Here is a 57,671-nt window from a genome sequence, read left to right as displayed (position 1 = left end):
GATTCTTTAACAAAATCCCAGAACCATTTAACAAGCTCAGGATTCGATTCAGCAAGGTTTTCTTCCTCACCAATATCATCTGAGAGATTGTAAACCTCGGGAGGCTTATCCACATCATTGCAGACAAATTTCCAGTTACCCTTTCTCGCTGCACAGCGAAAACCTCTTTCATGGTCTTCCCAATACAGCGGTCGACTGTAGAGCTGCGGCTGCGGCTGAGACAAGATGCTTGGAAGAACACTTACCCCGTCTATATTCCCAGGCGGTGCAACCCCGGCCAGCTCTGCGCAGGTAGGCAATACATCCGGGAAATACCAAATATCATCGCTCACAGCACCCGCTTTGATACGGCCTGGCCACCTTAATACCATTACAGTACGCAAGCCCCCGTCATACATACTGCGTTTTTTCCCGCGCAGCTTTCCGGAACTGTTGAAAGTGCCCTCATAGCGATTAGCTGCGCCGTTATCTGAACAGAAAAAAACAATAGTATCCTTATCAATATCCATCTCTGTAAGCAGAGAAAACATTTTTCCCATATCCCTGTCCGCACGGGTTAGCATCGAAGCGTAAACTTTTTCCTTTTTAGACCAGCCAGCTTCATAAGCATATGATTCGATTTCAGGGTTTTGAAAGGAATCATGGGGCAGGCAATAAGGTACATAGAGGAAAAAGGGCGCTTCGCCAGCCCCGCGCCGCTTAATAAAATCCATTGCAAAATCAGTGAAAAGGTCGTGGCTGTAATGTGATTGATTTGCAAAGTTTTTTGTTGTGCCAGTATTGCCTTTAAGCTTTTTCTTTTTCCGGTTATCCCATAAATATTCAGGGTAGTGTGAATGAGCAAGATGCTGATTGAGATACCCAAACCATTCATCAAAGCCCTGCCGGTTAGGCAGGCCTGAAGTATCAGGCTCGCCTAACCCCCATTTTCCAGTAATGCCGGTTGCATAGCCGGCATCCTTGAGTACTTCTGCGATTGTAACATCGTCATCCTTCAGCGGTACTCGCGGCCCAGAGCCGCCGCTGCAGGGCACTGCGCCTTGCTTGAGATCACCCCAGTTGCCTCGAACTGTGGTGCGGCCTGTATGCTGGCCGGTCATTAGAGTGCTGCGTGCGGGAGCACATATCGTTGCGCCGGAATAAACCTGAGTAAACCGGATTCCTTCTCTGGCCATCTGTTCAATATTTGGCATTCGAATCCGTTTTTGCCCATACAAGCTTAAATCACCATAGCCCATATCATCCAGCATAACAAAGATGATATTAGGCTTTTTATTAGCAGAAGAATTCGCCTCTGAAGATAATCCCCAAAGAAAGCCTGCGCCAGTACCAGCTATCGCTGTCAAGCTCAAAAACTGTCTGCGGCTCATTCTCTTTGACATCATATATTACTATCTGTTAAACCTTAAAATATTATCTGCCGTTTCTGCGTTTGCGTTTATTTAGAGAAACAATGCAGCCGCCAAGACCAAATATCGCTAGAGTTGCGGGCTCGGGAACTGTTACAAATCCAAAATCATCATGAGCTGACCAAGCGCCCTGGTCGCTGTTTATCCTCATACCAGTAATCCAGTAACCATCAGGTGCAGCAATCCCCGAGAAACTATCATGGGTAGTATCCCCGCTGGACATATTTATCGTGCGGAAGGTACTGCTGCTGCCGGTATCTGTGCCGTTAGTATAACGAGCAATCACCCGCCAGTTAGCGGAGCCCGACGAATTGCTTCGGCCGAGGATTGTCCAGCCGATGGCCTTTATTCTTTCGTCTGATTCCATACCAATATAATCACTAAAGTCAAAATCAAGGGACTGACTATTTCCCTGAAGCCTGTCGGCACCTGATATTGGTGTTCTGTCACCGCCGGTCTCGTCAAACTTGAATGTGCCGGCTGCGCCGCTATTTCCAGTTGCGGTTACCGTAAATTGCTTGTTGCCCCCGTCAAATTTGACATCAAATGATGAAGCATCGTCTATTGTACCCTGGTGTTCGAAGTCAACAACTCCGCCGCGGCCGTTCGTAAAGGCTTGTTCAACCATAGGCTTAAACTCTTGGAGAGTTAAAATCTGATTATCACCAAGTGTCTGGCCAATACCTGTTGTCCATGAGCTGTTGCTCGAATAACCCATGTCGTAATCAACTTGATTAGACTGAACATCCTGTTCGTCATACACTCCTACAGCATTAAATGCGGCTTTTGCTGCACCCGCTGCAAATACTAAAAAGATTGCAAACAAAACTGATTTCTTCATGATTAAATCTCCTTCAAAAAATAAAATTAACTACACTGCATTTTCTAATCACTCTTAAAATGATTAATTTCGCATAAGACTTTATATTTAAAACCTTCAGCACATTATGCTTATATGAATCTATGAATTTCACAGAGCAGTTTAGTATGATTTTTTTTTAAAAAAGAATAAAAAGCTGCTTGAAAACAGATTTAAATCATTATTTAACACAGACTTACAAACACTAAATATTTTCGTGTTAAATTTAACAAACATCGAAGACTCTAAAAAAGCTGACAACGTCCCAAAGTTTGTGGTTAAATTGCAAAAGCCTTGAATAAGTGTGTGAGAGCACGTGGATGGAATACACAAACACAAACTTCAACCGGCAAATTAACGAGCTGCGGCAAACGGCTTTAGAGGCTCAGAAAAATATTGAAGCAATAGCATCGTTCTAAACTTTTACGAATTAAATCGTAGAACTCCTTTGAGGACAGACCATTCAGCAAAGGAAACAAGGCGAAGGCTGGAGTGAGACAGCTTGCTGACTGAATGAGAACGGTTTCCCCGCTCGAGCTGGCAAATGGTCGCACGCTGCGGCGCCCCGTATAATTGAACGCTATGCACCTGAGCTCAGAGAAACCGAGGGTGAGCTTAAAAAAAAGGGGAATTAACCAGTACTAGCCACTACTTTACCTGACAAGCATTAGCATTTTGTTCAATAGTTGTCTGTAAGTTATTGTTTAAACTTTTTACTGCTGCACCCAAAACTCAACAGTAAAAGGCTTTAATTCCCTTGAAAACTCCCGCCCCCGTCTTATTCCTGCGTACTTTCCAATATTATTTCTGGTTTGAGAAGTATAGCGATATCCTTTAAATTCAGCATCAACCCCGACATCAAGATTGAATTTAAAAGGTGCGTCACAAGAGCGATTGGTTAAAGCAAGAACCAACTTGCCCTCAGGCGTTTTCCAAGCCAGAATTCGCTGATTTTTTCGGGTCTGGTCTTCATCTACACGGCAAATAACTGAATCCCACGGCATATACTTCAAGAATCCGGCAATAGCGTTCCAGTGATACCAATTGTACTGCCAGTGATTCTTTTTGATGTCAACATAACGGGTAAAATCATTATCGCTTGAAGGCCGCCAAAAACCAAGCCCAAACCTTTCACCTATAAGAGTATCAGTAGGTTTTAGAGCGTGCAGCCAGAACCATGCAGGAGACTCATTAAATGCAAACCAATTCATAATAGACTGAGCAGTATTTACAAATCGCCACTGAGAACCTGCACCATCAAGATATTCAAATTCCACGTTCAGCACAGGCCTGCCTTGTGTATCTTTCTTAAATTTCGAATCGCTGTACTTGATCTGTTCATCAGAATTTTTCCCGACACGATGCCAAGACCAGCCATCCACATATTCAATCGCCTTGGAATCATCTCGAATAAGTATCGAGCCTTTGCCGTACTGGCCGGCCTGACTGTCGGCGTGTATAAAAAGCTCAGGAAATTCATTCTTAACAATCGGCGCGACTGCTCGAAACGTATCGCAGTATTCTTGCCCGCTATACTCGCAGCAGCCGTAGCCGGCTTCGCCAACGGTTGGTTCATTCTGCAAAGAAAACATTTTGACAGGTGCGATATTTTCCTGAACATATTTTAAATCTTTAACAATTGAATTGCCAAATTCAGTCAAAAATTTTTCATCAAATTTTTTCAGAGAACCGCCAACAAACCTATTGTTAGATTTGAAATACGGAGCTGGCGACCAGTATTCAAAATTAAAGCCTTCAATACCGGATTCTTGTATCATTTCTGCCAGCTGCTCGTTCTGAGAGCTCCAATTCTGCTGAAACTGCTTTTTCTCATCATCCAGCCCGGTATAAAATAGCCCCATAGGAAGCCTCATATATCGGAACCCATGGCCGAATCCGAGCAGTTCATTATAGAATCTCTTTCGCTCCGATTCGGTTAAATCGCCCGGGATGCCCTTGCTGCGGTTAATTCCGCCTCTCCTTTCGGCTTCCGGCTGGATCTCCACGCCAAGTCCCCAGACGGTTTGCTTCTCTTGAGCTAACTGAACTGTGTATGAACCAGACTCTGCATCTTGCAGAGATTGCGATTTCGGCTCTAAACCCTGTTTTTCAGCATACTCATATTTGATCGAATCGGCAATAACCACACCATCTGCATCGTTCGAAAGCTCCACATACCCTGAACGCCCTGCCCGCCCCTTCTCAAAGAAATGGCTGCCCAGCAGTTTCCATTCTCCGCCTGTCTTTCGCTGGTCAACGGTGTAGGTTGTTTGGCCGGAAATATGATGCACGGTATATTTCGCATTTGATGCACGGTCAGGGTCGCCGTCGGGAAGCCAGTAATAAACATTATACCATCCAGAAGCAAGAAAACCTTGAAAATCAGGCTGCCAGGGCCACCATGCTATTATTTCCGGCTCATCGGAGGGTTTCAAATTACGGTAGAAACGGGTATGACCCGCCCTTGAATAACGGTAGAATCTCCCGTAGTAATTATCTGCATAAGTCGATTTCGGCCACCACCCTTTAACCCTGCTTGAATTAACACCCCACCCGGATGTTACGATAATATCCGGGTCAACCAAGCGTATTGTGTCAAAATTTAACGAGTAGCCGGAACTTATCGAATTCTTCCCTGTGATTTTTAATTCTACAATATGCTCACCCGGGGAATCAACTTCTATAACGCCAGCTGTAAACATTGAATACTGCAAATCAGGATTGAAGGAATCAATCTTGCTGCCTAAATTTTTATTATCAAAAGACACTTTGTATTCAGCACCCGCAGGGCTTAATACGTTTCGTATTACGATTGCATAAAAACCTTCCTTTTCTGCCTTAACAGGATACTTCACAACTTCACCCGGGGCGTCAGATTTTATTCGATAATAGAAGCCGTCTTGTGAATTAACATCGCTCACATACTCCATATCTGAGAAATCAGAAACCTCAAGCGGCAGGATTTTCATGAGAGTCAGTTCAGAGAAGGAGAGATTGTAACTTTTGGAGTCTTTATTTTTGCCTACAGTCTTAAACCTGAATTTTTTAAGGCCGGCTGTCTGAAAACGATGCACGCCCAAATTGACATTTCTAAAACTGTATTCTCCGCAGAGATCGGCCTGATCGATCTTCAGGCCGCCGCCAGCCAAAGCAAATCCATCATTTTCACTGCCCAAAAGCAGCTGATAGATGCCGTTATCAGGTTGATTGAGCTGCTTTACCTTCAGGGCATACATCCCGGGTTCAGGAACATTAACAGCAAATTCAACGAACTGCTTCTTTTCACTAAGATATGCATGCTGGTAACCTTGCTCACGGCCATACCATTTCGCAGAATCTTTGCGAACTTCCAAAGAGACACCTTTGGAAACCTCCGCATCAAGCTCTGTAAAATCATAAGTAAACACATTCTCAGCAGATAGAGCCGAACTGCTCAAAAACAGTATCACTGCGAGAAATGCAACCAATTCTGAAATCCTAATCACGCTTTTTATCATCATAATAAAACTGCATCATTCATATATAAAATAGGCGGTGGCAACGGTTTCGGTATCGGCTGTTGTGCGCACCCAATAGGCATTGAAACCTTCAGGGAAGCGGTGCTTAACAGTACAGTCAGCAGGAATTTGAATCTTACGGTAAGTTTTCCAAGTGCCCTGTCCGTCGATATCCACTTCGATGCATACCTCTACCGGTTTATCGCTTTTATGAGAGAGCTCCAGAGTTTTATTCTCGTACCCTGTCATCAGATACTGATCTGAAGGCTCACCAGCTTTTACATGGGTATCTTTCCAAGGGCCTCCCCTGCCGACAGGTTTGCCAAACTCCCATAGGTCATCAACTGCGCCAACCCAAAGGGCAGCCTTGCCGTCCTCGGAACGAATAATATGTTTATTGCTCTCTGGGGCATTATCAGCAATGCCGGAAAGAATTAAAAGGCCTCGCCAGCTGCAGTAATCTGCGATACGGCGATTGTGAGTTGCAACTGGACGTATTTTGGAAAAACCGCCAGCGTTTTTCGCCGGGAGTTCATAGAACGTGCCGTGAGCATTGAACAGATCTCTTTCAGTTACAACTTCACGGGAAATACGCTCTGAACCAACCGGTCCGGTTTTATCAAAAGACTCATCGCCTTTGGGAAGACGAAAACGCTTGCCCTTTTCGTCAACATATATCAAAGAGGCCTGATCTACGCTTATAACATCTTCAGGAACTTCCATATTTTCCTGCATAAAGGTATGGGCTTGTTCATCATCAACTCTGCGCAAGCTCATAGAATCTTTGTTATCCAGCATCATCTCGTAATAGCCTGCGTTCTTAACTTTTCCGTTTTCTCTGGTTTTAGCTGAAAACTGAAGCGTTTTTTTGTTTTCCCCTCTTGCTCTAATATAACCTCCGCAAACAGCTGAACTTCCGGGACGAGCGATACCGTCGAAGATTTTATCAAGCTGGGTTGTGCGTTTTTCATGGCTGCTGTACTGGAAGAATACTGTTGCCTGTGAACAGTCCCTGTTGGTATGTACTCGTATCCATTCGCCCTTTTCTGAAGGGGAGAAAGCTGCCCATTTATAACCGTCCGCATCTACAGTTACAGTTTTCAAATGCTCCCAGCTTCCATCTCCAAGCTTGTCCACTTCGAATATAAAACTAACCGGCTTATCATTTTGATGTGCCAAATGCACGCTGCGCATGTCAAAACCGGCAAACAGGTATGGATCAGAAGCTTGACCTTTTTTAACAGAATCATTCAGCCACACTGCACCTCGGCCAATAGGTTTTCCAAAACTGTCCAAACGGCCGCTGTCGATAAACCTGAGATTAGATTGAGACTGGCCTGGCGAAGCCATATCCCCTTTAGCGTTTAGAGTATTCAAAAACTCGCTTCTGGCAGTAACATTGCATCCTAAAACAACCCTGTCCCGCCACTGAGCGAAATCACCAAGCACCATCAGATAAGTTGACATCGGCCTGATTCCGCTGCGGTCTTCACGTGAAAAGTTATTTGGAAACTGCCAAAACATTCCATGCATATTCATAAGCAAGTATTCTTCACCGATATCTCTAATTCTTGGCCACTCGGTATTCCAGCCGTGCGCACCGTCATAGGTATGAGAAGCTTTCGGTAAACGGTAAAAGCTCCATTGCCCCTTATCAAGCAGAGCGAGAATTAAAGAACGCTGATCCCAGCCAATTGACCACAGCTGGTCGGAACTGTTAGGATTGCCGTAGATCCCTCCTGGGCCTGTTACCTCAGTAAACTGATCTCTGCGAACAAGCTGCCAGTCCCCCTGCCCGTACCACTCTGCCAAAGCACCTGAGGGGATTGTAGGGTCGGTTTTTGCCTTTGGGCCTTTTTGTCCGTTATTCGCATAAACGAGCCGGTCTTGAGCTAAATAAAATCCTTTTCCGTGATAGCCGGGCAGATCACTCTTAATCCCTTCTTTCGGAGCACCCGAATTGCCGTCTCTAATCAAACAATTTACTTCAAGAGTATTAACGTTGACTTCATAAAGCCCTTCTTCCATGGTTGCATAATATACTTTCGATGAAGGCTCAAACAAATGCCGGGCAATCCCTGTATGACGTCCCATCATCTTAGAGTAAGGGATAACTCTAATATTACGCTCATCATCAACAACATAAGGGCCAATGAACAGCTGATTCGACTCACGATGAATCATACGAGCGGCGGGCGTGCCTCCAATGCTTTCAGGATGGGCAGTAAGATTTAAATCACTGTCAATTTCATAAAGATTCTCACCCTCCGAGCCTTTTGGGCTGTGAGGGGCGTAAGTAACAACCCAGAGCCGATCAGCCCAAGGCACAACTGCACCAGTGCCGCATTCTCTGTTATCATTGAAATATGCAAGATGCGGATAAACACCCGACCAGCTTGAACGAGGTTCTGACCCGCCCACAGCGCTGCCTGCCGAGAGAACAGCAAAACTAATCAGGAAAAGAAACATAAAAGATTGGCGCAATTTTTTCTTCCTCAAAAATAGCGAAATGATTTTTTGAGCAGTACTGAGAGCCTTAAACTTGGGCAATGAGCAACCGGATAAAAGTTCCACTTTGATTCCTTTCAAAATAATTAACTTCGCTTAATGCAATAAAACTGAGATGAAGTATAATTTATAGGGCAGGTTCTTCAACGCCATTTTTCACAAATCAATCACCAAATTTATCTTTCAATAAACGGAAATTTATAACAACTACAGCTAAAATAAGTGCAGATGCAGCAATTAACAAAACTTTCCTGCCCTGCTCATTAAGAACAGCAATAATCAGAATTACTAACCCAGTTGAAAAAACATAGCCAGAAATCAGAAAATGTCTGAGTCTCCCTGCCTTAGAGAGAGAGGGCACTTTTTCAGCAGAATCTTTTATAGCTCTAACTCTCGAGCAGCTTATTGATTTAGTGCTGCCTGTAAATTCAAACCACAGCAACACAGAAACAGGTAATATTATTCCAATAATCCAAATTTCCAGCAAAAGCGGGTTGTCTATAAACCCTGATCTGGATTCAATAAAAGGCTTCAATAAACTCATACCGCCAATACTCACCCCAAAGGTGGCAATAACAGAGCTCAAGCCAATTTTACGAGAAAACAAACTCCAAATTGAAGGAAGTACTATAGGGGTTACCAACATTCCTGTCAGATGCAGAACAACATTTTCTGCGCCCCCTAAAGAAGGAATCAAAACTGCAATAGAGATAACAATTAAGCCCAGCAATAAAGAAACAAAACGACCGAACAGAAGCATCGATTTTTCAGAGCTTTTAAAACGGGCAATTTTGCCGTATATCTCACGAGAGAACGCACCTGCAAAAACATTTATCTGAGAGTTAACCGTACTTGCCGTGGCGGCAAACATAGAAGCCGCTATGAGCCCCAGCATCCCAGGAGGCAATACAGACTGACAGGCGAGAATAAAGGCCTTTTCTGAATTTGCGTTTGAATCTATAATCCGATACATCATAGGAGGAAGCATCCAGAATATCGGACTGACAATGAAGAGCAGGCCAAACAGCAAAGCTGCCTTTTTTGCGTCTTGTTTTGATGAAACACACAAAAATCTCTGCACAAATGCCCACTGTCCGCCAATTTTGAAGAAATGAATAATGATCCATCCAACAAGAAACAACGGAGGGAACTCCCTGCTGTATGGTATAAAAAACCTTTCGGGCGCATTATCAATAAACGATTTAATTCCTCCAACCTCATTTAAGAGCAATGGGATTACAATTAATACTGAGACAGTCAAAACAACAAATTGAATCACATCAGCCATCAATACTGCCCAAAGCCCCCCAGCAGCAGAAACAAGCACCATTGCGAAGCCGCAAATCACAATCGCCCAGTAAACTGATATTGTCTCACCGTTTCTACCAGCTAAAAAATGCCCTTCTGGAACTGTAATAAGCGCTGAAAGTATCACAGAGACAGCATATAAAGCAATCCCAACATCAATCATACGGAAAGTCGTTGAAACCCAAGAATAAAAGTGTACTGCTGCGTGTCCAAAGCGATTTTCTATATATTCTGCAGGCGTAACTGCCCCTGAGGCTTTCCAGCGGGCTGCGATTGTGAAAGCCGCCATCCATGCAGAAATCCCAATCATCATCAGTATGCTGACACCAACCAATCCCTGACGAAAGGCAATGCCTCCCCAAACAACAAATGTTCCTGAAGTAAACATCGCCATATGCCCTGAAATCCCTGCTAACCACCAAGGCGAGCTTTCTCCTGCAGCAAACATATCTTTAGTATTTTTGATTTGAGAGGAATATAATATACCAAGCGCCAAAAGGCCGGCTATATAAACTAAGAAGGTAACAATGTCTAATTCAGTCATAGTTTTATCCTGCTCAATTAATGCTGCCTTCAGCCCTAGTCAGCTGCGTTGTTCTTTGAGTATCTTTTACGAAAATCATCCGGTGTTATACCGACAGCATTTTTGAAAAAACGTGAAAAATGCTGCGGATTGGTAAACTCAAACTTTGAAGCTATCAAATTTACTGAGAGTCTTGAATTGAGGAGTTTATTCTTTGCCATACCTATCCTGAGGCGGGTTATCTCTCCGGCAACAGAACGATGTATTGCAGCCTCAAATCTCTTTTCCAAGGCGCTGCGAGAAAAACAGATATGCTCAGTTACATCTGAAACTGAAATTTTGCGCTGATAGTTGTTTCTTATGAAAATAAGAGCCTCTCTGACAATAGAATCCTCTACTGCCAACATATCAGTTGACTGACGAGTTACAATCCTGACCGGCTCAATATTCATTACCCGGGCAGTTTCTTCTCCCGAGATAATCCTGTCTAAATGTTCGAGAGTACGATAACCGGCACCTTCAAAATCTAATTCAATGCTTGAAAGAGCAGGACGTGAAAGATGACATATCAAACTATCGTTATCTACTCCCAATACAGAAACCTCTTCAGGTACACTTACAGAAACAAGTTTACAGGCATCTAATACAATCCTTGCGATGTCGTCATTACATACCAGCAGCGATATTGGCTTAGGCAGGGAATATATCCAATCCGAAAGTTCTTTACGAGCCCTGTTTATTTTTGTACTGCTGGACAGCAAAAGATTGTAAGAGTACAGCTCTGCCCCGTTCTGTTCTATAATCTCTTTAAAAGCCGTCTTTCGCTCATTAGCCCAAGTGATATTTCCACAATTACAATAACCGAAACGTTTGTGTCCTAAAGAAAACAAGTAATCGCTCGCCATTTGTGCAATAGCCTTAGAATCGGCCTTTAAGGCAGCTGCATCACTGCCAGCGGTATTATCAAGAGACATTACAACTTTGGGCTTGTTAAAAGAGAGGATATTCTTTATGTCATAGTAGCCAAAAACAATCATCGCATCCGGATTCTGCTGATAACACCACTTGGCTGGGAAGAGCCCGCTATCACAAACGTATTTTGGCGGGGGCATCAACACATCCCAAGATGGATTGAATCTAAGATAAGACTCTACTCCGGAAAGAAAACTTCTGCCGGGGCCTCGTGAGGTATCTACTAAAATAAGCAACTGTTTCATTCATTTCGCCGTAATTAAAAACACTTTTCAAGAGAGTATATAAAGCCGCATTTATAAATCAAGACTAGCCGAATCAGACGGAGATTTATTGGAAACTAAAGCCCTTTATGCGCAAACAGTTTAGAGTCTGATTATACATCTCCAGCTAACTGATAAAATGAAACTGCCGCAGTATTAGCCTGCGGCAGTCTTCAAGTTTATACATGGAACAATGCAGCTAAAATGTTTTTAAGTCATTCAGCAATTTTATAAATTGATTTGTTTTCTGAAACAAAAGGCCTCAAGCGAATCGTGTATTTATAGGGTTTGGCCTTCAAACGATATTTCTCATGAGGACGAGACCGCTTAGACCAGCTGTTATCCCCGCCCACACCCATCTGTTTATAATCTAAATTCACGGTATAAAAATCAGTTTGCTCAGGCAGGGCTGCCGTATGATCTGCGTTCGCGAGCTGCTGCTGGGTATATGGCCATGCACTGAAATTCATCAGATTTTCTGCAATTGCCATAAATCCGAGGCCATTGTCGTTATAAAATGCCGCCCACCTTACATCAGTACGGTTTCCGTTTTCCTGCGGACGGACGTAATCAAAGGGGAGCTCGCTGGTTTTCATCTCATACAATGCCACTGCTGCGCCGGATTTGCGATCCTGATAAGTTTCATGAGGCCCGCGGCCGTACCACTGAACGTTTGAAAACTCATCGGGAATCTGCATCTGCATACCTAATCTCATCATTGGAGGCTTATCTGGGTCTGGGTTAATTTCATTCGTGATAAGCACATCCCCATTTCCATAAAAAGTGTATTCAGTAGAATATGAAGCACGTCCTACAGTGAGCTCAGATTCCACGTTAATTACCGCAATCGAATCACTGCTCTGTTTGGCCTTAACGCTCTTTACCGTGCGTTTTGAGGCAGCATTCTTCCAATCGCTGAGCCAATGCCCCAGGCCGTTGCCTCGGGAATCATCATTATCTGTCATAGCCCGCCAGAAGTTCGGCGATAAGGGATTTTTAATAAACTCTCTGCCTTTATACTTCATACTGGACAGCTCGCCGGTACTCTTGGAAACGGCGGCTGAAAAGTCTTTGCCGCTAACTAAAAATCTGCCGTCTTTTTCTTCCAGATTCAATGCGGCTGTATTTGAATAATCTGTTTTTTCTGCGGCTTTGCTGAATGGCAGTTCAAACTGCTGCCAAGCTAATACGTGGCCTTTTGGAGCCCATTTTGTTCCATCTGAGAGCTTAAACTGAATGGTCAGAATGTATTCAACCCCTGGTTTAGGCTTAATCTTCCCAAAAGGAACGGTAACCTGCTCGGATGTTTGCGGGGCTATAGCGGGCAGACTGAGCGGTTCCTCTTTAATCACTATACCATTTTCAAGCAGCTGCCATTGACAATTAAGAAAACTGAGATTTTTGAAGAAATACTTATTAGTAATTTCTAATAGTCCCTTCTTCAGGTCAATCGCTGATACGGAAATCTCCTGATAGCCCTTCTTAACCTCGGGCAGTTCCGGACTTGGCGCCCTGTCCGGCATCACAATACCGTTAATGCAGAATGTGCCGGCGTGATTAGGCTCTCCGAAGTCTCCGCCATAAGCCCAATACTCCTCGCCGTCTTCAGTGGTTTTGACAAGGCCCTGGTCAACCCAGTCCCAGATAAATCCGCCCTGAAGAACATCATATTTTTCAATTGTTTCCCAGTAGTCCTTAAAATTGCCGAGGCTGTTTCCCATAGCATGTGAATATTCACACATAATCAGCGGGCGGTCAGGATCTCCCTTAGCATATTTAGTTAGAGTATTAATTCTCGGATACATTGGCGCAGCAATATCTGTTACCGGATGCTGCCATTTGGCATACCCGGGCAGATAATGCAAGGGGCGGGTCTTGTCGAGCTTGCGAAGCTTGTCAGCTGCTGCTGAGAAATTCTGCCCTATTCCGGCTTCATTACCGAGAGACCACATTACAATAGACGGATGATTCTTATCGCGGTGCGCCATAGACATAACGCGGTCAACATGAGCATCTTTCCAAAGGGGCTTGTCTGCTAATGTTTCCTCAGGATCGAATCCAACGCCATGAGACTCAATACAAGCCTCGTCTATAACATACAAACCGTACTCATCACACAGCCTGTAAAACTCTGGGGATTGTGGGTAATGAGAAGTGCGCACTGCATTAACATTATTCTGCTTCATCAACTCTATATCCTCAACCATCCGGCTGTAAGGGACAGTTTTACCCTGATACGGGTCGTGGGCATGCAGATTTACACCTTTGATATAGACAGGCTTGCCATTGACCAGAAACCGCTTGTTTTTCACTTCTACCGAGCGGAAACCAAAATTATGACTCAACATCTCAACCACTTCTCCCTGACCGTCTAAAAGCGTAAGCACAATGGTGTAAAGATTAGGCGTTTCGGCTGTCCATTTTTCAGGATTCTCAACAAAGCCATGAATATCTATTGTCTGCCCGCCCGATTTTTCAAGACCCTTAACTGATGCTTTAAGATTCGGGTCTATAGAAACGTTCTGACCGTGAGCGTCAATCAGATCAACTTTGACAGTATAAGGCGAGGAAATGCTTTTGCCGTAATTGACCAAATCCATATTAACTTTAAGTTCGGCGTTACGGTAATCATTGTCGAGTTCGGCGGTTACAAAAAAATCGCGAATATGCACTTTCGGCATTGCTGAAAGATACACATCTCTGAAAATACCGCTCATACGCCACTGGTCTGCATCTTCAATATAGCTTGCATCAGACCAGCGATATACCTCTGCTGCAATCGTGTTTTCCCCAGATTTAAGCAGATCGGTTATGTTAAATTCTGCCGGGGTCATACTGCCCTGACTGAAACCTACTTTTTCACCATTCACCCAAAGATAAAATGCACTTGAAACCCCATTAAAAGTTACAAACACCTCTCGGCCAGCCCAGTTTTGCGGGATATCGAAACTGCGCCGGTATGAACCAACCGGGTTTTCGTTATGATTTACATAGGGCGGATTAACTTCAAACGGCCAGTCATATACGAATCTATTAAGGTAAGCGGGGAAACCATAGCCCTGCATTTCCCAGTTGCCGGGAACATTTATCAAACTCCACTTGCTGTCGTCAAAATCGGTTTTGTAAAACATCTCAGGGCGGTCGGCCGGCCGCGGAACCCAATTAAATTTCCAGTCGCCATTCAGGGTATGATAAAATTTAGACTTCTCCAGCTCGCCTTTGAGCGCAAGAGTCCTGTTAGAATAAGGCATCAGCGTTGCATGCGGGCGTTCTTTATTTATATCGAAAACCTTGGGGTTTTCCCAGTCCGGAGAATCAGCCTGAACTGATGTTAGCGAACCAAAAATAAATATTGCCGCAAAAAAAATCCGACACAAATCTCTAAATACAATCTTCATATAAAACCTTTCTATATCATCCTAAGTTTTTAGCATTTTATGAAAACATCAAAATATTACAAGCAAGACACAAATACCAAATACAGCAATTTTACTGCTGCACCCAAAATTCGATTGACAGCGGAGGAACTTCACATGAAAGCTGGTCTCCGCTGCTGCTGCCAATGAACTCCCCGTCGTTATTGCGAGTCTGTGAAGTGTATCGATAGCCCTTAAAAACTTCATTTAAGCCAACATCAACATTAAAGATAAACGGGGCGTCTGAAGCTCGGTTGGTTATCGCTAATACTAATTTCCCATCAGGCCTCTTCCATGCCAATATACGATTATCCATACGGACGCTGTCTTCATCAACATTATATATTACCGAATCCCAAGGCATATACTTCAGAAATCCGGCAATTGCGTTCCAATGATACCAATTGTACTGCCAGTGCCCCTTTTCTATGCTCGCATATTTGCTGAAGTCGCTGTCGCCTGAAGGACGCCAAAATCCCAAACCAAACCTTTCACCTATAATAGTGTCTGTAGGTTTGAGAGCATGCAGCCAAAACCATGTTGGGGATTCAATAAACGAAAACCAATTCATTATTGACTGAGCTGTATTTATTGTTCTCCACGCAGAGCCTGCTCCGAGGTTATACTGCCATTCACTGTTAAAAACTGGCCTGCCAAGAGTGTCATTATTAAAATAGGGCTCTGCATATCTGATCTTTTCATCGGAATTCTTGCCTTGCCAATGCCATGACCAGCCATCGACATACTGCAAAGCTGCAGGATCATTTCGCAGCAGTTCACTGCCGTGACCATACTGTCCTGCCTCGCTGTCAGCATGGATAAAAAGGTCTGGGAAAGAAGATTTTATAATTGGCGCTACCACACTAAAGGCATCGTAATACTGCTGATGAGTATATTCGCAGCAGCCATAGCCGGCAGCTCCAACGCTGGGCTCATTTTGCAGAGAAAACATTTTGACAGGGGCGATATTGTCCTGAACATACTGCAAATCATCGACAATCGAATTTCCAAAATCGGTTAAAAAAGCATTGTCAAACTGCTTGAGAGAGCCACCGGTGAATTTGTTGTTTGATTTGAAATACGGCGCAGGAGACCAGTACTCAAAATTAAAGCCTTCAATGCCGGATTCCTCTATCATTTCAGCCAGTTCGCTGTTCTGGGAGCTCCAGCTCTGCTCAAACTGCTTTCGTTCCTCGTCCAGCCCTGTATAAAAGAGCCCCATTGGAAGACGCATATAACGGAATCCATGGCCGAATCCGAGCAGCTGGTCATAAAAGCGCTGACGCTCTGAATCAGTTAAATCAGAAGGTATACCACGAGCCCTGTTGGAATCAGCTCCTCTTTCATTTTCCGGCTGGATCTCCACGCCAAGCCCCCAGACGGTTTGTTTACTGCTGTCGTGCTGAACAACGTAGGTACCGGATTCTGCATCTTGCAGGGGCGGAGTTTGCGGCGGCGGAGCATCTTGAGAAAACGCATATTCAAATTTAATTGAATCGGCAATAACAATTCCGTCAGCATCGTTAGAAAGCTCTACATATCCTGAACGGCCTGCACGCCCCTTTTCAAAGAAATGGGTGCCTAAAAGTTTCCACTCTCCGCCCGGCTGACGCTGGTCAATCAAATACGTAGTTTCACCGCCTTTATGATATACTGTGTAAGGTGCATTTGAAGCACGATCATGCTTGCCGTCTGGCAGCCAGTAATAAACATTGTACCAGCCTGAAGCGAGAAAACCTGTAAAATCAGTTCCCCAAGGCTTCCAAGCAAATTTTTCAATAACATTGCACGGCTCCAAAGGAGGCCAGCGAAACCTGCAGTATCCGGGCGTAGAATAACTATACCATCTTCCAAAGTGGTTCTCTGCATATTGAGATGTTGGCCACCACCCAGCAGTTCTCTCTGCATTGATGCCCCATCCTGCTGTAACGATAATATCTGGGCTCTCCAACTGAATATTGTCTATGCTAATTTTATAACCACTGCTGCTGTCATTTTTTCCCTTCGTCCTGAATTCAAACATCTTAATACCAGAACTTACAACATCCAAAATCCCTATAATTTCCAGAGAATAAGACTTTTCGGGGCTGTACTGATCTACCATACTCCCCAGCGGTTCACCATCTATATAAAGTTGATACTGGCCTGCGTCTTGCCCATTGACATTTCTAACAGTAACAACTTGATTTCCAGTTTCAGTTATATCAACAGGGATTCGCAGAATCTGGTTCTGCAAATCAGAATTAACTTGATGATGATAACCATCCGCCGAATTCCAGCTGCTTTCATAACTCAAGGCATTTGAGGGCAAAGCCGAAACAGGCCTTACCTCTTTTAATACTATATCAATTAAAGACAAATTATAGTCGTCTGAATCTGAGTTTTTACCAATAACCTTAAATTTGAATTTTTTAACCCCCTCCGAGGCAAAGGTATAAAGCCCCAAATTTGCTTTTTCAACCATTGCTTCAGTAATGATATCCCCTTGGTCGAAAGAGATATTATTACCGACAGGGTTATAATCAGAGCCATTTTCGCTTATGTAAAGCTGATACATACCGCTGTCTGGCTCTTTTCTATTAAGAACTTGAATTGAGTAAGTGCCAGGGTTAGAGAGATAAACATCAAACTCAACAAAATCGTTTACATTCTGAAGGTCTGCATGGACATACTGATGCTGCGGCAGATACCATTTCCAAGACTCACTTTTATTTGAAACTTCCCCGCCAGAAGAAACAGTAACGGGCAGTTCGTTACAATTGTATGTTTGTATATTCGGCTCATAATATTCCGGTTCATCAGAAAAACAAAACCCAAAGGGATATAAGCCGCAATTAAACCAGCTTGAAGCTAACACTGCAAAATCTGCAAGGCTCACCCTGCAGTCCGGCTGGTCGCCTTCGTCGCCTCCGCCTGCAACATCAAACTGCAGATCCAAATCCTGCAGATTGCTGCAAACGGGAGTTTCGGTAACCTCGTAGCAGATATCTGCAATCTCAGCCTCATCCTTTGCGTAATTATAGATGCGCACATCATCCATAACCCCATTGAATGCGCCGCTGATTGTGCCGTCATCCTGCAAAATACTGCCCCCGATTACAAGCTGGGCATCAGTTTTATTTATCTTGAACTCGGGCTCACTGTCAACTTTGACTCCATTATAGTAGAGCTTTCCGCCACCGGCATCTACTGTGAAGGCAAGATGTGTCCATTCGCCAACGGCAGGCGGATCATAAGAGATATTCTTAGTACCAACACCTGCCGAGCTGATGCTCATAGAATCGCCTGTCGGCGATATTGTCCAGAACCAGTCAGCCCCGCTTTGCCAGTCTGAGCCTTCGCGTTTAGATATTATGCCTGTCCAGCTGCCGGGAACTCCTTCCCATTTTACCCATAAAGACACAGTCATTTCATCGCTTAATTCAGCGGGCGAATCGGTGCCGGCAAGTGCTGCTGCATCAGGATATTGGCCAAAATCGAGGCCTTCGTTGGTCTTAGCAGGATTAGCACCCTGAACAAATGCATCAATATCCAGAGCCGCTTGAGAGATTGCATCCCTATCCTCCCCGCTGCTGTCAATGTATTTATCGCTGCTGCCGGGGAGGTATTCTGAGCTTATATAGTCAGACAAATCCAATGTCCAATGCGCCACCTTTCTTTTAACAGCCAAGCTCACCACATCCGAATAAACCATACCGCCGTCGTGGGTTACTTGGCAGTAATAATAACCTTCATCACTGAGCTGGGCATTATCAATATAAAAGTCAGGGTTAATGCTGGGCGTGCCTTTTGGCTTATCAGTGGACGGGGAAATCTCGCCGCTTTCTGAGAAGTACCATTGACAAACCGGATTAGACAAATTTTCTATACTCACTGAAAACCCTGCACCATCGCCCCAATTCACGATTTTGTCGTTTGGCTGAGATTTAATAATATCCGATTCGTTCATTACACTGAGCGAAACATTATCCACCCAATGGTCTCGCTGCAGAAATTCTATTTGAAGTATTAAGCTGCTTCCCTCATCAATATTTGAACCAGTAAAAGAATCAGTATCTATAAGAAACTCAAAAGTCTGCCAGGCTAGCCAGTCTCCTACCTCTGTATCGCCTGTGTGCGTGTAGGTCATCGGTATTTCGGACGACCAAAGAAGCGATCCATCCTCCTGAAGCAAGCTTGCCTTTATAACTGCATCTGATGCGCTAGCAAGCCATCGAACTAAGCATGCGTTAAATTTCAGGCGAAAAAGTTCACCTGAAGACCAAGGATGCTCAATTACCTGACGAATTGTTCCGGTTGAGTTTCCCGCGGGAAGCCGAAGCACCTGATTACCCTCCTGCCCCGGAACAGATTTTCTGGTTTCAACAAACTTGGATTCAAGCCTAACTCTTTTCTGAGTACCTTCAATAGAATTCCAGTTAGGCACATCAATCAGCAGATTGTTGGCATCAGGCCTGTGCGGCTGCTCAAAATCACCGTTAGAAACCAACTCATCCTCTTCTGCAATTTCATCCTGCGGATTATCTTTAAACATCTGCCAAAAGAAAATCCATGGATCGATATAATAAGCTTGGCCTTCCTCAATAACTCGAAAAGCAAAGTGAGTATGGGGACGGCTGCCGCTGTAAACACCCCCCGAAAGGGCAAAATTTTCGCCCTTCTTCAAAGTTTCGTGTTCAGGCACCAGCATTTCATCAAGATGGTGCGCTTGGAGCCACCACGTACTCCCGTTATCCCAATGGCGAACACCACGCCAGCGATTATTAATATCGCCTGCCTCCAAAGAATCGAACAGGTAATGGTCATCAATACCAATCGGGGCATAAAGCGGCGTTTCCGGAGGCATATTAATATCCAGCCCTTCGTGCGTATATGTTGGTTTCTGCGGGCCTATCCACACATTTCTGCCATACCAGCAGTCTCGAATATCCGGGCTCTCGCGTGTCTCGGGATACCACCAATGAATTTGCTCCGGGCAGATTCGATCGCTCAAATCATTAACCACAATGCGGGCTTTCCGTTTTGGACGACATTTCGTCCTGTGAACCATCCAGCCTCCGTCATCCTCAAAGATATCGCTCACAGCATCCAGCCAGATTCGCATTCCATTAACCACCCACGGCTCGTAAAAACTTGCCTGATCTGCAACTATTCGCTCAAAACGGTAATTCTCTCCGTCTATATCAAATTCGGCAGAAAAAGAGTAGTTTGGGCTTTCAGTAATATGAGCTTCTGTTGAGAGCAATCTTATGCGGCGAACCTGACCGCTGCGTAATGTAAAATGGAATTCGTCGCCAATATTCAATTCAACCGGTGTAATAGTATTTTTGGCAGCTCTTTCAACCACACGCTGTGCTGCAGGAACAAACTTTACAGCATCAGCCACGATTTGAGCATTTTGTTTTTTTGTGCCGTCCAGTTCTACGTAAGAATCACCATCAAGCTGGTATGTACCCAGAAAATGCCAGCCGGGGTTTTCCTTTTGGATGAAAGGATGAGTAGTTATCCCGCCGGTATGCTTAACATTCCAATAAGCGAAAACATCTTTATCCTGATAATCCCGCCAGTACAAATACACATCAAAACGACCTTCAATATTCGGGGTGAAGCGGGCATAACTTGGAGCAGAATTGCCCCCATCGCCCACTGCAATAGTTCCGCCAAAAGAATTTGGATCATTGAGCATTGTAAAGCCGATTTGAGAAAATTTATCAGAGGCAGTATCTATTACAATCTGGCTTGCTGAACTGGGTTCATCGCCAAGTACAGCATTGCCATGCAGCAAAGATAAGGCAATCGCCCCAAACAGAAATATTTTTAACGAATGTGGCATAAATTTCTCCCTTAAGAGAATCTTTTCTGAAATTTTTATTAAAGCCGCCAAAAATTAAGCAGCATTATGACAATAAAACGCCGGACGGCTGATTAGAACGATCCGGCGAAATTTATTTAACATCGCTTAAGACTAAAACATTTTAATAACAATAGTCTTCTGGATATAGGCCGCAATTGAGCCATGTAGAGGCAAACTCAAGGAAGTCCGGCAGACCAATCTTGCAGTCCGGCTGGTCGCCTTCCGGGCCTCCGCCTGCAACATCAAACTGCAAGTCCAATTCAAGGATATTGCTGCAAACTGGGGTTTCGCTTATATCGTAGTAGAGATCTGCAATTTCAGCTTCATCCTTGGCATAGTTATAGATTCGCACATCATCCATAACTCCATTAAACACGCCGCCAATTGTGCCTTCGTCTCTCAAGATGCTGCCGCCAATTACAAGCTCGGCATCAGTTTTATTGAGCTCGAACTCAGGCTCTGAGTCAACGTTGACGCCATTATAATAGAGTTTTCCGCCTTCAGCATTAGCTGTAAATGCAAGATGAGTCCATTCACCTTCGGCTGGAGGATCATAAGACAAACCCTCAGAATCTACACCTGCCGAGTTAATGCTCATATTATCACCTGTAGGATCTATCGTCCAGTACCAGTCTGAACCGCTCTGCCAATCGGGTTCTTGACGTTTAGAGACGATGCCTACCCAGCTTCCAGGAACACCTGCCGATTTAACCCACAAAGATACAGTGATTTCATCGCTGAATTCAGCGGGTGAATCGGTGCCTGCAAGTGCTGCTGCATCAGGATTTTCGTCAAGGTCTAAGCCTTCATTGGTCTTAGCAGGGTCTACTCCGGGAACAAATGCATCAACAGCAGGAACGGCATACGGAATCGCATCGCGGCCTTCTGAGCTGCTGTCCAGATAAGTATCGTTTACAAAGTCAGCGGTGTCCAATGTCCAGTGAGCTACGATACGCTTAACTGCCAAACCGGCAGCGTCTGAATAAGCCGTTCCGCCGTCATTAGTTACTTCGCAGTAGTAATAACCTTCATCACTGAGCTGAACATTATCAATTGTGAGGGTTGGGTCAGTATCCGGAGAGCCAATAGCCTGATCCTGGGCAGGGTCAGCCACTTGGTCAGCCGATAAGTACCACTGATATGTTTCCTGAGAAATGCTGTCCGCAGTTATTGTAAAGGTTGCGGTATCGCCTGTAGAAACGACCTGATTCTCAGGCTGCTGAGTAATTATCGGAACACTTTTCTGCGTCTCAAACATCCAATCAGCACCGGCAATATTATCTGGACTGCCTACCGGATAGCCTAAACCCTCATCTACGCTCCAATAGTACAATCCGTCAAAGTTAAGGCCTGTAACAGTTACGCTGGCTGTCTCAGGAGATTCTGTGCCCAGGGCGATAGTGTCAACATAATATAGATTCGGGTCTTCGGAAACATTCTGGTCTTCACTCATAAACAGATGATGCTCGGTGATAGCAGGATTTATCTGTGAAGGGTTGGCTGGGTCTAATCCGGTGTTCCACTGCAAATTAACATCAACCAGATTTCCTGCCGGCGTGCCTGCATTTTCTGCTCCGTAAGCAGGAACAGGATTATGTGCACCAGCGGCCGGTTCAGCCTGCAGGGAAACATTATCAACCCAATGATTACGGTTAACTGAACTAACCTCTAAAATCAGATCAGAGCCTTCACTAACGCCTTCACCAGAAAATAGTGCAGGGTCAATCTCAAACTCGAATGTTTGGTAAGGCTCCCAATCCCCAACTACAGTTTCACCAGTATGAGTACCAGTCATATTGAATTCTGTTGACCAGAGCTCAGTCATCTCTGCATCATCCTGAAGCAGGCGGGCACCCATAACGCCATCTGTAGCTGGCGCTTCCCAGCGAGCAGAGCAGGCATTAAACGAAAGTCTGTAAACCTCTGCCTGAGACCATGGATGGTATGTTGACTGCTGGATAACACCGGTGGTCCAACCCCCAGTCATTCTAAGCACCTGATTTCCTTCAAGGCCTGGAACCGCTGTTCTGTTATCTTCCTCTTTGGTCTCTAATCGAACTAAATTGTCATCGTGTCCTGACACCCAATCTGCCACTGTAGTAACATAATTGTTCGCCCCGGGCAGGTTGGGATCCTGAAATCCTCCATTAGAGATCAGCTCAACCCCTTCGGCGCTGGCCGTGCCCCAAAGAGCAAAACACATCAGAGCCTGTTGCATAAATAATTGTCAGTGATTGCTCTTTTACAAGTGAATAAATCCAGCTTTTCGGTTATAATAGGCCAAAAGGATTGCTAAACATGTAAAGGATTACGAAATGGCTTACAATTTCCTGCCTTGCGACCGAAATCAGGCGTATCTTCTGCCTCCCTCATTGACGGATTGGCTGCCGGAAGATCATCTGGCGTGGTTTGTTCTTGATGCGGTTGAACAAATCGACCTATCGCAGTTTTACAAAAAATACCGTACTGATGGAGTCGGCAATTCAGCTTTTCATCCTTCGATGATGGTTGCTCTGCTGATATATTCCTACTGTAGCGGCGAGCGTTCCAGCAGAAAGATAGAAAAGCACTGCCAGACGGATGTAGCCTATAAAGTTGTTACTGCCAATCAATATCCCGACCACAGTACGATCAGCCGATTTCGCAAGGATAACCAGTCGCATTTAAAGAAGTTGTTTCTGGAAATCCTCAGGCTTTGTGTTGAAGCAGACATTGTTAAACTCGGCAATGTTTCATTGGATGGGACAAAGATCAAAGCCAATGCTTCGTTATCAGCCAATCGAACACTAAAGCACCTGGAGCAGGAAATCGATAAGATGCTATCCGAGGCGGACGCTAAAGACGCCGAGGAAGACAAAGCTTATGGCGCTGATAAGCGAGGCGATGAACTGCCCGAAGATATGCGGGACCGCAATAGCCGAATAAACCGTCTAAAGGCCTGTAAAGAGCGTTTAGAGCAGGAAAAAGCAGAAGCCGAAAAACAACAGCAGGACAAGATAGATGAGCGGAAATCCAAAGAAGAAAATACCGGCAAAAAGCCTCGTGGTCGTAAGCCCAAACCTGCCGAAGAAGCTGGAAACAAAGATGCCAAAGCCAATGTTACCGACCCCGACAGCAGAATCATGAAAACTCGAAAAGGTTTCGTTCAGGGTCTTAATGCTCAGGCGGTGACAACAGAGCAACAGATTATCGTTGCTGAGGATGTGACCCAAGAGGAAAATGATAAACAGCAATTACATCCGATGCTTGAGCAGGCCGAAGAAAATCGACAGGCCGTTGAAATCGAAGAGGAAATGGGTGTGGCTTTGGCAGATGCTGGCTATTGCAGTGAAGATAATTTTACAAAGGAGCCTGCTGGTGACATTGAGTTGCTGGTGGCGACACAGAAAGATTATAAGCAGCGAAAGGCAATGGCCGAGCAACCGCCGCCGGAAGAACCGATACCGGACGGCTTGTCGCCGACAGAATTGATGGAACGTAAACTGCTGACCGAACGAGGGCGAGAATTATATAAGATTCGAGGTCAGACAGTCGAACCAGTGTTTGGGCAGATTAAAGATGTTCGCGGTTTTGATCGATTTATGCAACGAGGCATTGAGGCTTGCCGCGGTGAGTGGTCGCTGATTTGCGCTACGCACAACCTTTTGAAGTTGTGGCGAAGCAAAAAGGCCTGCTGGAATTGATAAAAAGGCTGTTTTTATTCGTTTTGACGTGTAATTTTGCTTGTTTTTTTGGCGAAAACACGATACCATATAAAAAGCTAAGAAAAGGTGTTTGGGAAACAGAGAATTGAGCCGTCTGCCCCAGACAGCCGTCGAATCCAATGGTTGGATTCGAAAATCATTGTGCAACAGGCTCATCAGCATAATTAAACTAAAAAACCTTTTCATGATACACAATCCTTTCAAAAAAATTAAAAAATTTACCACACTAAAAATTAATCCTTGCACAATCCTTTACTCAGGCAGCTGACGCATCCAGTCTGGCCAATCTGTAATCTCTCGAGATTCCCAATTTTTGTGCCATTCTGTTTCCCAAAGATTCTTGAGCAGGATTTCACTAACCGAACCATCTGCAAAGACCCAGTTCACTCCGCCTGTGTCATGCCGGTTCGTGCATACTCGCCTCATCTCATCGCTGGTAGCATAATCATAATCACCATCATTCTCAGGCGGTTGAGCGTCCCTGGTAGGACGAGTTAGAAACGCGCCGCAATCACCGAGCATTGGAACTTGGCGAGGAGACCGCATCTCTGTTATACGCTTAAATTTATTCTTATCCGGATAGGCACCGCCATCCGATTCTTCAGTGCTGGTTATCCACCAGTTTTGACCGTAGCTGCCCTCGATATCAGCGATCTCTTCGTCCTCCTCCATTAACTGAGTAAAGAGACTCCCCCACCAACTAAATCGCCAGTTCCAACGGTTATTGAAACGCTCAGGTCTCTGCTCTGGAGCTTTGGTCGCTGCAGCGCATTCCAAAATTTCAGGATCTTGATAGTACGGCCTCATAACAACAAACCATGTGCCGGAACCTCGCGGGTTAAATTCCGGGTCTAAGCAGCTCGGGGGGAAACGAGAATCATTATCATTAGTGTACATCGTGTAGATAGCTCCCCATTGTTTGAGATGGGTCTGGCATACTGTTCGTTTAGCTTGAGTACGAGCCATCCCAAGCGCAGGCATCAGAACAGCCATAAGCAGAGCAATTATTGAAATTACAACAAGCAGCTCGATCAATGTGAAACCTGCCTGCGAGCGGCGGTTGTAAATGTTAGGCAATAAATTTTGGCATTCTATACCTAAGTTGGGTGAAACTTCTTCATTTAAAGATGTTTTGTTAAACCTTTTCATTGAATATCCTTTCTAGAATATTAAGGTTCTAATGTAATCAAATGGCCGTCTGCTAAAATCTTTACTGTAAATCCAAAGGTTAATCTTAATGCTGAAACATCAAGCCAAAGCAATATATGGTAAGATATCATTTATTCGAACCGTCTTCAACACCACTTTTCACAAAAGTATCACCATATTTCATTTTGTTTAACGGCTTGAAATCCATCTCAAGCATCACCAATCGGCTGAAAAATGGCTGCATTTATTATAAATATCTCCGTGAGATTAAATATTTAGACAATAAAAAACTTTTTTTGCTTATTGACCCGTTACTGAATTGCGAGACAGGGATTCCTCCAAAAAAACAACACCTGCACCAGCAACGAGAACTTGCAGGTTTTTTGGCGGGTTAGATCACATTCCATTGCAGGTTCTAACCAGAGTAAAGCGTTTTATTACAACCTCATCATCCTGCGAATCCCTGCTTAAGTTGAGGAATGCGCCTTGCATAACACCAGATTCAGGGAGTTTATTGTAAAATTATTTGGCTGTGAGATTGACATTATCTTGCTGAATATCTAAAATCTACTCTGTATTCATTTCGTTTTTGAAGCCCTTGGAGAGAAGAAAATGAATTCTGAAAAGATGTTTGAACATATATCCAAAGAAGAGCTTGAGAAGGCAAGCAGGATTTTCTGGAAGAATTTCGGGGAAGACATCTGGGCTTCAAACACCTTCGGCGACACTGTTTTCACGCCTGAGAAAGCTGGGCAGGTGGAATTCTGCGAGATAGTAAACTGCTCGGATGAAGGGAGAGAGAGGTGCCGCAAGCAGCGTGCAGACAGCATCAGGATGTCTATGGAGATCGGGCAGCCGTATATCACTATATGCCATGCAGGCATCCTTCTGGGCTGCGTTCCCGTGGTAGATCAGGACACTCAGCTTGGAGGACTTTTCTTCGGGAAATGCCTCTGCGAAAACGTATGCCAAAGCCTTCTTAAAGACATAAAAAAACGGCTCAAAGGCATCACAAACGACCAGAGCCAAATCCTGCATGCCCTGCTTGAGCTTCCCAACACCCCGCCCCGAAAGATCCATTCAGCAAGCGAGAGACTCTACGACATCCTGTACAGTGAGACCAGACTGAACCCTAAAATGCTGCAGTGGCAGAGAGAGCTTTCACGACAGCAGGCTGAGATTGGGGAATATATTGCAGAGCAGAAACGCCTCAAAAACGTATCAAGCACACCTTACGAATACGAAAAGAAGCTTATGAGCAAGGTTCGGATAGGTGATAAAACCCAAACACGAGAAATTCTGAACTGTATGCTTGCCTCTATTATGCTCAAATCGCCGGGAGAGCTGAACGTTCTGAAGGCACGCCTGCTTGAGCTTATCAGCGTATTGAGCAGAGCCGCTGCTGAGGGAGGAGTGGACATAGATATTATGCTTGAGCGAAATCTGAAAAATATTACACAGCTGATAGATGTCTCAGACCAGAAGGAGCTCTGCGCATGGGTGGGACGGGCGACAGACGACTTTATCGAGCTCGTACACGACACGGCAAATTCAAGAAAAATATCGCAGATCCGCCCTGCCACAGAATACATAGACCAAAATTACAGACAGCACATTACCCTTGCAGATGTTGCTAAGGCATCTCATCTGAGCCCCTCAAGGCTTGCGCATATCTTTAAAGAAGAAACAGGGATGACCATCGTTGATTACATAACGCAGGCCAGAATCGAACAGGCAAAGAACCTGCTTCTTTCAACGAATATGAACTGCACTGAAATATGCTTTAATGTTGGCTACAACAACCAAAGCTACTTTACCAGAACATTCAAAGAGCTGGTAGGGCTTACTCCCAGACAGTTCCGCTCGGTGAACAGATCAAGCAGTTAAAAAGCTGCCAAGCTGCCCTTCTTAAATAGATTAAGGTCTTAAGCCAGCAATTAAATGTAATTCTTTCAGGCTTCTCGGATCACGCATTCAAAATATTGCAAGCGTTTTTAAGCCTTAAAAGCTATTGTTCTGATTTTTTCGAGCCGGACATAGCAGCGAAAACGAGCAGCAATGCTGCCAGTGCCACTATGATATAAACCGCACGGGAAATTGGCGACATATCGCCGAACAGAGTAGCTACAAGATCAAATTTGAAAAGACCTACCAGCCCCCAGTTCAGGCCGCCGATAACTGTGAGAATCAGGGCTATCCAGTTTAACGGATCCAACTTCATAATATTACTCCTTATAAAGCTTAAAATTTCCCTTTTCGGTACATTCAATTACAATCAATCAATATACCGTAAGCCAAAATACCAAAATTCATACTCCGATTCAAGAAAAATCACAAAAAAAAACGGCAGTCAGTGAACTTTTTATGCTTTTGGTTTTTCGATATTTTAGCGGGGGTATTCAAATGCCCTTGCAGCCACAGTGAAAGAGCGGTGTCTGCCGACATTATTCAAAAGGCCGAGGGCAATCATATTAACCACAAGACTTGAGCCGCCGTAGCTTACGAAAGGCAGAGTGAGCCCGGTGATGGGCATAAGGCCTACAGTCATAGAAACATTAACTATAACCTGCATCATCAGCATTACCACAATTCCCACTGAAATCAGCTTCCCGAATGGGTCGGGGTTGAATCGGGATATCTCGAGCCCGCAGGCGGCAACAGTTGTATAAAGAAGAAAGACAAAAATGCAGCCTATAAGCCCCCACTGATGTGCTATAAGAGAGAAAACGAAATCATTATGAGCCTCGGGAAGTTTTATCGTTCCGTCCATATACGGGCCTTGGCCCCAGCCGTAGCCGGTGATTCCGCCGCTGGCGATTGCATTCTTGGAGTGCATAAGATGATAGCCTTTGTCTTTCTTCCAGCGTATAAGCTCGGCAGGCCCGCCAACGAGAATCTCCGCTGCTTTTTCGTGTTTAGAGGCGTAGTCGTAAACAAAATCATTCTGGAGTATCACGCTTGCCACACGAGTTCTCTGGTATGAGTGCATATTCATCCACAGCACCGGACTTAGAAAAAGGCCTATGAGTATCACCGAAATAAGATGCCTCTTTTTGGCTCCTGCTGCAAACAGCATCCCAAACAAAACAGGCAGAAGGAGAATCACCGTTCCGAGGTCAGGCTCGAGGATAATAAGCCCCATAGCAAGAAAAGTTATGGCAAATGGAGGGAAAAGCCCTTTGATTGTTCTGTAGTTTTCGCGGAAGCGAAGATACCATGCAAGCGAAAGTATAAAAGCAATTTTGCAGAATTCCGAAGGCTGCACTTGTACAGGACCTATCCTGATCCATCTTCTTGCGCCGTTGACTACCGGCACAATGCTGCGCCAGAACCCCGGCATTGGGATAAACCGCTCAATCAGCAGAACAGCAAGAAGAAACAGCACTGCCCCGTAAATCCAGAAACTGAATACGCCAAGGTCTTTATAATGCACCTTATTGACCAAAGCGAAAGCTGCGAGTCCTATTGCAAAATACACCAGCTGCTTAAGCCATCCTATTGAATCCGGCTCAGCTGCATAGATAGTTGAAATTCCTGTGAGGAATAAAACAAGAACTGCAGCGAACATTGCAATCCTTGTTGTTAGCAGTCTTCCTTTTATTATGTATTCAAGCAAGATTACTTTTTGCCCTTAATCATATCAGCAAGAGTAAGGTTTTTGAGAGTATTGTTTAACTGCCCGTCCACAGATTCATATTCACTGCTGGCATAGACACGGGGCATGTCATCTATAACAGACGCAACTTCGCTTAAATTCATCTTGTCTGTAGATTTTGACGGTATATACCCCACTACCTGCTCGCCCACTTCATATAGAATGCCCTTCTCAACAAACTCCCCGAGGAGGTCTGTTATGAAATGATATGGCACTCCGAATTTTTTGTAAACCTGTTCTTCTGTTACCGGCTCTTTGCCTGAATCAAAGTTTTCCCCTACAAAAGCAGCAATCTGAAGTGCGCAGTCTTTGGAGGGGTAATAGAATTTCCCTGCTTCTTCTGAGATTTTCTCGGCGGCATCCAGCTCCCTAAAATTCTGCACAATAAAAGACAGGTGCACCCCGAAGAGCACTATAAGCCACGAAATATTAATCCATAGGATTGTAATGGGGATAAGTGCAAGCACTCCATAGAGCTGTTTGAAAGGCTCAAATTCAAAAACGTAGTAGCCGTATATTTTTTTTACGAAAGTCCAAATAAGGGTTGTTACAAGAGCCCCCCAGAATGCAGCGTGAGGCTTTACCTTTGTGTTTGGCATAGACCAGAAAAGCAAATAAAAAGACAGTATAGTAAGAATCCAGTTCCAGCCTCCCAGAACCGTTACCACGCTTACGATTCCGTCGAGGTGCTCAGTAATCACGCCCATAGTTTTGAAATATATCCCGGCACCAATCAACAAAGGACCGAGGGTGAGTATTGTCCAGTAGTAAAACACCCTGTAAATGAAGGGTCTGTTTCGGTTTACCCCCCATACATAATTGAAAGCCCCTTCAACAGTGCTGATAAGTTTAATCGCCGCCCATAAAACAATAAGCAGACTGAAGATTGTAGCAGCGCCTCTATTGGTCTTTTTGAAAAAGCCGGAAACAATTTCCGAAAAGCGTTCTCCCAGCTGCACTTTTTCATCTGGGTTTTCGGGATCAGAATATGAAAATTCATCTATCTGAACCGCCTCGAAAATCGAATCCCTAATTGTGTTGCCGATATCTTCATAGCCCGGAAGGCTCTGAAACAAAATAAGCACAACTATCAAAAGCGGAATAAAACCGAAAATGGTATTGTAGGCGAGGGCTGCTGCCTGCAGGTCTGAACGGTTTGTCTTTAACTGCTTGAAACAGAGCGGCCAAATACGAAACTGAAACATCAGAAAACTGCTGAATGCCCCGATACCCTCGGCTGGGTTTTTAATGTGCTGTGAAATTTTTTCCCGAATACTATTCATTTCAATCCAGCAGTTTCTTGAGGCCTTCCTGAAGGCCGGTCTTTATTATCGATTCTGTATTCTTCTGGAGCAGGTCTTCTGTATCAATCTCAGGATTTGATGCGCTGCCGGTTAGAGGCAGGGTAATGCCGAACTGCCCGCTCTGGGTTTCTACAAGATTAAGCCCCTCGAAACGATACGGAATGGCAATCTCCATATCCATAGTACCATCTGTTTTAATATTTCCGTTAAACTTGAATTCTTTATCATCTACTTCAAGAATCATATTGTTATACGTAAAGACGCCGTCTTTTAACTGCAAATCCACCGGCCTGAGTCGGTAGCTAACCATAGAATTAGCTGATTCGCCCATAATGTGCATAAGCTGCCTGAGCATACCGGCAGGCATCGCCCTGATTTGAGAAGATTCGGCAGTTGCCTGTAATTCTGCGGTTTCTGCGGGATTTTTTGTCAGAGGTACTTCAAGCTTATCGCAGTATAGATTCACGCTTCCGCTGCAATCCATGGAATCGGAGAAAACCGGATTCCCGTAAGCAGCGAGCTGCCCTGCGAGCACCTCATTTATCTCCACTTCATCCAGCACTTTCATACCCTCTGAAAGTTTGAGAACTATCGGTGTTTCAGCAAGGTCTGCCTCAATCGCAAAATTAAGGCTTCCGTTATTAACTCCAATTGCTGTTTTCGGGACAGTGAAAAAACCGTTTTCAACAAGGAACTTTACATTAGACTTCTCAAAGCTAAGGCCTTTATAGTACAAGCTGTCGAAGCCGAGCTGGAATTCCGCGTTTAAATTATTTATCGCTTCTTTCGGATTTTTCATGGGGAAATTTGTGCTTAAAGAAGCTGGTAGAGTTCTTTTTCCGGAGGCCTTGAAATCCTGACCTGTCTTTTCAGTAAGATAGAGCTGCATAAAATCGAGGTCGTACACCGTTTCAAGCGTTGAATCAAAAATTATGTCTGACTGGTCAGAATAATCAACAATAAGATCACTGAAATCTAAAGTAAGCCATTCGTTTTTAATTTCAAAATCATTGGATGTAAATTTCGCTGCATCCGGCTGCCAAAACAAATTCGAAGAAATGCTGAAATCTGTAACTTCGGTTTTGTTATCCTCTCCGCCAAAAGCAACATCCTGAAAAGACATATCGTCTGTAATAAAACGTATACCATCTTCATATTTAACAATCTTGGTGGTAGTGGAGTATCTGCCTGCAAGGTTTGCGGGTTTATCCAGAGCATCAAAAAGAGTAATAAGGTATTCTGCCCTTTCGAAAAGATTTTTGTAATTAAAGAGCATCACAAACTCTTCACTGGATTTGGGGTCGTAATCGAAATATCCCTGCAAGAGCTCATATTCACCGAGATAATCGGATTTTAGATAAAGACTTGTAAGCCATAGCTTCTTCTCAATCGGGTCATTTTTGAATCCAAACGTTAAATCTATGAAAGGGTCTATCCATTTCATGCCGTAGCTGTTGTTCAAAACAAAATCTTTTATCTGAACAGCACCGCTCAGGATTTTGTTTTCCGGAAGCACATCACCCACGATATTAGCCTCGCCGGACAATTTATACTCCCCGAATTTCACAAACCCTGAAAGCTCATTCTGCAAGTCCTTGAGATTTATTGTGCCGTTGAATGACATATCACTATACGGACCGGAACACCTTACCTTGCCAAAACCGGAAACGATTTCGATTGGGTCTATCCAGAGCCGCTGATTTCTTGAGATAATCTCGCAGTTCAACTTAACAGGGCTGAGAGTGAGATTTTTACCGTTTGCGATTCCCTCAAAATCTACCATATTCATATTGGCAAGAAGGATTTTGCCCTCGCCTAAGGTTTCTGTTGAAATCCGCCCTGCTATCTTGCCGCTCTGAAGATCGAAGTTTTCGTTTTTGCTTTCTTCAGGCAGACGCCCAAAAGCTTTCGGCATATCGAGATTGAAAAAGCCCTCAAGCTCGGCCTCAGACTTTCCGTTCATCATTTCTACAAGACTTGTAAATGTTTTAGGAATCTGGCCTGTAAGATTGAAATCAAAAAAACCGGACTGACAGGTGCAGTCCATTATATCAACAAAGCCTTCATCTGTTTTGAAAAGCAGCTTCAGAGAAGTATCCCCGAATTTAAGCTCTTTGAATGCCCTCTCGGGGAAAGCAGCGGCAAGCCCTTCAGACTTAACCTTAACCTCAGACTCATTAAACATCCCCTCTTCAGCAGAGAGAGAAATTTCGGCATCAGCAACCCCTTGAAAATTAAAATCCTGCCCTGCCAGATCCATCAAAGGCTTTAGACCTTCGAGCTGAAGCCTTTGAACCGATGCGTCAATTTTTGCGGAAATACCCTTAAGCGAGAGAAGGGAAGGCTTTCTATTAAGCAAAGCGAAAAATTTAAGCGGTGCGCTGGATTCACCCTGCTTCAGCCTGCCCACCAAATCAGCTCCGGAAGTTTCCCCTGGGGGGTTAAGCTTAATTCTGCCTTGAAGGCTGTTGAGCTCAAACAGGTCTGCCTGTTCAGCATCTACCAAGCTCACTGCGCAATCTTTCAAATTAATCCTGAACCTCTTAACCGAATTCAAAGCTGTAAAGAAGTCCGGGCTTAATGAAGCCTCTGCATAATCATTAGCGTATGATATATCAGAATAGGCTGTTTTCGCTTTTTTGCCGGCCTCCTTCAGAGCGGCCTTATCAATTTTCAAGGTTGTTCGGCTGCCCTCAAGGAGGCATTTTTTAACGTCAACCTCTTTCCTTAAAAGAGCAGTTAGAGAGGGATGTATAAAAAACTTATCGGCCTTGAAGTCGATTCTGCCTTCAGGGTCTTTAAGATGCACATCGTACATCATAATCCCTTTAGTCCAGCCTACCCTGAGCTGGGAGAGCTCTATATCGAACCCTGTTTTGCTCTCAGCAAAACCTACTGCCAAACTGCTCACAGGACTGAATGAGATAATCAGAGGCGAAAAAACAATCAAAAGCAAAACAATGCCTGCTGCTATTCCCGCAATCTTGAAAAATGTGCCTTTATTTTTAGCACCCTTATTTTTTTTATCAGTTTTCGCCATCTAATCAAAAGCCTTTTTAATAAAATTCATTGCAGCAAAATCCATTCATCTGCTACACAGTCATCACTTCTTCAATCTTAGCCTTAGTATGTTCTTCAATCTCTTCAGTATATTTCTTGGTCATCTGATCTACTTCTTTCTTTGCGTGGTCTCTGTCATCCTCGCTGATAACCTTGTTTTTCTCATCATCATCGAGTTTCTTGTTGGCATCCCTTCTAACATTCCTTATAGCAATTTTCTGGGCTTCCCCCATCTGCTTGACTTGGTCTGCAATCTTTTCCCTTCTCTCCTCAGAAAGCGGAGGAACAGAGATTCTTATCGCTCCGTTTTCAGCTATTGGGTTAAGCCCCACATCGCTGGCCTTTATCGCCTTCTCAATATTTTTCAGCGAAGAGGGATCGAAAGGTTTTATCAGGATGTTTGTAGCATCAGGCGCATTAACGTTTGCCATCTGGTTTATCGGAGTCATACTTCCATAGTATTCCACCTTTATATTATCAACCAGACCGGTAGATGCCCTCCCGGTTCTTACGCCCTTGAATTCATTGTGAAGATATTCAACGCATTTTTTCATACTGGTTTCGTGTTCTTTGAGAATCTTTTTAACTGGCATACTTAAGCTCCTTAATTAATTCAAATTAAAATGCATTCTCAGGCTGAGATTTCCGTTCCTACTCTCTCGCCCTGAACGGCCTTAATTATATTTCCCTTTTTAAACATATTCAAAACTCTCAGAGGGATATTGTTTTCCCTGCAGAGTGTCATTGCTGTATGGTCTATAACCTTCAAATCATTGCTAATAATTTCAGAAAATGATATCTTTTCAATCAGCTCTGCATCGGGGTTTTTGATCGGGTCTTCGGTGTAAACCCCGTCCACCTTAGTTGCTTTTACGATAAGGTCTGCTCTAATCTGACAGGCACGCAAAGCCGCGCAGGTGTCGGTGGAGAAGAATGGACAGCCCGTACCGCCTGAAAGAATTACCACCTCGCCGGCCTGAAAATGCATCTCCGCTGCGGCAGATGTAAATTCTTCATTCAGCGCTTTCACAGGAAGAGCGCTCAACACCGCTGCAGGAACATTTACAGACTTCAATGCCTCGCATAAGGCAGAGCCGTTAATTACTGTAGCAAGCATACCCATATAATCTGCGGTATCTCTTGGTATCATATCAGAGCTCAAGCTCAGCGCTGCTCCTCTGAGCAGATTCCCCCCGCCAATTACCACAGCTATATCACTGCCTGCCTGAACTGCTTCTTTAATCTTTTCTGCTGTAAGCTTTGCTGCTCCGGAATCAATACCGGAACCGCCCTTCTCGCAGAGACTCTCGCCGGAAAGTTTGATGAGAACCCTTTTGTATTTCAATCCGCTCATAGTACTGCTGATATTCCCTAATTAATTATTTTCCAGTTTCGATTCTATCTCCGATATATACTCAAGCGTTCTCTCGAGCTTGTCGGTTAGGTCTCTTATCCTGAGCATAGTTCTTACTCTTGTAATAAGCTCAAGCTTTTTTACGGGCTTGCTGAGAAAATCATCTGTTCCGGAATTGATTGCCCTTTCGATATCGCCCAGTTCGGTGAGTGCTGTAACCATAATTATCGGGATGTTTTTCGTATCGGGTGATGATTTGAGTCTGCTGCACACCTCAAAGCCGCTTAATCGGGGCATCATAACATCCAGTATTATAAGATCTACCGAGCCGTCCTTAACCTTTTCAAGAGCGTCGTAGCCGTCTGTGGAAAGCTCTGTTTGGCAGTCTATATCTTCAAGGTACGCCTGAAGGAGCTCCAAGTTGGGCACATTATCATCAACTATCAATATTTTGGGTTTATTTTCGGCTTTTGCCGCCATTTTCTTTTCTCCATACTTTTTAGTTCAAAAACAATTAGGAATTATACTAAAAACTTGACTTTTCTTCCATAAGTTACTTATATTTTAAGGCGAAACTTTTATTAGTTAAGCTTTTCGGGCATAAAAATTGGAAACTATTATACAACAGAGTCCTCAAATTATATCCTTGATTCTGCTGCTTGCAATCTCCGGTTTCTTCTCCGGCAGTGAAACGGCCTTTTTCAACCTGAGCTTCACCGACCGTAAGAAACTGAGAACAAGCAAGACAGGGGAAACGGTTCTGCGCCTCATATCAAGGCCTAAGAGCCTTCTAAACACCCTTCTTTTCGGGAATATGATCATAAACGTCCTTTACTTTTCAGCCGCCGGTCAGACAGCGGTTGCTCTTGCAGGGAAAGGAAATACTGTTCTTGTTACGCTTTATGGAATAGTCTCGCTTTTCCTTTTAATAATTTTCGGCGAAATAATGCCTAAATCAATAGCTTTTTCTCACTCTCAGGATTTTTGTACGCTCACGGCATACCCTGTTTATATATGCCAGAAGCTTCTTGCTCCAATCGCATCTGTTTTAAATATTGTATTCATAAAGCCGGCAGTGAGGCTTACAGCCCCTGCAATCCCAAGAGCTGATAAAATCGGGCTGGAACACCTTCGTTATCTCGTAAAAAACAGCGGGAAAAAAGGGCTGATAAATCAGGAGGAATCCGAGCTTATCAGCAGAGTGATGGAGCTGGGAAAATCGAGGGTGAAAGAGATAATGCGCCCTAGAGTAGATATCGTGATGTGCGAAAAAGACACAGAAATCGAAGATGTTTTCGAATTGATGCGCAGCTGCAGAGTTAAAAAGATCCCTGTTTACCAAAACAGCGTTGACAATATATGCGGCTATGTCCACCAGCGTGATATACTCACAAAAAACCCGGACTGCATATCTGATGTGCTCAGAAGCACTGTATTTCTGCCCGAGCAGAAAAGCGTTGAATCACTGCTTGAATTTTTCCTCGAAACAAAAAATGAAATGGCAATGATTGTAGATGAATACGGTGGTATTAGCGGCCTAGCCACAATAAAGGATGTTGTAGAGAGTATAACATCGGGCTTCAAGGGCAAAGACAACTCTATAGAGCAGATCAGCGAGAATAAATACCGCTTGAGCGGATCTGCAAGCCTTTTGGAGTGGCTCGAGCTTATTGAACTGCCCAACATCGAGACAGACTACAGCACGATAAGCGGCTTTATAATATCCAACACGAGAAAAATCCCGCGCAAGGGAGACAGCGTTCGATATCAGAATCTGAAGTTTACAGTTGAACAAGTAGAAGAGAATCGGATTAAGACCGTTTTAGTGGAGCTGGAATGATACTTGGAGTTTTGTTACTATTTTTTCTTTTTGTCTTTATGAGCGCATTCTTCTCAGGGTGCGAAACCGGGCTCTACAGTGCGAGCAAGGTTCGCATAAATGTTGGTGCGGAGTCCGGCGAAAAAAGATACAAGAATTTGCTTGAGCTTATCAATGAGCCAGCGGAGCTTATTTTCACAATACTCACAGGCAACAATATCGCCACCTTGGCAGTATCTTGGTGCGGAACGTTTATCTTCTCTGCTTACTGGCCTGAAAATGCTGAGCTCATCAACACCTGCGCAGCTGCCCCTCTGCTCTTTATTTTCGGTGAGGTAGTACCGAAAACCTTATTTCTCTCCCGCCCCGAACCGCTTATGCTCAAATGTTCTTACCCGCTTCTTCTCATACACAGATTTTTAGGAAAAATCCGAATACGCGGTTTTTTCAAGAAGATATCAGGCTTCTTCGAGAGGATTTTTGATATCAGCAGCGACAACGAATACTACCGCATAACCAGCAGGATGACAAAGGTATTTGACGCTACAATCGAAGAAGGATATTTAAGCAGCATACAGCGTTCAATAATCTCAAGAACTTCCGCTATCACAAGGCTGAAAGTATCGCAAGTTATGATTCGCAAAGAGGAGATTGTTTCGGTGAGTATAGACGCAGGCAGAGACGAACTGCTCGAAATTATGCAAAAACACCCCTTCACTAGACTGCCGGTGTATCGAATAAACCGCAACGATATGGAGGGATACGTAAACATATATGAGCTTCTCAGCAAGCCCGAAACAGATTTCAGCATAGCAGGGAGTATGCTCAAAATACACACCTACAACACCAATGAGCCGGTAATATCAGCAATGAAGGATATGAATGAAAACGGAAGGCAGATAGCACTTGTGGAAAAGGCCGGCTCTAAATCCAAAAGGATTGTAGGACTTATAACTCTAAAGGACCTCGCCGAAGAGCTCACAGGCGAGCTGGAGGCTTTTTAGATTCTATTTGAAGTAGAATTTGCTTCCCCTTGTAGTACTCCCGTCCAGCAGAAGTATATTAACCCCATCAAAAGCCATAGACTGAGCTGAATTGTTTTTGTATGCATGGGGGAATTTTATTCTGTGCATAGGCAGAAACTTCGGATACGGCTGGCCTCTTACACCGACCTCTGCCGGAAAAAGCTGCCAGTTATCCCAAGTTAGCGCAATCTCTCGCATCTCCTCCGAAGTGAAATCCGGATACTTCTTTTCGAAAAACACCTGCGAAACACTGAAAGCGTATGTTACCCCGTAATCACGCATCCATTTATTGTTTCCGTCCGGACAAATCCAAACGTCGCTTCCCCCTTCGATTATCTGATTATCATCAAAAAGGCAAGCAAGACCGAAACTTTCTCTCTTCCCGTCTTCGGTAACATATTCCGGCCCGACGCGATAGCTAGTAACATCCAGCACATCCGGGTCTGGAAATTTATCATCATTGGAAAAAACGTAGGTATAATAACCTACGCCAATCGACTTTAGGTTTGAGGAGCACTGAAATCTCATTGCTTCATTGCGGGCTCTGCCTAAAACAGGTATTAATATAACAATAAGCAAGGAAATTACAGATATAACAACTATTACTTCTATCAAAGTAAAAGCTTTTGACGCACTTATGCTTCTCATTTAAGCTGGTATCCCTCTTTAATCATTCTTAAGGCGATTATATGAAATCTTTCAAGACTTCAAAACAAAAATTGAAATTTACTCACCGTTTTGGTGAAAGACGGGAAGCTAATTTGCAAATACCGCTTACAGATTACAGATTTTTCTAATATTAATCTCAAACGTGAATATAATGGCGGGCGGATATATTTTAGAGAAGGAAGCGGGAAATGAAACGCAAATTATTGCTTATCCTATTGATCTCAAGCTTTGCTTTCAGCGCAGGGGAAAAAAGTGAGATTCGTGCAATCGCAACCCATCCAAGCTGATGCTGAAAGGGAAGCAATAAGCAGAACATCTGCGTAAAGCTGAAATGAAAAGCGAGAACCAATCAGCAGGACTTTCCTCGAAAACAATATCTATGAAATTATATTTATTTAAATACAGCAAAGAAAAACTCTGCACTCAAAACAGAATGTACTTGAATAATTGCCTTTGACGTGTAAATTGCTGAAGCAGGAAATCATTTATGGAAGAGAAAGAGCGAAAATCATTAACTGTAATTTCAAGATGGGTTTTGGCTTTGATTGTACTGAAACTCATCCTTTTCTGGTTCAATCTTGCAGAATTTGTATCCGGGATTCTTGTTTTTGTCCCGACTTATATATTTGCAAGAAAAATAACTACGGTTAAATTTGCAATGCTTTACTCGGCAGCATGCTTTTTGAACATTTTTTCTTTCATTTCTCTTGCTCATCTGCACGCAAGGATTGTCTGCAAGATAGACGATAAAAAGCCAAAGAGAGCCAAATTCCTTGAATAGCAGCTGACAAAATGTAATAAAACCAGTTATAAAAAAAGAGCAAATCCTTTTTATTTCTTGTTATCAAGAAAAAATACGTTAGAATTCAAGGTGATGGTTTGGTAATTATATATTTCAGCCAACAGGACTAGTACATTTTGTTTGCAATTGAAAAAACTGCTTACTTCTTCAATAACTGGATAGGCATTTCGAGTTTGGGCATATGCTCAGCAGCAATATCTCGGTCTTTTTATTTCTGGCTGATAATTATTTCAATAATCGCTTTGAGTGTTATATGTATCTTTCTGATGATACTTTACAGCAGAAAACTCTCTGCCCTGCGAAGCAAGGTAAAATACGGCGAGCTGAGACATCAGACGGTTATTAGAAGCCTGAACGACGATATATTTGAAATTGACGCGGCCAACGAGCAGTTTCTTCTCTATTCAGTCAGCAAAAATATGATACCGAATGAAGAAAATAAATACACTTATAGGCTTGACGAGGTGGTTGAGTCTGCCCATCGCTCGGACAAACAGAAACTTTCGAATCTTTTCTCCGATATGCTCACAGGTATGATAGACGGCTGTTCAATGGAATATAGAGTGATGAAAGACGGCCGCGAGAAATGGGGGCACATTCGGGCAAGAACTGTAAGCTACAATCACAGCGGAAGACCCGAACGGATACTGGGTGTATGTTCAGATATAGACAAACGCAAAAAAATCGAGGAAAAACTCAATAAGCAGCAGGAGCTATACAAGCTCACAATGGAATCTTTGAACGATGCGGTTTTTGATTACGATTTGAGCAGAGATGAAATCACCTTCAGCAGCCAGTGGTACAATATGCTGGGCTACAAGCCTTTCTCATTAAAAGAAACATTCGACAAATGGATCGATCTTATCCATCCGGACGACAAAGATTCATTTCAAAAGACTTTCATTGAATCAGTTAATAAAGGCAAATTATTTAACATTGAATACAGGATGCTCAAGGCAGACGGCGAATACCGCTGGCTTCTGACAAGGGGCAAGGTAGTAGAATTCGATCAGGACGACACCCCATCGAGGGTTCTTGGAACTTGCAGGGATATCCACCAGCAGAAAATAGCCGAGCAGGAGCTCAGAACAAGGGAGGAAAGCCTTAGGAAGAGCAAATCTGAACTGCAGGACCTCAACGCCAGGCTGATAAACTCCAACGAATCCCAAAGGCGGTATCTTGCAAGGGAAATGCACGACGAATTCACCCAGCGGCTTGCTGTAGCAGCGATAGAGATTAACAAGCTGGAAAAAATGTTAGCGGAAAATTCCAGCCCTGCTATAATTGACAAAATAACTGCTGTAAAAACTGACATACTTGAGCTTTCAGAAGACATAAGGAAACTTTCAAGACATATTCATCCTTCTCTTCTGGACGACCTCGGCCTTGTGGCAGCGGTGAGGTCAGAGGTTTCGCTGGTGAAGGAAAAAAGAGACCTTGATATTGAAGTAATAGACAAGGGCTCATTTGAAGATATAGACAGCAATAAAGCTCTTGCAGTGTTTCGAATTGTGCAGGAAGCTCTTCGCAATGTCGTAAGACATTCGAAAGCAGAATGCGTTGACGTGCTTTTAGAAAGAAAAGAAGCCTCTATTGAAGTTTCAGTAGAGGATGACGGAATAGGCTTTGAAATAGATTTGAGAAAAACTAAGGAATCTCTGGGACTGATTAGTATGAAGGAAAGAGCCAGACTTGCAGGCGGCGAGTTGAACATTAATTCTAAACCAGGCAGCGGAACAGTTATTAATTTGGAGATACCCGTAAATGACTGAGGAAAAAACAAAAAGAAAAAGAATACTTTTAGCGGATGATCATTTTATTGTTGCCAGAGGGCTTGTTGAGATCCTTGAAGAGTCTTACGACCTTGTCGGGATTGCCAAAGATGGGCTCGAAATGGTTAAGATGGCAGCAGAGCTCAAACCCGAGCTTATTGTGGCAGATATCAGTATGCCGAATCTTAACGGGATCGATGCTCTTAAGGAACTCAAAAAGAAAAATTTGGATATTAAAGTGGTGTTTCTTACGATGCACGACGAGCCGGCGTATGCACGACGAGCTATAGATGCAGGGGCGTCAGGGTTTATAGTTAAAAGCTCAGCTCCTGATGAGCTTTCACAGGCCATATCTCTGGCCTTTGCAGGTGGCATTTACATTAGCCCTTCGATACAGAAAAAGATTGATGAGGCCCAGCCATCGGCGGATGATTTTACAGCTGATGACTTAACAAAAAGGCAGAAAGAAATCCTGCAGCTGCTCTCGCACGGAAAAAGCGCAAAAGAAATCGCTTCAGATTTGAACATATCTTCGAGAACAGTAGAATTTCACAAGTATCGTATTATGAAAATGCTGGGAATAGAATCCAGCGCCGGACTTGTAAGATTTGCGATAAAACAGGGTATCGCAGAAGTATAACAAAACTGATAAAAAGTTAATGCCTCTTTGATATTTATGAAAAGACTTTTAGAGACTACAACACTTGGCGGCGTAGAAGTTTCAAACAGGTTTGTTCGTTCTGCTACTTGGGAGAATATGGCAGACGAACAAGGGTATCCCACCGAAAAGCTTGAAAACTTATATACAGATTTTGCCCGAGGCGGGATTGGCATGGTCATAACCGGCTTTGCACGGGTTATGGAAGATGACCTTGCAGCGCCGAGGATGATTGGGATGTATGACGACTGCTTTATCGACAGCTGCCAGAAGCTCACAGAAAACGTTAGAGCTCAGGGCGCGAAAATTGCCGTTCAGCTTGCAGCAGGCAGCTCTCAGTCTAAATTCAGGGCAAGGAAAAGAAGGATTATAGGCCCTTCCCCTGTACAGGATAAGATGTATCGTGTAACGCCGGAAGAGATGACAGCCGAGGATATAAAAAAGGTTGAGAAAGCTTTTGCTCAGGCCTGTCTGAGGGCAAAAAAAAGCGGATTTGATGCGGTTCAGCTTCACTGCGCGCACGGATACCTTTTCAGCAAATTCCTCAGCCCATACTACAACCGCCGCAGCGATTCATACGGCGGAGCTGTGAAAAATAGGGCAAGAATAATTTATGAGACATACGAGCAGGCAAGAGAACTCTGCGGCGATTTTCCGATCTTCATCAAAATCAACGGAGAAGACTTCAACGGCAAAGATTCCGGGCTCAGCTTCGAAGAATCCCTCTCAGTATCCTCAAGGCTGTCAGAGAAAGGCCTTGATGCTATTGAAGTTAGCGGAGCTATGGCAGGCTCGCCGGAAATGCTAAGGCCGATTAGGCCAATAAAAGGAAAAGAAGACGAGTCTTACTTCTTCAATGAAGCCGCTAAAACAGCTGGCGCAGTTGACAGCGACGTGATTTCTGTTGGAGGGCATCGAGACTTTGAATGGATGCAGAAGGCTCTGAATGAAACTGAAGTGGGATTCTTTGCAATGAGCAGGCCGTTTACTTGCGAGCACGATTTGGTTGAAAGGTGGGCAAAATATCCAAACTACAGGCCGATGTGCATAAGCTGCAATAAGTGCTGGTCTGCACACGGTACAAGGTGCATACTTACCGAATCAGGTAAATAGTACAGCAAGAAAACTAAATATTTGGAGTAAATGGTTTTTGATATTTTTTCAAAAAGTGTTAGTCTTATATTTCAGAAATCATTTTAACAAAAAAGTTTTAAGATTATTCGGATTTTAAGAATTAATTATGGCCGGCGACAGTTCAGCTCTGCAGGAGGCAATAGGCTATCAGTTCAAAGATGAGAGTCTTCTCGAGAAGGCCCTCACCCACACTTCAAGTGTTTCAGAAAGGTCTTTGAGCAATGAACGGCTCGAATTTTTCGGTGATGCCGTTTTAGATTTGATTATATGCGAATTTATATACAATTCATATCCTGATTACAGCGAAGGCGAGCTTACAAAAATTAAGGGTTTGGTAGTTTCGCGGAAGGTATGCTCGAAGATATCTCAGCCTCTCAAGCTTAATGAGTATATAAAGGTTGGCAAAGGAGCTGAGAAATTCGGGTCGTTAAGCGGCTCGATAGCCGCAGGTGTGCTGGAAGCTCTGATAGCGGCTGTTTATTTAGACAGCGGCCTTGAACAAACAGAAGAGCTGGTTTTAAGGCTTTTCAAGCCGCATATAATCGAGGCGGCAGAAAGCCAGCATCAGGGAAATTACAAATCTCTGCTCCAGCAGTACTTCCAGAAAAAACACGGCGAAGCGCCTGTTTATGAAATAGTTGATGAACAAGGCCCCGAGCACCACAAGTGTTTTCAGGCAGAAGCTCTCTGGGATAAAAAGAGCCTCGGGAAGGGCTGGGGGATGAACAAAAAGGAGGCAGAACAAAAAGCAGCTCACAATGCCCTTGATAATCTAAGACTGCTGGAAGAAGATTCTCAGCCTGAAGGACACGAGAATGACGAGAATAAAGATGAAGACACTTCAAACAGTTTAAAACAGGTTCAAAACCGCTGAATATCTTTAAGAAAGTTTTAAATATGAAAAAAATTTACGGCGGAGAAAAAATTGATTCTGCTATTGAAAATATGTCCGAGCAGATCAAAAGCCGAGGTTTTGATAAAACCAAAATCGGAATCCTCGGAATTAGGAATAAAGGCGTAATCGTTGCAAGACGCCTGGCGGATTCGTTGAATAAAAAGCTGGACGGGGATGTAGAATTTGGCTCTATCGATATAACTTTCTACAGGGATGATATCACCATCCGAGGTCCTGAAGCAGTTCCTGTGGTTGGGGTAACAGAAATAAACTTTGATATCAATCACAGAATAATAATACTTGCAGATGACGTGCTTCATACAGGGCGTTCGTGCAGGGCTGCAATGGATGCTGTAGTGGAATTCGGCAGGCCTGCAAAAATTATGCTCGCTGTTTTGCTGGACAGAGGCGGGAGAGAATTCCCAATTCAGGCGGATTTTGTTGGCGATTATTTCGAAAACCTCGCAGAAGATGAGCTTCTAAATGTAAAATTCAGGGAAGCTGAAGGCGAAGACGGCATATTCATAGACAGTAAATAATTACCGAGATAGAGTAAAATACCGGAGCGGTTTGATGGCAGAAAGAAAAATCGAGTGGACAAGGAAGCACCTTCTCGGTCTGCGTGAATTGAGCAGAGAGGAAATAGAGCTCATTCTGGATACTGCAAATTCATTTGCAGAGGTGAATAAAAGGAGCATAAAAAAGACGCCTGTGCTCAGAGGCAAGGTAGTTGTAAATATGTTCTTTGAAGACAGTACACGAACAAGAAACAGCTTCACTCTCGCCTCAAGAAGGCTCGGCGCAGATGTGATAGAGTTTACCAAAAAATCAAGCGCTCTGAGCAAGGGCGAAACTCTTTTGGATACAGCGAGGAATCTTGAGGCAATGGGAGTTGACTTAGTTGTGATAAGGCATAATGCAGGAGGCACGCCAAAGCTTTTGAGCAGAAGCATCAATGCCTGCGTAGTAAACGCGGGAGACGGCTTCCACGAACACCCTACTCAGGCCCTGCTGGATGTGTACACTATAAGGGAAAAATTCGGCAGCCTCGACGGGCTTAAAATCGGGATTGTGGGCGATATTGCCAATTCGAGAGTGGCCAGGAGCAATGTCTATGCGATGACAAAGCTCGGGGCGGAGGTAACGCTGATAGGCCCGCCTACGCTTATGCCTCCGGTAGGCGATCTGCCGGTAAAGGTTTCGAACAATTTTGATGATGTAATCGAATCGCTGGATGTGGTTAATATGCTGAGGGTTCAGTTTGAAAGGCTCTCAAGCAACCCCTTCCCTTCCAAACGAGAATACACTAGGCTCTTCGGCCTCACTGAACAGCGGATGAAAAGAGCAAAGGATAATATCGCTGTAATACACCCCGGCCCGATGAACCGCGGGATGGAGATAGAAAGCTCTGTGGCAGACGGGGCAAACAGCCTTATCCTCAGACAGGTTACAAACGGAATTGCCGTGCGTATGGCAGTTTTGTTCCTTGTAAGCAGAGCACCGGAATAAACAAAAGCTAAACTTGCTTCAGCTGGGATATTTATGGGCAATAAAATAAACACAAACGAGCTACTTATAAAAAACGGCAGGGTCATCGATCCGCTGAACAATATCGATTCGGTATGCGATGTTCTAATTGAGGAAGGCAGGATTTGCTATGTCGGGAAGGTACAGAAGCAGATGCCGGAAGATAAGGTGATTGAGGCTTCGGGAAAAATTGTCTGCCCGGGGTTTATAGATATGCATGTGCATTTTCGCGAGCCGGGAGACGAAGAGGAAGAGACAATCAGAAGCGGATCTCATGCCGCTGTGGCGGGCGGATATACATCTGTTGTTTGTATGCCGAATACAGACCCGACTATTCAGGATGAAACGAGCATAGAATTCGTGCACAGAATGGGACGTCAGACTCGAAAAACCCACGTTTACGCTATGGGAGCTCTCACAAAAGACCGCAAAGGCGTGGAGCTTTCTGAAATGGGGCTTATGGCGGGCGCCGGAGCCGCAGGCTTTACAGACGACGGGACAGGCGTTCAGGATGCCTCGGTAATGCGGAAGGCACTGAAGTATGCGAGTATGTTCGGGCTTGTGGTAAGCCAGCACTGTCAGGACAGTTCGCTTTCGGGGAACGGCGTTATAAACGCAGGCTTCAATTCCATGCTGCTCGGGCTTCCCGGAATGAGCCCTCTGGCTGAAGAGCTTATGCTCTGGCGTGATATCCAGCTCAATAAATCCATCCGAGCCAAATACCACGCCCAGCATATATCTACCAAAGGCTCTGTGGATATAATCAGAAAAGCCAAACAGGAAGGTATTCCGGTTACCTGCGAGGTTACCCCGCACCACCTTCTTCTGAATGAACAAACAGTGGCGGAGTACGATACTAATTACAAGATGAATCCTCCGCTGAGGACGGATGAAGATAATGCGGCCTTGAAAGAGGCAGTAAAAGACGGCATAATTGATGCACTTATAACCGACCATGCTCCTCACCTACAGAGCGAGAAAGAGCTGGAATTTCTTTATGCACCTTTCGGGATTATCGGACTTGAAAGCGCACTGCCTCTGTTTGGAAAGGCCCTCATAGAAGATGGAATAATTGACTGGCCTGAGCTGGTTGCAATGCTCACTTGCAAGCCTGCCGAGATACTCGGAATTGACGAGACAAAAGGCTCGTTTACAAAGGGCAAATGGGGCGATATAACAATATTCGACCCCGAAGAGAAATGGCAGATTGATGTGAATAAATTCTTTTCGAAAGCGAGAAACTGCCCCTTCCACGGCTGGGACGTGAAGGGAAAGGTCTGCTATACAATCGTTGGCGGGGAAGTGAGATACAGCTCGGAGAGGGACTGATATTGAGGTATCTGATAGACGGCCACAATCTTGTATTTGCGATGAAAAACTCAGGGGAACAGCTGGCCGGCTTTGAGGTTCACCATGCGGCAGATTTGCTGTGTAAGGCTTTGGAAAGCTATCTAGTAAAACGAAATGAGCGGGCTGTGCTTTATTTTGACGGTACAGGCCCGATTGATAAAAGCTTCTATAACAGCCTGAGCAATGTTGAGGTCTGCTTTTCCGGCGAGGATTACGAAGCAGACGATTTTCTCGTGGAGGATATAGAAGACGATTCGGCACCATCAAGCCTTGCGGTGGTTTCTAATGACAGGGGGGTGCGCGATGCGGCAAAGCGAAGCAAGGCTGTAATAAAGCTCAGCAATGATTTCTGGCTCGACCTCGTTGAGGACATAAACCGAAAACCGCCCAAGAGAAAGGAGCCGGAAGCCAAACGAAAAGGCATAGACCCATGCGAGGTGGATATGTGGTTAGATTATTTCGGTATTGATGAGTAGGCAGATATGAAATATGAAAAGGCACGTTTCTGGCATAAAAAACTTGGCAGCACTGTAAAATGCGAGCTGTGCAGCAGGGAATGCGTGATAAAGACCGGTGAAACGGGTTTTTGCGGGGTAAGACAGAATGAACAGGGCGAACTGAAAACCCTTAACTACCACTGCCTCTGCTCTGCAAACTCAGATAAGATCGAAAAGAAACCGCTGAACCACTTCCTCCCTTCCACTTCAAGCTTTTCCATCTGCGCTCCCGGATGCAATTTCAGGTGCAAATTCTGCCAAAACTGGCAGATAAGCCAGATAAATCAGCAGCTGCTGGAGAGGACAAGCAAAGTTTGCCCTGAGGATATTGCAGAGGCTGCCCTGAAGCATAACTGCAAAAGCATCTCTTACACATACACGGAGCCGACAATTTTTTACGAGCTTGCAGAAGACACTGCACTTGCTGCAAAAGAGAAGGGTCTGAAGAATGTTTTCGTAACTAACGGCTATATGAAGCCCGCGGTTTGGGAGAAGGCCTCAGAATGGCTGGATGCAGCGAATATAGATCTGAAAGCAAACACTGAAGAATTCTACCGTGATTTCTGCTCGGCAGCTCTTGCCCCTGTTAAGGAAAGCATCAAAACTGCGTACAAACTCGGAATATGGATAGAGCTGACCACCCTGCTGATACCCGGACTCAACGACAGAGATGAAGAAATACGCTCTACAGCAGAATTCATTGCGGGCGAGGTGTCTGAATTTGTGCCTTTGCATCTGTCGGCATTCTACCCTTGTGCAGAGATGAGAGATACGCCCGCTCAAACGCCTCAAAGAATAAAAGAGGCCTGCGATATCGCACGAGAAGCAGGGCTGAAGTATGTTTATCCGGGGAATGTAATGCTCGATGCAAATACGTACTGCCACAACTGCGGAAGGCTTATCATCTCCCGATCAGGTTTCTCAGCAGACCCGGACGGAGTGTCTAACGGAAAATGCGAGCTCTGCGGGGCAGAGATCCCGGGAGTTTTCGAATAAACGCAGCAGAGTGGGCTTTAATCCCCTGCTCTACTGCTCCAGCTTCGATTCAGACTGATTTTCTCTATGGGAAAGCACGCTCCTCACAGCGTAGGTCGGGCGGTTTTGCGATTCGTGATATGTTCGAACCATAAGCTCAGCAAGCAGACCCATCATTATAAGCTGGAGAGCAGCAATCGTTAGGATTGTGCCGAGGATTAGAAGCGGGTTTCTGTTGATGGAGTATCCGTTTGCTATTTTCTGGTATATCATAACAACAAACGAAAAGCCTGCTGCCAGTCCGCTGTATATGCTGAACCTGCCGAATACGTAGAGCGGCTTTGTTGAATAGCTGTTCATAAACGAAACAGTTATCAGATCCAGCACTACCTTATACGTACGTGATAGGTTGTATTTCGTTTTGCCGGCTTTACGCGGGCGGTGGTTTACCTCGATCTCGCCTACCTTTGCCCCGAGCCACTGAGCAACAGCGGGAATGAAGCGGTGAGTTTCGCCGTAGAGCTTGGTTTGGCTTATCACCTCCCTGCGGTATGCCTTCATTGTGCAGCCGAAGTCGTGAATGCCAACGTTTGTTATCCTGCGGATTATGAAATTGGCGAGCATTGATGGGAGCCGGCGGGTGAATGCCCTGTCTTTGCGGGATTTTCGCCAGCCGCTTACGATATCGTAGCCTTCATCCAGCTTTGCCATAAGGGCGGGGATGTCTGCAGGGTCGTTCTGGAGGTCGCCGTCCATGGGGATTATCACTTCCCCCCGGGCACGTTCAAAGCCTGCCTGCATCGCAGCTGTCTGGCCGAAATTACGCCGAAAATTGACCACCGTTACATTTGAATCATTGCTGAATATTCCTCCAAGAACTTCCGCTGTCCCGTCCCAGCTGCCGTCGTTGACGAATATTATCTCATAGCTGTAGTCAACGCCGCCGGTTTTCATGGCTGAAGCTATCTGTTCATGAAGGGGCTGTATGTTATCCCGCTCATTAAACACAGGCACTATTACAGATATATCAATATTTTCCGACATCCATATTCTCCCAAGGAATTAACTCAGCTTACGATAAACCCCGCGTCTTACAAATTCTATAACGCCTTTATCCCGCAGCACCTGAAGCTTCTGCCGTATTTTTGCCCTAACGTTATTGTTATTCGGATACTTACTGCTCAAGGATCTTTCAAAACTGTAAATCTGAGCCAAAGTGAAATACTCGCTTTGAATCTGTTCAACGATTTTGAGTACATCTATCAGCCATTCACGCTGATCTAATTTGCTGTTTTCCAAAAAGCTGGTCTTGTTCCATTCTCTAAGCACCTCTGCTTTTGGCTGTATTTCTTTATTTCTAACAATATAAACCTTGCCGCTTTCTGGAATTTTGTTAAGCAGTATATCGCAGCCGACCCATCCACTTCTCTTCGCGTTTTTCGCCAATGGCTTTCTCTTTTCTATAATATCTGGAGTGAAATAGAAATTTGGTATAACAAGAAAATTGCTGACCATCCACTCAGTTTTATCATAGGTTAGAAAAAAGAAGTTAGGGTTTTCGCTAGACACAATCCTTTCGATCATTTTTTTATATGCGCTGTCTGGTGCTTTTTTGCCAACTCTTTCCCCGCTCCTGCTTTTGAGTTCAAATTGTTCACTGCAACGCTTGCAGTACAAATCAGCCACAGGTTGGTTGTTAGGGAATGAATTAAGAGCCAAATTTCCGCAGCTTGGGCAGTAGCAGTTTTTCTTTGCCCAATGTTCCGTTAAAACTCGAGCAACCTGAGATTTGCTTCTATAGCCTTCTGCCTTAGTTTGATCAAAATACAAATTCACAAAAAATTCCAGAAGTAAAGTAAACTCCGCAGCTATTTCAAGGCTTTCATTGCGATGTCGGTGCGGAAATAAGCGCCTTCAAAATCGATCTGTCCAGCGGCGGCGTATGCCTTTTCTCTTGCGGCTTCGATATTCTCGCCAAGAGCTGTAACACCGAGCACTCTTCCGCCCGCAGTAAGGAGCTCTCCGTCCTGAATTTTCGTTCCCGCCTGGAAAACTTTCACATCCTCCATCGCCTCTGCCCTGCTGATGCCAGTAATCTTTTTTCCCTTTTCGTATTCTCCCGGGTATCCACCTGAAGATATCACCACGCACACAGCCGGCCTCTTATCCCATTGGAGATTCACATCTTCCAGCCTTCCCTCGCAAACAGCAAGCATCACCTCGAGAAGATCAGTTTTGAGCCTCATTAGGATCGGCTGGGTTTCGGGGTCTCCCATACGCACGTTATACTCCAGCACTTTCGGCCCAACCTTCGTGAGCATAAGCCCTGCATATAAAACGCCCCTGAAAGGAGCGCCTGCCATATTCATTCCGTTCACCGTAGGCACAAGGATCTCGCCTATGATTCTGTCCATAAGCTTTTCATCAACGATATCCGCCGGGCTGTATGCCCCCATACCTCCGGTATTCGGGCCGGTATCGCCTTCGCCTATCGGCTTATGGTCTTGGCTGGTTTCCAAAACGTAGATATTCCTTCCGTCAACGAGCGCAAGAATAGAAACCTCGGGGCCGGAGAGCTTTTCCTCTACTACAATCTTGCTGCCCGCATCGCCGAAAATCTTATTCTCCATAATCTCTTCAGCAGCGTTTATAGCCTCAGAGGGCTCATCGCAAACGTAAACTCCCTTGCCCTTTGCAAGGCCGCTGGCCTTCACTACAAGTCCAGCATCTCTTGTAGCGATATAATCCTTGGCATCCTCGAAATTCTCGAACGTATGAAACTCAGCGGTGGGGATGGAATTAGCCCGCATCATCTTTTTAGAAAAATCCTTATCCGCCTCGAGCCTGGCGGCATCTTTAGAAGGCCCGAAGGCCTTAATCCCCGCAGCCTCTAAGGAATCCACGAGCCCTGCAGCGAGCGGGTCTTCAGGGCCTACAACCACAAGCCCTATATTTTTGTCCACAGCAAATTTCACCACGGCATCATGGTCGCTTATATCAATTGCTGCTGTAGGGCCGAGCTTTGCCATTCCCGGATTGCCCGGAGCGGAATAGAGCTTTGTGAGCTTTTTGCTCTGTGATAATTTCCAAGCGATTGCGTGTTCGCGTCCGCCGCTGCCGATAATAAGTACGTTCATCTCAAGCTCCTTTACTTCACCACTACCTTCGCGAATCTCCGTTTGCCCACTTTAAGCACCATCCCGTCTTCGGGCTGCACTTGGGCTGACGGGTCGCTCATTTTCTCGCCGTTCACGCTCACGCCGCCCTGCTTCACGAGCCGCTTGGCCTCGCCGCCGGAGGCTGCGAGCCCCGCTTCTGCTACCATTTTGCTCAAAGCGATCGGCTGAGAATCCAAAACCGCCTCCGGCATATCATCAGGAAGCTCTCGGCGGGCAAACACCTGCTCGAAATCTTCCTCCGCCTTTTCTGCGGCCTCACTGTCGTAAAACTGGCTTATGATATCTTTCGCAAGGGCAGCCTTAGCCTTCTTCGGATGCGTTTTTTCGGAGTTGATCAGCTCGGCAATTTTCCCAAAAGGCACATCTGTAAGCAGTGTGAAATAATTCTCCATCATCTCATCGCTGATGCTCATAATCTTGCCGTACATATCTGAGGGCTCATCGGTAACGCCGATATAGTTGTTCTTGCTCTTGCTCATCTTCTCAACGCCGTCGAGCCCTGCGAGGATAGGCAGGGTCATCACTATCTGGGGTGCCTGCCCGTTGATTCTCTGGAGGTCTCTGCCAGCAAGGTTGTTGAATGTCTGGTCTGTACCGCCCAGCTCTACATCGCTTTCAGTCATCACAGAATCATACCCCTGCATCAGCGGATACAGGAATTCGTGTATGCTTATTGGTTCGCACTTCTTGTATCTCTGCTCGAAGGTGTCCCGCTCGAGCATACGAGCGACAGTCATTGAGCTGCACAGCTTGATTATCGCTGCCAAGTCTAAATCCCTGAGCCATTCGCCGTTCGGACGAATCTCAAGCTTATCCTCTGAGGTATCGAGGATCTTCTCTGCCTGCTTGAAATATGTCTGGGCGTTTTTATCTATATCTTCCCCGCTGAGGACGGGGCGAGTGGTGTTCTGCCCTGTGGGGTCGCCTATCCTTGCGGTGTAATCGCCGATAATCAAAACAGCCTTGTGCCCGAGATCCTGAAACTGCCTGAGCTTGCGCATCACGACAGTATGCCCGAGATGCAGATCTGGGGCTGTAGGATCCATACCAAGCTTTATTCTGAGCTGCCTGCCCTTTTTTCGGGCATCGATTAACTTTTCCTTAAGCTCCTTTTCGGAGTATATCTCAACCGTACCTCTTTTGAGAATCTCAAAAGACTGCTCAATATCCTGCGTCATTTATTCAGTTGTCCTGTAAAGAAATCTTTCAAGTAACGTTTACGATGTATGTTATAAAACCAGCTGCAGCGATTACTGAAATAACCAAAATGGCAATCCACAGCATTGAAATATATTTGCCCTGCTTTGCAATCTGCACATTGAGCTTTGCAAACTCAGCACACATAGACTCTTCAAACCCGCAGCTCTTATCAACCGAGCTTTTCACCTCGGCGATTTTCTCCTGCTGAAGCCTTGCCTGCTCTGGAATTTCCTTTGCCACCTCAGAGAACTGCTCAGTAACTTCGGCCTGCTCTTCGAGGTGCTTATGAGTTTTTTCCATAAGGTCGGTTTGTTTTTCGGTAAGCTCGGGGATCACCTCAAAACGCCTCAGCAGCTCGCTCTGCTGTGAAACGTGCTTCTCGAGATGGCCGTTAATATTTTCGAGCTTGTCAACCATACCATCAAAAGAGGAATTTAGCTTATCGATATTCTCCTGCTGGGTTTTTCTAAGCTGGAGCTCCTTCTCTTCCATGAGCTCGGCTTTTTTTGTAAACTTCTCGAAAAAGTCCGTCTTGCTCTGCTGCTCGCCGGCATCTGCCTGCTGAGAGTTCTTTTTCTTCGGCTTGAAAATGTCTTTGAGTTTTTTCATGTAATTAAGCTCTCCTTCTAGCTCACTTTCTTATTTTTCCCGCTGACAGGCGTTTTCTTCTTCCTGCTGCCAAACAGATCTTTTTTCCCGTCAACCACGTTTTTATCAATCTTCAGTACGCTGCCTTCCTTTTTCTCGTCCGGCAGGCGATACATTATATCAATCATCAGCTCTTCCACTACGCCTCGAAGCGCCCTTGCGCCCGTATCACGTTTGAGGGCTTTTTCTGCAAGCACCTCGAGAGCGCCGTCGGTGAATTCAAGCTTGGTATACTCCATCTCGAACAGCTTAACATACTGCCGCACAATAGCGTTCTTCGGCTCTGTCATAATATTTACAAGCGTTTTCTTGTCGAGATTTTCGAGCGAGGCAATCAGCGGAAGCCTTCCCACCAGCTCAGGGATAATTCCGTAATGGATAATATCCTCCGGGGCTGCCTTCTTCATTATCTCCGCCCGTTCGAGGTTCCTGTCTCGGGTTTGGCCGGAGTCTTCCGCGCCGAAGCCTATAGCCTTCTTCCCGAGCCTTCTTCTAACGATATCTTCAAGGCCAACGAAAGTTCCCCCGCAGATAAACAGGATCTGGCTGGTGTCCACCTGTATGTAAGACTGCTCGGGGTGTTTGCGTCCTCCCTGCGGCGGGACATTCACAACAGTTCCCTCAAGCATCTTCAAGAGCGACTGCTGCACGCCCTCGCCGGAAACGTCTCTTGTGATAGAAACGTTTGCGGAGGTTTTGCCAACCTTGTCTATTTCGTCTATATAAACTATGCCACGCTGAGCCTTCTCAACATCATAATCCGCGCTCTGGAGCAGCTTGAGGACGAAATTCTCTACATCCTCGCCTACATACCCCGCCTCTGTTACCGTTGTAGCATCGCATATCGCAAACGGAACTTCGAGCTCTCTTGCGAGCGTTTTTGCCAGCAGGGTTTTGCCCGAGCCGGTAGGGCCTATCAGAAGCACATTAGACTTATCCAGCTCCACATCCGGCGAATCGTTCTGGAAGTGAATCAGGCGTTTATAGTGGTTGTGCACCGCAACAGCAAGGAACCGCTTTGCGTCGTTCTGCCCGATTACATACTGATCCAAATATTCCTTTATCTCTCGCGGAGTGGGGAGCTTTTCCGGTTCAAAGCTGCTTTTCGGCACTTCAATTTGCTCGGCAACGATTTTACTGCATATTTCAATACACTCTCCGCAGATGCATACGTCTTCAGGCCCTTGAACGATAGGCCTTTCATCGGTTGCATAACGCCCGCAGAAACTGCACATTTGAGCTGGCTTATTCTTTCCTGTTTTAGCCATATATTCCTCTAAAAATTTTCTTTTCGAATTTTCCGGCAGGGTTATTCTATAACATCCACCCCCTGCCTGCAAGTAAAGTTTACATTCAAAACGTCATATATGTGCGGGAAATTAAAAATTCAATCATTCAAAATTCAAAACAAACCCGCAGGAGCGGGCAAAAGCCGGCGAGAGGTTGTCAAATTTGCCCTTATTCTGTCAAATTGGCACCTGCTGCCCCGAATTAAGCGTGTGGAAACGGCTCTGCCGGGCTCTCTGCGAGGGGCTGAGTTTGGCACGGCGCTTGCATATATAAAAGCGAAATGAAGCCGGCCGGCTTTAAGGTGTTAGGAAAAATGAAAATGTTAACGAGGTAAATCGAAAGGAGAATTACCATGAGGAACGTACTTTCAAGAAGGAACAATAATCAGACTCCAAACGCACCTATGAGTATGGCAGATAAGATCGACAGGATGTTCGATGATATGTTCAGCGGCTTCCCCGCTTTCGGGCCTGCGGAAGGATTGATGAGCAAATTTGTCCCGAGCGTGGATGTTTCCGAGGACGAGAAGAACTACTTGGTTACCGCTGAGCTGGCGGGCATGAACAAGGATGATATTAATGTTACGCTGAACGACAATACGCTGATCCTCGAAGGCGAAAAGAAGGACACAAACGAAGAGAAAGATTCAAACTATTACCACGTAGAACGGACGTTCGGTTCGTTCAGGAGAGTGGTTCCGTTTGCTCACAACGTTGATGAGAACAAAATCGATGCGAGCTTCAGCGACGGACTGCTAAAGATTACTGTTCCGAAAACCGAAGAAGGAGCCGGCAGGAAGAAAATCGAGATCAAATAATTAAACAACCCAAAGCCCCGAGAAATCGGGGCTTTTTTTTATGCGGCGGGAAAATATTTGATTATATTATATCATTATTACTTGATTCTAACTTTTAAAATGCTAAAATTAAATTTAAAATCTTTTTGTATTTTATAAAAGGAATGTTGGGATTGGCAGGTTTAAATCTAGAAAGGGCAAGAGGAATGCTCTTACCCTTAGAAAACAATAAATGAGGGGATACCGAATATGGCTAACCCCGCAACCTTTGCTAAGCAAAGGCTTATTGTAACTTGCTTTCGAATATTATTATAGCGTTTAAAAAATAATTTCAAGGAAAAAGGTTTTACAAATGGCAAAAAACAGAGTTGTTTTAGGACTGGATATAGGAATTGGTTCAGTAGGCTGGGCTTTGGTTAATCTTGAAGAAGAAGAATATGATTACCAAACATACGAAGGCGAACACAAGAAAAAACTAAAGATATCGGGAGGAGAAATAATAGATTCAGGCGTAAGGACTTTTCAGCCGCCCCACAATGAACAAAAAAGCCTTGCAAAAATAAGAGGCGAAAAACGAAGGGCAAGATTAACAGGAAGACGCAAAACGAAAAGGATGAAAAGATTTGTTTCTCTTGCCAAGGAATTTGGGCTTATAGAGCCAAACATAAGATTCAAACAGGCCTGCAGGAAAATGATCCCCCCTGCCAGCACCGACAAAAACAAATGGAGCCCATGGAATATTAGAAAAGAAGCACTTTCAAGAAAACTTACAAACGAAGAGTTTTTCCGGGCTTTGTATCACATAGCACGACATAGAGGCGTTTCATTTCTCACAAAAGCAGAAGAATCAGAAAAACCATCCGGATCTTCCGAAGAAGGAAAGGTTAAGAAAGGTCTGCAGAATATCAGAGAGCAGCTCAAAGAGAGCAGATGCCAAACAATTGGCGAAATGTTCGCTGTTAATTTTTTAGAAGGTGAAAATGTCAGGCTTCGCAATTCTGAAAATGATTACACTAAATCCATTCACCGAAATTTACTTAAAGATGAAACTATAATTATTTTTAAAAAACAGAAAGCACTTGGCAACGAATCAGCGAGTGATGAACTGCTTAGGAGATATCTTGATGAAGTGCTGCTTTATGAAGCTGGAATACAGGAAGATAAACTCCTCAAGATGATGAACCGGTGCAAATTCACCGGCGAAATATGCGCTCCCCGCGAAGGCTATCTCAATGAACGCTACGTTTTGCTGAACAGGCTGAACAGTCTTCTGATAGGCGGAAAACCTCCAACTGATGAGCAAAGGGAAAGCATCAAGAAGCTTGCCTATAAAAACAAAAAACTGAAATTTTCCCAAATCCGAAATTTCCTTGATATTAACGAAAATATTAGATTCAACCTTTGCTCTTACCAAATGGAAAATCCTGAATATAATCAGAAACTGTCCTGCAAGGTTAATGAAAAAGAACCTTTGTTTGAAGATAAACATCAAATAAAAGCGGCAGCAATTCAATCATTAGACCGAGAGACCGGAACATTAGAGCACGTGGAAGATTATTCGCAAGAATATAAAGAGCTTATAAGGAAGGTGTATGCAAGGAGAGCAGAAAAGTACGGCAGTTCGAAGGTTCAAAAAATCGACTTTTATTATTATATTCTAAGAGCCAAGCTCGAGATTCCTTCAAAATACAGGTTTGTCCAGATACTGAACAAATACCCTAAGGGAGAGGAAGAATTCAAAAGCAAACTTGAGTATCTCAAACAATTTGAATCAAAGCAGGATTTCGTTGAATTAAAGGGATACCACAAGATAAAAGACTGCATCACAAATACCCTCGGCAATGATAAATGGAGTGAGATAGCTGATAGCCCTGAAACAATAGAGGCAATTTCTGAGGCCCTTGTTTACCATAAAACAGATGAAACAAGAGGAAACTATTTTAAAGAAAAAGGTATTGATGAAGAGATTGCAAAGGCTGCTCTTTTTATCAATATGAAGGAAGTTGCCAATTTTTCAAAAGAGGCTTTTCAAAAGCTGCTTCCGCATATGGAAGAGGGTAAATATTTTGAAGATGCCAGAATAGCTGCTGCTGAAAACGATCCCCGCTTCAAAGATAAGGAACATGAAAAACAATCCATACTCCAACCCTACCATGGGGATTTTGAAAATAATCCTGTTGTAATGAGAACCTTCAGCCAAACAAGAAAGCTGATAAATGCTGTAATCAGAAAATACTCCAGCGAATACCCAATAGACCAAATCAACATAGAAATAGCAACTGAACTCGCTTCAAGCCAGAAAAAGCTCAACGACATTTACAAGAAACAAACACGCTACAGAGATCAGAAAGAGCAGGCCAAAGAGCTTTGCAGGGAATTCGGGCTCAATCCGGAAGAAGGCCAGAATCTGCTGAGATTCAGGCTCGCAATGCAGCAGAAATACCGCTGCCCTTATACGGGCCAATATATCCACGCCTGCCCATACAGCGGCGAAGATATTTCAGGCAGTCTGCTGGACTGCGAAATTGACCACATTATCCCGATAAGCAGGTCATTCGACGACAGCCTCAACAATAAGGTTCTCTGCACAAAAAAGGCCA

40 protein-coding genes and 1 pseudogene (2 of these 41 running past the window's edge) are annotated in these 57,671 nt (G+C 44.5%); 16 read left to right on the top strand and 25 right to left on the bottom strand.

Going from position 1 to position 57,671, the window contains the following annotated elements; all coding sequences use genetic code 11:
• From L21SP3_RS00795 to L21SP3_RS00755, 9 genes are all read right to left on the bottom strand, one after another.
• On the bottom strand, positions 1–1,385 hold the 5' portion of the coding sequence (locus L21SP3_RS00795) for an arylsulfatase (RefSeq protein WP_227806781.1). 76 nt of this gene lie to the left of the window's left edge; 1,385 of the gene's 1,461 nt are visible here — the first part of the coding sequence; the start codon lies at positions 1,383–1,385; its stop codon lies off the left edge, out of view.
• 28 nt (positions 1,386–1,413) lie between these two features.
• On the bottom strand, positions 1,414–2,250 hold the full coding sequence (locus L21SP3_RS00790) for a PEP-CTERM sorting domain-containing protein (protein WP_077538601.1): 837 nt from the start codon (positions 2,248–2,250) through the stop codon (positions 1,414–1,416).
• A 731-nt stretch (positions 2,251–2,981) separates the two neighbouring features.
• Positions 2,982–5,768 (bottom strand): golvesin C-terminal-like domain-containing protein, encoded by a 2,787-nt coding sequence (locus L21SP3_RS00785; RefSeq protein WP_077538599.1) that lies wholly within the window; start codon positions 5,766–5,768, stop codon positions 2,982–2,984.
• Between the two features lie 12 nt (positions 5,769–5,780).
• Positions 5,781–8,249, bottom strand: coding sequence for a hypothetical protein (locus L21SP3_RS00780; RefSeq protein ID WP_227806780.1), 2,469 nt, complete (start codon positions 8,247–8,249; stop codon positions 5,781–5,783).
• A 187-nt stretch (positions 8,250–8,436) separates the two neighbouring features.
• Positions 8,437–10,125 carry a sodium:solute symporter family transporter gene (locus L21SP3_RS00775; protein WP_077538595.1) on the bottom strand — a complete coding sequence of 563 codons (1,689 nt, stop codon included), beginning with the start codon at positions 10,123–10,125 and terminating at the stop codon, positions 8,437–8,439.
• A 35-nt stretch (positions 10,126–10,160) separates the two neighbouring features.
• Entirely contained in the window at positions 10,161–11,321 is a 1,161-nt protein-coding gene (locus L21SP3_RS00770) for an AraC family transcriptional regulator (protein ID WP_077538593.1), read from the bottom strand.
• A gap of 233 nt (positions 11,322–11,554) precedes the next feature.
• The gene (locus L21SP3_RS00765; protein WP_077538591.1) at positions 11,555–14,737 is read right to left on the bottom strand and encodes a glycoside hydrolase family 2; all 3,183 of its coding nucleotides are present in this window, start codon (positions 14,735–14,737) and stop codon (positions 11,555–11,557) included.
• 91 nt (positions 14,738–14,828) lie between these two features.
• Positions 14,829–20,588 (bottom strand): golvesin C-terminal-like domain-containing protein, encoded by a 5,760-nt coding sequence (locus L21SP3_RS00760; protein ID WP_123785098.1) that lies wholly within the window; start codon positions 20,586–20,588, stop codon positions 14,829–14,831.
• A gap of 142 nt (positions 20,589–20,730) precedes the next feature.
• Positions 20,731–22,812: a LamG-like jellyroll fold domain-containing protein gene (locus L21SP3_RS00755; RefSeq protein ID WP_161488033.1), complete on the bottom strand. Its 2,082-nt coding sequence runs from the start codon at positions 22,810–22,812 to the stop codon at positions 20,731–20,733.
• A 112-nt stretch (positions 22,813–22,924) separates the two neighbouring features.
• Between L21SP3_RS00755 and L21SP3_RS00750 the strand changes: the two genes are divergently transcribed.
• A complete protein-coding gene (locus L21SP3_RS00750; RefSeq protein WP_077538585.1) occupies positions 22,925–24,292 on the top strand; it encodes a transposase in 1,368 nt (455 codons plus the stop codon).
• Between the two features lie 273 nt (positions 24,293–24,565).
• Here the strand turns inward: L21SP3_RS00750 and L21SP3_RS00745 are convergent, their stop codons facing one another.
• Positions 24,566–25,462 carry a type II secretion system protein gene (locus tag L21SP3_RS00745; protein WP_077538583.1) on the bottom strand — a complete coding sequence of 299 codons (897 nt, stop codon included), beginning with the start codon at positions 25,460–25,462 and terminating at the stop codon, positions 24,566–24,568.
• A 612-nt stretch (positions 25,463–26,074) separates the two neighbouring features.
• On the opposite strand from L21SP3_RS00745, the gene L21SP3_RS00740 reads away from it, so the two are divergent.
• Positions 26,075–27,349 carry a helix-turn-helix domain-containing protein gene (locus tag L21SP3_RS00740; RefSeq protein WP_077538581.1) on the top strand — a complete coding sequence of 425 codons (1,275 nt, stop codon included), beginning with the start codon at positions 26,075–26,077 and terminating at the stop codon, positions 27,347–27,349.
• A 121-nt stretch (positions 27,350–27,470) separates the two neighbouring features.
• Here the strand turns inward: L21SP3_RS00740 and L21SP3_RS00735 are convergent, their stop codons facing one another.
• The 7 genes from L21SP3_RS00735 to L21SP3_RS00705 all read right to left on the bottom strand — a co-directional run bounded on the left by L21SP3_RS00735 (position 27,471) and on the right by L21SP3_RS00705 (position 35,315).
• Complete coding sequence (locus tag L21SP3_RS00735) at positions 27,471–27,683, bottom strand: DUF378 domain-containing protein (protein ID WP_077538579.1); 213 nt, start codon at positions 27,681–27,683, stop codon at positions 27,471–27,473.
• Positions 27,684–27,848: 165 nt separating this feature from the next.
• Positions 27,849–29,030: an FtsW/RodA/SpoVE family cell cycle protein gene (locus L21SP3_RS00730; RefSeq protein ID WP_123785097.1), complete on the bottom strand. Its 1,182-nt coding sequence runs from the start codon at positions 29,028–29,030 to the stop codon at positions 27,849–27,851.
• A gap of 50 nt (positions 29,031–29,080) precedes the next feature.
• On the bottom strand, positions 29,081–30,322 hold the full coding sequence (locus L21SP3_RS00725) for a YihY/virulence factor BrkB family protein (protein ID WP_161488032.1): 1,242 nt from the start codon (positions 30,320–30,322) through the stop codon (positions 29,081–29,083).
• A 79-nt stretch (positions 30,323–30,401) separates the two neighbouring features.
• Positions 30,402–33,461: an AsmA family protein gene (locus L21SP3_RS00720; RefSeq protein ID WP_077538573.1), complete on the bottom strand. Its 3,060-nt coding sequence runs from the start codon at positions 33,459–33,461 to the stop codon at positions 30,402–30,404.
• A gap of 52 nt (positions 33,462–33,513) precedes the next feature.
• A complete protein-coding gene (frr, locus tag L21SP3_RS00715; RefSeq protein ID WP_077538571.1) occupies positions 33,514–34,074 on the bottom strand; it encodes a ribosome recycling factor in 561 nt (186 codons plus the stop codon).
• A 38-nt stretch (positions 34,075–34,112) separates the two neighbouring features.
• A complete protein-coding gene (gene pyrH / locus L21SP3_RS00710; protein WP_077538569.1) occupies positions 34,113–34,835 on the bottom strand; it encodes a UMP kinase in 723 nt (240 codons plus the stop codon).
• A gap of 21 nt (positions 34,836–34,856) precedes the next feature.
• Positions 34,857–35,315, bottom strand: a complete 459-nt coding sequence (locus tag L21SP3_RS00705) for a response regulator (protein ID WP_077538567.1) — start codon at positions 35,313–35,315, stop codon at positions 34,857–34,859.
• Positions 35,316–35,442: 127 nt separating this feature from the next.
• Here L21SP3_RS00705 and L21SP3_RS00700 point away from each other — a divergent pair, with 127 nt between their 5' ends.
• Complete coding sequence (locus L21SP3_RS00700; RefSeq protein WP_077538565.1) at positions 35,443–36,675, top strand: hemolysin family protein; 1,233 nt, start codon at positions 35,443–35,445, stop codon at positions 36,673–36,675.
• Positions 36,672–37,658 (top strand): CNNM domain-containing protein, encoded by a 987-nt coding sequence (locus L21SP3_RS00695; protein WP_077538563.1) that lies wholly within the window; start codon positions 36,672–36,674, stop codon positions 37,656–37,658. Before L21SP3_RS00700 ends, L21SP3_RS00695 begins: the two co-directional genes overlap by 4 nt.
• Positions 37,659–37,661: 3 nt before the next feature.
• On the opposite strand, the gene L21SP3_RS00690 is transcribed toward L21SP3_RS00695, so the two are convergent.
• A complete protein-coding gene (locus L21SP3_RS00690) occupies positions 37,662–38,207 on the bottom strand; it encodes a hypothetical protein (RefSeq protein WP_227806851.1) in 546 nt (181 codons plus the stop codon).
• Between the two features lie 39 nt (positions 38,208–38,246).
• Positions 38,247–38,327: pseudogene (locus L21SP3_RS12315) on the bottom strand (prepilin-type N-terminal cleavage/methylation domain-containing protein); the annotation flags it as partial.
• Positions 38,328–38,835: 508 nt separating this feature from the next.
• Here L21SP3_RS12315 and L21SP3_RS00680 point away from each other — a divergent pair.
• The 10 genes from L21SP3_RS00680 to amrS all read left to right on the top strand — a co-directional run bounded on the left by L21SP3_RS00680 (position 38,836) and on the right by amrS (position 47,979).
• Entirely contained in the window at positions 38,836–39,129 is a 294-nt protein-coding gene (locus L21SP3_RS00680) for a hypothetical protein (protein WP_077538557.1), read from the top strand.
• A 137-nt stretch (positions 39,130–39,266) separates the two neighbouring features.
• Positions 39,267–40,922 (top strand): PAS domain-containing protein, encoded by a 1,656-nt coding sequence (locus L21SP3_RS00675; protein ID WP_077538555.1) that lies wholly within the window; start codon positions 39,267–39,269, stop codon positions 40,920–40,922.
• Positions 40,915–41,562: a response regulator gene (locus L21SP3_RS00670; RefSeq protein ID WP_077538553.1), complete on the top strand. Its 648-nt coding sequence runs from the start codon at positions 40,915–40,917 to the stop codon at positions 41,560–41,562. The genes L21SP3_RS00675 and L21SP3_RS00670 overlap by 8 nt, the downstream gene beginning before the upstream one ends.
• Before the next feature lie 36 nt (positions 41,563–41,598).
• Positions 41,599–42,693 carry an NADH:flavin oxidoreductase gene (locus L21SP3_RS00665; RefSeq protein ID WP_077538550.1) on the top strand — a complete coding sequence of 365 codons (1,095 nt, stop codon included), beginning with the start codon at positions 41,599–41,601 and terminating at the stop codon, positions 42,691–42,693.
• A 127-nt stretch (positions 42,694–42,820) separates the two neighbouring features.
• Complete coding sequence (gene rnc / locus L21SP3_RS00660) at positions 42,821–43,588, top strand: ribonuclease III (RefSeq protein WP_077538548.1); 768 nt, start codon at positions 42,821–42,823, stop codon at positions 43,586–43,588.
• A 23-nt stretch (positions 43,589–43,611) separates the two neighbouring features.
• Positions 43,612–44,148 (top strand): bifunctional pyr operon transcriptional regulator/uracil phosphoribosyltransferase PyrR, encoded by a 537-nt coding sequence (pyrR, locus tag L21SP3_RS00655; RefSeq protein ID WP_077538546.1) that lies wholly within the window; start codon positions 43,612–43,614, stop codon positions 44,146–44,148.
• Between the two features lie 34 nt (positions 44,149–44,182).
• Positions 44,183–45,118 carry an aspartate carbamoyltransferase catalytic subunit gene (locus tag L21SP3_RS00650; RefSeq protein ID WP_077538544.1) on the top strand — a complete coding sequence of 312 codons (936 nt, stop codon included), beginning with the start codon at positions 44,183–44,185 and terminating at the stop codon, positions 45,116–45,118.
• Between the two features lie 33 nt (positions 45,119–45,151).
• On the top strand, positions 45,152–46,465 hold the full coding sequence (locus L21SP3_RS00645; RefSeq protein ID WP_077538542.1) for a dihydroorotase: 1,314 nt from the start codon (positions 45,152–45,154) through the stop codon (positions 46,463–46,465).
• Positions 46,466–46,467: 2 nt separating this feature from the next.
• The gene (locus L21SP3_RS00640) at positions 46,468–46,962 is read left to right on the top strand and encodes an NYN domain-containing protein (protein ID WP_077538540.1); all 495 of its coding nucleotides are present in this window, start codon (positions 46,468–46,470) and stop codon (positions 46,960–46,962) included.
• Between the two features lie 6 nt (positions 46,963–46,968).
• Positions 46,969–47,979, top strand: a complete 1,011-nt coding sequence (amrS, locus tag L21SP3_RS00635) for an AmmeMemoRadiSam system radical SAM enzyme (protein ID WP_077538538.1) — start codon at positions 46,969–46,971, stop codon at positions 47,977–47,979.
• Positions 47,980–48,009: 30 nt separating this feature from the next.
• On the opposite strand, the gene L21SP3_RS00630 is transcribed toward amrS, so the two are convergent.
• The 6 genes from L21SP3_RS00630 to clpX are packed head-to-tail and all read right to left on the bottom strand — an operon-like array spanning position 48,010 to position 54,253.
• On the bottom strand, positions 48,010–49,002 hold the full coding sequence (locus L21SP3_RS00630; protein WP_227806779.1) for a glycosyltransferase family 2 protein: 993 nt from the start codon (positions 49,000–49,002) through the stop codon (positions 48,010–48,012).
• 18 nt (positions 49,003–49,020) lie between these two features.
• Entirely contained in the window at positions 49,021–49,794 is a 774-nt protein-coding gene (locus L21SP3_RS00625; protein ID WP_077538536.1) for a DpnI domain-containing protein, read from the bottom strand.
• Between the two features lie 32 nt (positions 49,795–49,826).
• Entirely contained in the window at positions 49,827–51,095 is a 1,269-nt protein-coding gene (gene purD / locus L21SP3_RS00620) for a phosphoribosylamine--glycine ligase (RefSeq protein WP_077538534.1), read from the bottom strand.
• A gap of 11 nt (positions 51,096–51,106) precedes the next feature.
• Positions 51,107–52,315 carry a tyrosine--tRNA ligase gene (gene tyrS / locus L21SP3_RS00615; RefSeq protein ID WP_077538532.1) on the bottom strand — a complete coding sequence of 403 codons (1,209 nt, stop codon included), beginning with the start codon at positions 52,313–52,315 and terminating at the stop codon, positions 51,107–51,109.
• A gap of 28 nt (positions 52,316–52,343) precedes the next feature.
• On the bottom strand, positions 52,344–52,946 hold the full coding sequence (locus L21SP3_RS00610) for a hypothetical protein (protein ID WP_077538530.1): 603 nt from the start codon (positions 52,944–52,946) through the stop codon (positions 52,344–52,346).
• 17 nt (positions 52,947–52,963) lie between these two features.
• Positions 52,964–54,253, bottom strand: a complete 1,290-nt coding sequence (clpX, locus tag L21SP3_RS00605) for an ATP-dependent Clp protease ATP-binding subunit ClpX (protein WP_077538528.1) — start codon at positions 54,251–54,253, stop codon at positions 52,964–52,966.
• A 374-nt stretch (positions 54,254–54,627) separates the two neighbouring features.
• Here clpX and L21SP3_RS00595 point away from each other — a divergent pair, with 374 nt between their 5' ends.
• Together L21SP3_RS00595 and cas9 are read left to right on the top strand one after the other, a co-directional pair.
• The gene (locus tag L21SP3_RS00595) at positions 54,628–55,092 is read left to right on the top strand and encodes an Hsp20/alpha crystallin family protein (protein ID WP_077538524.1); all 465 of its coding nucleotides are present in this window, start codon (positions 54,628–54,630) and stop codon (positions 55,090–55,092) included.
• 331 nt (positions 55,093–55,423) lie between these two features.
• Positions 55,424–57,671, top strand: the 5' portion of a protein-coding gene (cas9, locus tag L21SP3_RS00590) for a type II CRISPR RNA-guided endonuclease Cas9 (protein WP_077538522.1). Its footprint extends 1,088 nt past the window's final position; the window shows 2,248 of its 3,336 coding nt (coding positions 1–2,248); it begins with the start codon at positions 55,424–55,426; its stop codon lies beyond the right edge, outside the window.

Source organism: Sedimentisphaera cyanobacteriorum (genome assembly GCF_001997385.1).
Taxonomy (GTDB): Bacteria; Planctomycetota; Phycisphaerae; order Sedimentisphaerales; family Sedimentisphaeraceae; genus Sedimentisphaera; species Sedimentisphaera cyanobacteriorum.
This window is presented reverse-complemented; position numbering and strand designations above follow the sequence as displayed.

Coding starts and splice junctions, on each gene's coding strand:
- rnc (WP_077538548.1), top strand. CDS start 42,821: ATGGCCGGCGACAGTTCAGCTCTGCAGGAGGCAATAGGCTATCAGTTC.
- pyrH (WP_077538569.1), bottom strand. CDS start 34,835: ATGAGCGGATTGAAATACAAAAGGGTTCTCATCAAACTTTCCGGCGAG.
- pyrR (WP_077538546.1), top strand. CDS start 43,612: ATGAAAAAAATTTACGGCGGAGAAAAAATTGATTCTGCTATTGAAAAT.
- L21SP3_RS00750 (WP_077538585.1), top strand. CDS start 22,925: ATGGCTTACAATTTCCTGCCTTGCGACCGAAATCAGGCGTATCTTCTG.
- L21SP3_RS00650 (WP_077538544.1), top strand. CDS start 44,183: ATGGCAGAAAGAAAAATCGAGTGGACAAGGAAGCACCTTCTCGGTCTG.
- tyrS (WP_077538532.1), bottom strand. CDS start 52,315: ATGACGCAGGATATTGAGCAGTCTTTTGAGATTCTCAAAAGAGGTACG.
- L21SP3_RS00595 (WP_077538524.1), top strand. CDS start 54,628: ATGAGGAACGTACTTTCAAGAAGGAACAATAATCAGACTCCAAACGCA.
- L21SP3_RS00665 (WP_077538550.1), top strand. CDS start 41,599: ATGAAAAGACTTTTAGAGACTACAACACTTGGCGGCGTAGAAGTTTCA.
- L21SP3_RS00670 (WP_077538553.1), top strand. CDS start 40,915: ATGACTGAGGAAAAAACAAAAAGAAAAAGAATACTTTTAGCGGATGAT.
- amrS (WP_077538538.1), top strand. CDS start 46,969: ATGAAATATGAAAAGGCACGTTTCTGGCATAAAAAACTTGGCAGCACT.
- L21SP3_RS00630 (WP_227806779.1), bottom strand. CDS start 49,002: ATGTCGGAAAATATTGATATATCTGTAATAGTGCCTGTGTTTAATGAG.
- L21SP3_RS00690 (WP_227806851.1), bottom strand. CDS start 38,207: ATGAGATTTCAGTGCTCCTCAAACCTAAAGTCGATTGGCGTAGGTTAT.
- L21SP3_RS00705 (WP_077538567.1), bottom strand. CDS start 35,315: ATGGCGGCAAAAGCCGAAAATAAACCCAAAATATTGATAGTTGATGAT.
- L21SP3_RS00740 (WP_077538581.1), top strand. CDS start 26,075: ATGAATTCTGAAAAGATGTTTGAACATATATCCAAAGAAGAGCTTGAG.
- L21SP3_RS00765 (WP_077538591.1), bottom strand. CDS start 14,737: ATGAAGATTGTATTTAGAGATTTGTGTCGGATTTTTTTTGCGGCAATA.
- L21SP3_RS00775 (WP_077538595.1), bottom strand. CDS start 10,125: ATGACTGAATTAGACATTGTTACCTTCTTAGTTTATATAGCCGGCCTT.
- L21SP3_RS00645 (WP_077538542.1), top strand. CDS start 45,152: ATGGGCAATAAAATAAACACAAACGAGCTACTTATAAAAAACGGCAGG.
- clpX (WP_077538528.1), bottom strand. CDS start 54,253: ATGGCTAAAACAGGAAAGAATAAGCCAGCTCAAATGTGCAGTTTCTGC.
- L21SP3_RS00755 (WP_161488033.1), bottom strand. CDS start 22,812: ATGTGTTTTGCTCTTTGGGGCACGGCCAGCGCCGAAGGGGTTGAGCTG.
- frr (WP_077538571.1), bottom strand. CDS start 34,074: ATGCCAGTTAAAAAGATTCTCAAAGAACACGAAACCAGTATGAAAAAA.
- purD (WP_077538534.1), bottom strand. CDS start 51,095: ATGAACGTACTTATTATCGGCAGCGGCGGACGCGAACACGCAATCGCT.
- L21SP3_RS00680 (WP_077538557.1), top strand. CDS start 38,836: ATGGAAGAGAAAGAGCGAAAATCATTAACTGTAATTTCAAGATGGGTT.
- L21SP3_RS00720 (WP_077538573.1), bottom strand. CDS start 33,461: ATGGCGAAAACTGATAAAAAAAATAAGGGTGCTAAAAATAAAGGCACA.
- L21SP3_RS00770 (WP_077538593.1), bottom strand. CDS start 11,321: ATGAAACAGTTGCTTATTTTAGTAGATACCTCACGAGGCCCCGGCAGA.
- L21SP3_RS00730 (WP_123785097.1), bottom strand. CDS start 29,030: ATGTTCGCTGCAGTTCTTGTTTTATTCCTCACAGGAATTTCAACTATC.
- L21SP3_RS00745 (WP_077538583.1), bottom strand. CDS start 25,462: ATGAAAAGGTTTAACAAAACATCTTTAAATGAAGAAGTTTCACCCAAC.
- L21SP3_RS00760 (WP_123785098.1), bottom strand. CDS start 20,588: ATGCCACATTCGTTAAAAATATTTCTGTTTGGGGCGATTGCCTTATCT.
- L21SP3_RS00735 (WP_077538579.1), bottom strand. CDS start 27,683: ATGAAGTTGGATCCGTTAAACTGGATAGCCCTGATTCTCACAGTTATC.
- L21SP3_RS00785 (WP_077538599.1), bottom strand. CDS start 5,768: ATGATGATAAAAAGCGTGATTAGGATTTCAGAATTGGTTGCATTTCTC.
- L21SP3_RS00610 (WP_077538530.1), bottom strand. CDS start 52,946: ATGAAAAAACTCAAAGACATTTTCAAGCCGAAGAAAAAGAACTCTCAG.
- L21SP3_RS00790 (WP_077538601.1), bottom strand. CDS start 2,250: ATGAAGAAATCAGTTTTGTTTGCAATCTTTTTAGTATTTGCAGCGGGT.
- L21SP3_RS00695 (WP_077538563.1), top strand. CDS start 36,672: ATGATACTTGGAGTTTTGTTACTATTTTTTCTTTTTGTCTTTATGAGC.
- L21SP3_RS00725 (WP_161488032.1), bottom strand. CDS start 30,322: ATGTTTCAGTTTCGTATTTGGCCGCTCTGTTTCAAGCAGTTAAAGACA.